The 56,203-nt window shown below is 66.6% G+C and carries 53 protein-coding genes and 3 pseudogenes (2 of these 56 only partly in view); 20 read left to right on the top strand and 36 right to left on the bottom strand.

The window, feature by feature from the left end; all coding sequences use genetic code 11:
• On the top strand, window positions 1–1,294 hold the 3' portion of the coding sequence (gabT, locus tag ACFQDH_RS10330) for a 4-aminobutyrate--2-oxoglutarate transaminase (RefSeq protein WP_382400980.1). 47 nt of this gene lie to the left of the window's left edge; the window shows 1,294 of its 1,341 coding nt (coding positions 48–1,341); its start codon lies off the left edge, out of view; its stop codon occupies window positions 1,292–1,294.
• A gap of 108 nt (window positions 1,295–1,402) precedes the next feature.
• On the opposite strand, the gene ACFQDH_RS10325 is transcribed toward gabT, so the two are convergent.
• The 3 genes from ACFQDH_RS10325 to ACFQDH_RS10315 form a co-directional block, all read right to left on the bottom strand.
• Entirely contained in the window at window positions 1,403–2,695 is a 1,293-nt protein-coding gene (locus ACFQDH_RS10325; RefSeq protein ID WP_382400978.1) for an MFS transporter, read from the bottom strand.
• Complete coding sequence (locus tag ACFQDH_RS10320) at window positions 2,695–3,312, bottom strand: ArsR/SmtB family transcription factor (protein ID WP_382400976.1); 618 nt, start codon at window positions 3,310–3,312, stop codon at window positions 2,695–2,697. The genes ACFQDH_RS10325 and ACFQDH_RS10320 overlap by 1 nt, the downstream gene beginning before the upstream one ends.
• A 117-nt stretch (window positions 3,313–3,429) precedes the next feature.
• Window positions 3,430–4,872: an MFS transporter gene (locus ACFQDH_RS10315; protein WP_382400974.1), complete on the bottom strand. Its 1,443-nt coding sequence runs from the start codon at window positions 4,870–4,872 to the stop codon at window positions 3,430–3,432.
• A 223-nt stretch (window positions 4,873–5,095) separates the two neighbouring features.
• Here ACFQDH_RS10315 and ACFQDH_RS10310 point away from each other — a divergent pair, with 223 nt between their 5' ends.
• Entirely contained in the window at window positions 5,096–6,418 is a 1,323-nt protein-coding gene (locus tag ACFQDH_RS10310; RefSeq protein ID WP_382400973.1) for a threonine/serine exporter family protein, read from the top strand.
• Between the two features lie 40 nt (window positions 6,419–6,458).
• On the opposite strand, the gene ACFQDH_RS10305 is transcribed toward ACFQDH_RS10310, so the two are convergent.
• Both ACFQDH_RS10305 and ACFQDH_RS10300 read right to left on the bottom strand, forming a co-directional pair.
• Window positions 6,459–7,802: a M16 family metallopeptidase gene (locus ACFQDH_RS10305; protein ID WP_382400971.1), complete on the bottom strand. Its 1,344-nt coding sequence runs from the start codon at window positions 7,800–7,802 to the stop codon at window positions 6,459–6,461.
• Window positions 7,802–9,076 carry a M16 family metallopeptidase gene (locus tag ACFQDH_RS10300; RefSeq protein WP_382400969.1) on the bottom strand — a complete coding sequence of 425 codons (1,275 nt, stop codon included), beginning with the start codon at window positions 9,074–9,076 and terminating at the stop codon, window positions 7,802–7,804. The genes ACFQDH_RS10305 and ACFQDH_RS10300 overlap by 1 nt, the downstream gene beginning before the upstream one ends.
• A 151-nt stretch (window positions 9,077–9,227) precedes the next feature.
• Between ACFQDH_RS10300 and ACFQDH_RS10295 the strand changes: the two genes are divergently transcribed.
• On the top strand, window positions 9,228–9,452 hold the full coding sequence (locus ACFQDH_RS10295) for a hypothetical protein (RefSeq protein ID WP_382400967.1): 225 nt from the start codon (window positions 9,228–9,230) through the stop codon (window positions 9,450–9,452).
• Between the two features lie 158 nt (window positions 9,453–9,610).
• Here the strand turns inward: ACFQDH_RS10295 and ACFQDH_RS10290 are convergent, their stop codons facing one another.
• Complete coding sequence (locus tag ACFQDH_RS10290; protein ID WP_382400965.1) at window positions 9,611–11,062, bottom strand: NAD(P)/FAD-dependent oxidoreductase; 1,452 nt, start codon at window positions 11,060–11,062, stop codon at window positions 9,611–9,613.
• A gap of 181 nt (window positions 11,063–11,243) precedes the next feature.
• On the opposite strand from ACFQDH_RS10290, the gene ACFQDH_RS10285 reads away from it, so the two are divergent.
• Complete coding sequence (locus tag ACFQDH_RS10285; RefSeq protein WP_382400963.1) at window positions 11,244–12,173, top strand: FHA domain-containing protein; 930 nt, start codon at window positions 11,244–11,246, stop codon at window positions 12,171–12,173.
• A gap of 108 nt (window positions 12,174–12,281) precedes the next feature.
• Window positions 12,282–14,861, top strand: coding sequence for an FHA domain-containing protein (locus ACFQDH_RS10280; protein ID WP_382400961.1), 2,580 nt, complete (start codon window positions 12,282–12,284; stop codon window positions 14,859–14,861).
• Between the two features lie 27 nt (window positions 14,862–14,888).
• Here ACFQDH_RS10280 and ACFQDH_RS10275 read toward each other — a convergent pair whose 3' ends face one another.
• The 15 genes from ACFQDH_RS10275 to ACFQDH_RS10205 form a co-directional block, all read right to left on the bottom strand.
• Window positions 14,889–15,725, bottom strand: coding sequence for an ABC transporter permease (locus tag ACFQDH_RS10275; RefSeq protein ID WP_382400959.1), 837 nt, complete (start codon window positions 15,723–15,725; stop codon window positions 14,889–14,891).
• Entirely contained in the window at window positions 15,722–16,672 is a 951-nt protein-coding gene (locus tag ACFQDH_RS10270; protein ID WP_382400957.1) for an ABC transporter ATP-binding protein, read from the bottom strand. The genes ACFQDH_RS10275 and ACFQDH_RS10270 overlap by 4 nt, the downstream gene beginning before the upstream one ends.
• Complete coding sequence (locus ACFQDH_RS10265) at window positions 16,656–17,783, bottom strand: LolA family protein (protein WP_382400955.1); 1,128 nt, start codon at window positions 17,781–17,783, stop codon at window positions 16,656–16,658. The genes ACFQDH_RS10270 and ACFQDH_RS10265 overlap by 17 nt, the downstream gene beginning before the upstream one ends.
• Window positions 17,784–17,852: 69 nt before the next feature.
• Window positions 17,853–18,365 (bottom strand): SsrA-binding protein SmpB, encoded by a 513-nt coding sequence (gene smpB / locus ACFQDH_RS10260; RefSeq protein WP_382400953.1) that lies wholly within the window; start codon window positions 18,363–18,365, stop codon window positions 17,853–17,855.
• A 122-nt stretch (window positions 18,366–18,487) separates the two neighbouring features.
• Window positions 18,488–19,810, bottom strand: a complete 1,323-nt coding sequence (locus ACFQDH_RS10255) for a peptidoglycan DD-metalloendopeptidase family protein (RefSeq protein WP_382400951.1) — start codon at window positions 19,808–19,810, stop codon at window positions 18,488–18,490.
• A 10-nt stretch (window positions 19,811–19,820) separates the two neighbouring features.
• A complete protein-coding gene (gene ftsX / locus ACFQDH_RS10250) occupies window positions 19,821–21,458 on the bottom strand; it encodes a permease-like cell division protein FtsX (protein WP_382400949.1) in 1,638 nt (545 codons plus the stop codon).
• Between the two features lie 145 nt (window positions 21,459–21,603).
• Window positions 21,604–22,722 carry a peptide chain release factor 2 gene (gene prfB, locus ACFQDH_RS10245; protein WP_382400947.1) on the bottom strand — a complete coding sequence of 373 codons (1,119 nt, stop codon included), beginning with the start codon at window positions 22,720–22,722 and terminating at the stop codon, window positions 21,604–21,606.
• Window positions 22,723–22,789: 67 nt separating this feature from the next.
• Window positions 22,790–23,527, bottom strand: a complete 738-nt coding sequence (locus ACFQDH_RS10240) for an AAA family ATPase (RefSeq protein WP_382400945.1) — start codon at window positions 23,525–23,527, stop codon at window positions 22,790–22,792.
• A gap of 46 nt (window positions 23,528–23,573) precedes the next feature.
• Window positions 23,574–24,053: a hypothetical protein gene (locus ACFQDH_RS10235; protein ID WP_382400943.1), complete on the bottom strand. Its 480-nt coding sequence runs from the start codon at window positions 24,051–24,053 to the stop codon at window positions 23,574–23,576.
• Window positions 24,050–24,529, bottom strand: a complete 480-nt coding sequence (locus ACFQDH_RS10230; protein WP_382400941.1) for a pilus assembly protein — start codon at window positions 24,527–24,529, stop codon at window positions 24,050–24,052. Before ACFQDH_RS10230 ends, ACFQDH_RS10235 begins: the two co-directional genes overlap by 4 nt.
• Window positions 24,530–24,539: 10 nt before the next feature.
• Window positions 24,540–24,953 (bottom strand): TadE/TadG family type IV pilus assembly protein, encoded by a 414-nt coding sequence (locus tag ACFQDH_RS10225; RefSeq protein WP_382400939.1) that lies wholly within the window; start codon window positions 24,951–24,953, stop codon window positions 24,540–24,542.
• A 3-nt stretch (window positions 24,954–24,956) separates the two neighbouring features.
• Complete coding sequence (locus ACFQDH_RS10220; protein WP_382400937.1) at window positions 24,957–25,178, bottom strand: hypothetical protein; 222 nt, start codon at window positions 25,176–25,178, stop codon at window positions 24,957–24,959.
• A gap of 36 nt (window positions 25,179–25,214) precedes the next feature.
• Window positions 25,215–26,147, bottom strand: a complete 933-nt coding sequence (locus ACFQDH_RS10215) for a type II secretion system F family protein (RefSeq protein ID WP_382400935.1) — start codon at window positions 26,145–26,147, stop codon at window positions 25,215–25,217.
• The gene (locus ACFQDH_RS10210) at window positions 26,144–27,007 is read right to left on the bottom strand and encodes a type II secretion system F family protein (protein ID WP_382400933.1); all 864 of its coding nucleotides are present in this window, start codon (window positions 27,005–27,007) and stop codon (window positions 26,144–26,146) included. Before ACFQDH_RS10210 ends, ACFQDH_RS10215 begins: the two co-directional genes overlap by 4 nt.
• 16 nt (window positions 27,008–27,023) lie before the next feature.
• On the bottom strand, window positions 27,024–28,247 hold the full coding sequence (locus tag ACFQDH_RS10205) for a CpaF family protein (protein ID WP_382400931.1): 1,224 nt from the start codon (window positions 28,245–28,247) through the stop codon (window positions 27,024–27,026).
• A gap of 287 nt (window positions 28,248–28,534) precedes the next feature.
• Between ACFQDH_RS10205 and ACFQDH_RS10200 the strand changes: the two genes are divergently transcribed.
• Together ACFQDH_RS10200 and ACFQDH_RS10195 are read left to right on the top strand one after the other, a co-directional pair.
• Complete coding sequence (locus ACFQDH_RS10200) at window positions 28,535–29,257, top strand: FHA domain-containing protein (protein WP_382400929.1); 723 nt, start codon at window positions 28,535–28,537, stop codon at window positions 29,255–29,257.
• Window positions 29,254–32,769, top strand: coding sequence for an FtsK/SpoIIIE domain-containing protein (locus ACFQDH_RS10195; RefSeq protein WP_382400927.1), 3,516 nt, complete (start codon window positions 29,254–29,256; stop codon window positions 32,767–32,769). Before ACFQDH_RS10200 ends, ACFQDH_RS10195 begins: the two co-directional genes overlap by 4 nt.
• A gap of 51 nt (window positions 32,770–32,820) precedes the next feature.
• Here ACFQDH_RS10195 and ACFQDH_RS10190 read toward each other — a convergent pair whose 3' ends face one another.
• A complete protein-coding gene (locus tag ACFQDH_RS10190) occupies window positions 32,821–32,964 on the bottom strand; it encodes a hypothetical protein (protein WP_382400925.1) in 144 nt (47 codons plus the stop codon).
• Between the two features lie 83 nt (window positions 32,965–33,047).
• Between ACFQDH_RS10190 and ACFQDH_RS10185 the strand changes: the two genes are divergently transcribed.
• The 4 genes from ACFQDH_RS10185 to ACFQDH_RS10170 all read left to right on the top strand — a co-directional run bounded on the left by ACFQDH_RS10185 (window position 33,048) and on the right by ACFQDH_RS10170 (window position 36,454).
• Window positions 33,048–34,076 (top strand): TOTE conflict system archaeo-eukaryotic primase domain-containing protein, encoded by a 1,029-nt coding sequence (locus ACFQDH_RS10185; RefSeq protein ID WP_382400923.1) that lies wholly within the window; start codon window positions 33,048–33,050, stop codon window positions 34,074–34,076.
• 332 nt (window positions 34,077–34,408) lie between these two features.
• Window positions 34,409–35,383: a DEAD/DEAH box helicase gene (locus ACFQDH_RS10180; RefSeq protein WP_382400921.1), complete on the top strand. Its 975-nt coding sequence runs from the start codon at window positions 34,409–34,411 to the stop codon at window positions 35,381–35,383.
• Window positions 35,384–35,408: 25 nt separating this feature from the next.
• Window positions 35,409–36,155, top strand: coding sequence for a DUF433 domain-containing protein (locus tag ACFQDH_RS10175; RefSeq protein ID WP_382400919.1), 747 nt, complete (start codon window positions 35,409–35,411; stop codon window positions 36,153–36,155).
• Window positions 36,155–36,454 (top strand): PIN-like domain-containing protein, encoded by a 300-nt coding sequence (locus ACFQDH_RS10170; protein ID WP_382400917.1) that lies wholly within the window; start codon window positions 36,155–36,157, stop codon window positions 36,452–36,454. The genes ACFQDH_RS10175 and ACFQDH_RS10170 overlap by 1 nt, the downstream gene beginning before the upstream one ends.
• Window positions 36,455–36,596: 142 nt before the next feature.
• Here ACFQDH_RS10170 and ACFQDH_RS10165 read toward each other — a convergent pair whose 3' ends face one another.
• The gene (locus ACFQDH_RS10165) at window positions 36,597–37,199 is read right to left on the bottom strand and encodes a DUF2249 domain-containing protein (protein WP_382400915.1); all 603 of its coding nucleotides are present in this window, start codon (window positions 37,197–37,199) and stop codon (window positions 36,597–36,599) included.
• A 56-nt stretch (window positions 37,200–37,255) separates the two neighbouring features.
• Here ACFQDH_RS10165 and ACFQDH_RS10160 point away from each other — a divergent pair, with 56 nt between their 5' ends.
• Together ACFQDH_RS10160 and ACFQDH_RS10155 are read left to right on the top strand one after the other, a co-directional pair.
• Entirely contained in the window at window positions 37,256–37,600 is a 345-nt protein-coding gene (locus ACFQDH_RS10160; RefSeq protein WP_382400913.1) for a cupin domain-containing protein, read from the top strand.
• Window positions 37,597–38,241 carry a helix-turn-helix transcriptional regulator gene (locus ACFQDH_RS10155; protein ID WP_382400911.1) on the top strand — a complete coding sequence of 215 codons (645 nt, stop codon included), beginning with the start codon at window positions 37,597–37,599 and terminating at the stop codon, window positions 38,239–38,241. Before ACFQDH_RS10160 ends, ACFQDH_RS10155 begins: the two co-directional genes overlap by 4 nt.
• Here the strand turns inward: ACFQDH_RS10155 and ACFQDH_RS10150 are convergent.
• The 10 genes and pseudogenes from ACFQDH_RS10150 to ACFQDH_RS10105 form a co-directional block, all read right to left on the bottom strand.
• Window positions 38,209–38,943, bottom strand: coding sequence for an SDR family NAD(P)-dependent oxidoreductase (locus ACFQDH_RS10150; protein WP_382400909.1), 735 nt, complete (start codon window positions 38,941–38,943; stop codon window positions 38,209–38,211). The genes ACFQDH_RS10155 and ACFQDH_RS10150 overlap by 33 nt on opposite strands.
• A gap of 27 nt (window positions 38,944–38,970) precedes the next feature.
• Window positions 38,971–39,411, bottom strand: coding sequence for a RidA family protein (locus ACFQDH_RS10145; protein ID WP_382400907.1), 441 nt, complete (start codon window positions 39,409–39,411; stop codon window positions 38,971–38,973).
• A 74-nt stretch (window positions 39,412–39,485) separates the two neighbouring features.
• On the bottom strand, window positions 39,486–40,589 hold the full coding sequence (locus ACFQDH_RS10140; protein ID WP_382400905.1) for an alanine racemase: 1,104 nt from the start codon (window positions 40,587–40,589) through the stop codon (window positions 39,486–39,488).
• A 6-nt stretch (window positions 40,590–40,595) separates the two neighbouring features.
• Window positions 40,596–42,072 (bottom strand): annotated as a pseudogene (locus ACFQDH_RS10135) (NAD-dependent succinate-semialdehyde dehydrogenase).
• Between the two features lie 26 nt (window positions 42,073–42,098).
• Window positions 42,099–43,354: pseudogene (locus tag ACFQDH_RS10130) on the bottom strand (aspartate aminotransferase family protein).
• A gap of 55 nt (window positions 43,355–43,409) precedes the next feature.
• Window positions 43,410–44,474, bottom strand: a complete 1,065-nt coding sequence (locus tag ACFQDH_RS10125; RefSeq protein ID WP_382400903.1) for a tartrate dehydrogenase — start codon at window positions 44,472–44,474, stop codon at window positions 43,410–43,412.
• Window positions 44,471–45,040, bottom strand: a complete 570-nt coding sequence (locus ACFQDH_RS10120) for an aldehyde dehydrogenase family protein (RefSeq protein ID WP_382400901.1) — start codon at window positions 45,038–45,040, stop codon at window positions 44,471–44,473. The genes ACFQDH_RS10125 and ACFQDH_RS10120 overlap by 4 nt, the downstream gene beginning before the upstream one ends.
• Window positions 45,041–45,072: 32 nt before the next feature.
• Window positions 45,073–45,987, bottom strand: a pseudogene (locus tag ACFQDH_RS10115) (aldehyde dehydrogenase family protein); the annotation flags it as partial.
• The gene (locus ACFQDH_RS10110) at window positions 45,984–47,282 is read right to left on the bottom strand and encodes an NAD(P)/FAD-dependent oxidoreductase (RefSeq protein WP_382400899.1); all 1,299 of its coding nucleotides are present in this window, start codon (window positions 47,280–47,282) and stop codon (window positions 45,984–45,986) included. The pseudogene ACFQDH_RS10115 and the gene ACFQDH_RS10110, both read right to left, overlap by 4 nt.
• Window positions 47,283–47,287: 5 nt before the next feature.
• Window positions 47,288–47,959: a haloacid dehalogenase type II gene (locus ACFQDH_RS10105; RefSeq protein ID WP_382400897.1), complete on the bottom strand. Its 672-nt coding sequence runs from the start codon at window positions 47,957–47,959 to the stop codon at window positions 47,288–47,290.
• Window positions 47,960–48,146: 187 nt separating this feature from the next.
• On the opposite strand from ACFQDH_RS10105, the gene ACFQDH_RS10100 reads away from it, so the two are divergent.
• Genes ACFQDH_RS10100 through ACFQDH_RS10080 form a run of 5 tightly spaced genes read left to right on the top strand, consistent with a single transcriptional unit; the run spans window position 48,147 to window position 52,682 of the window.
• Entirely contained in the window at window positions 48,147–48,863 is a 717-nt protein-coding gene (locus ACFQDH_RS10100) for a GntR family transcriptional regulator (RefSeq protein WP_382400895.1), read from the top strand.
• Window positions 48,864–48,877: 14 nt separating this feature from the next.
• Window positions 48,878–49,849: an ABC transporter substrate-binding protein gene (locus ACFQDH_RS10095; protein WP_382400894.1), complete on the top strand. Its 972-nt coding sequence runs from the start codon at window positions 48,878–48,880 to the stop codon at window positions 49,847–49,849.
• 6 nt (window positions 49,850–49,855) lie between these two features.
• Window positions 49,856–50,725 carry an amino acid ABC transporter permease gene (locus ACFQDH_RS10090; RefSeq protein ID WP_382400892.1) on the top strand — a complete coding sequence of 290 codons (870 nt, stop codon included), beginning with the start codon at window positions 49,856–49,858 and terminating at the stop codon, window positions 50,723–50,725.
• Window positions 50,722–51,549, top strand: a complete 828-nt coding sequence (locus tag ACFQDH_RS10085; RefSeq protein WP_382400890.1) for an amino acid ABC transporter ATP-binding protein — start codon at window positions 50,722–50,724, stop codon at window positions 51,547–51,549. Before ACFQDH_RS10090 ends, ACFQDH_RS10085 begins: the two co-directional genes overlap by 4 nt.
• Before the next feature lie 2 nt (window positions 51,550–51,551).
• Window positions 51,552–52,682, top strand: a complete 1,131-nt coding sequence (locus ACFQDH_RS10080) for an FAD-dependent oxidoreductase (RefSeq protein ID WP_382400888.1) — start codon at window positions 51,552–51,554, stop codon at window positions 52,680–52,682.
• 12 nt (window positions 52,683–52,694) lie between these two features.
• On the opposite strand, the gene ACFQDH_RS10075 is transcribed toward ACFQDH_RS10080, so the two are convergent.
• Genes ACFQDH_RS10075 through ACFQDH_RS10065 form a run of 3 tightly spaced genes read right to left on the bottom strand, consistent with a single transcriptional unit; the run spans window position 52,695 to window position 54,780 of the window.
• Window positions 52,695–53,921, bottom strand: a complete 1,227-nt coding sequence (locus ACFQDH_RS10075) for a cysteine desulfurase-like protein (protein ID WP_382400886.1) — start codon at window positions 53,919–53,921, stop codon at window positions 52,695–52,697.
• Window positions 53,922–53,973: 52 nt separating this feature from the next.
• Window positions 53,974–54,495: a DoxX family protein gene (locus ACFQDH_RS10070; protein ID WP_382400884.1), complete on the bottom strand. Its 522-nt coding sequence runs from the start codon at window positions 54,493–54,495 to the stop codon at window positions 53,974–53,976.
• A 12-nt stretch (window positions 54,496–54,507) separates the two neighbouring features.
• Entirely contained in the window at window positions 54,508–54,780 is a 273-nt protein-coding gene (locus ACFQDH_RS10065; RefSeq protein WP_382400882.1) for a nuclear transport factor 2 family protein, read from the bottom strand.
• Between the two features lie 336 nt (window positions 54,781–55,116).
• On the opposite strand from ACFQDH_RS10065, the gene sigJ reads away from it, so the two are divergent.
• Window positions 55,117–56,040 (top strand): RNA polymerase sigma factor SigJ, encoded by a 924-nt coding sequence (gene sigJ / locus ACFQDH_RS10060; protein ID WP_382400880.1) that lies wholly within the window; start codon window positions 55,117–55,119, stop codon window positions 56,038–56,040.
• A 141-nt stretch (window positions 56,041–56,181) separates the two neighbouring features.
• Window positions 56,182–56,203, top strand: partial view of a YciI family protein gene (locus ACFQDH_RS10055; protein ID WP_382400878.1) — the start only. Its footprint extends 365 nt past the window's final position; only the first 22 of its 387 coding nucleotides appear in the window; the start codon lies at window positions 56,182–56,184; the stop codon falls past the right edge of the window.

The raw sequence follows: 56,203 nt of genomic DNA, 5'->3' as shown, positions 1-56,203 counted from the left end.
CGCCATACCCGGTCCGCGTTCGCAGGCACTGGCAGAACGTCGCAGCGCCGTCGTTGCCGCCGGCGTCTCGTCGACCATGCCCGTCTATGCCGCCCGCGCCGCCGGCGGCATCATCGAGGACGTCGACGGCAACACGCTCATCGACCTCGGCTCCGGCATCGCGGTGACCACCGTCGGTAGCTCCGACCCGCGCGTAGTCGCGAACGTGCAGCAGCAGGTCGCCGAGATCACCCACACCTGCTTCATGATCAGCCCCTACGAGGGTTACGTCGCGGTGGCGGAGAAGCTCGCCAAGCTGACGCCCGGCGACCACGCCAAGAAGTCCGCGCTCTTCAACTCCGGCGCCGAGGCCGTCGAGAACGCCGTCAAGATCGCCCGCTACGCCACCGGCCGCCAGGCCGTCGTCGCGGTCGACCACGCCTACCACGGCCGCACCAACCTCACGATGGCGTTGACGGCGAAGGCGATGCCCTACAAGAAGGGCTTCGGGCCTTTTGCGTCAGACGTCTACCGGGTCCCCACGTCATACCCCTTCCGCGACCCGGAGGGTATGACGGGCGAGGAAGCCGCGCAGCGCGCAATCACCATGGCGGAGAAGGCCGTTGGGGCCGACCAGATCGCCGCGTTCATCATGGAGCCGATCCAGGGCGAGGGCGGCTTCATCGTCCCGGCGCCGGGTTTCCTGGCCGCCATGGCGAAGTGGTGCACCGACAACGGCATCGTCTTCATCGCCGACGAGGTGCAGAGCGGCTTCGCCCGCACCGGTGAGTGGTTCGCGGTCGACCACGAGGGCGTCATACCCGACCTGGTCACCACCGCCAAGGGCATCGCCGGGGGCTTGCCGCTGTCCGCAGTCACCGGTCGCGCCGAGCTGATGGACTCGGTCCACCCCGGCGGCCTTGGCGGCACGTATGGCGGCAACCCGGTCGCCTGCGCCGCTGCGCTCGGTGCGATCGAGACGATGGAGAAGGACGGCCTGCTGGATCGGGCCAAGCACATCGAGGAGATCGCGACGGCCGCACTGCGTGACCTCGCCGCGAAAACGCCTGCTATCGGGGAGATCCGGGGCCGCGGCGGCATGCTCGCCATCGAGATCGTGAAGCCCGGCACCAAGGACCCGGACGCCGCGCTCACTGCAGCTGTCGCGAAGCGTTGCCATGAGCAGGGCGTCGTGATTCTGACCTGCGGCACCTTCGGCAACGTCATCCGGCTGCTGCCGCCACTGGTGATCAGCGACGAGCTGCTGCTCGAGGGACTCGGCGTGCTGGCCGACGCCTTCGCCGAGCAGGCCTGACGACCCCTTCGCCGAGAGGCTCACATAAACGCCGAGAGGCTCAGTAATACCGGCTCTGATCGCCGCTATTGCTGAGCCTCTCGAGGCGTTTCTGAGCCTCTCGGCGAGTCAGGCGGGCGCGACTTCGTGGCCGGTCCGGTCGTCCGCCAACGACGCGACCGGGTCGTCGGTCGGGCGCTTCTTGAATTCACGGAAACTCTTGCGCAACAACGGCATCAGCGTGACCAGGAAGTAGGCGCCGCCGACCGCGAGGGTCGCGGCGCGCCAGCCGACCAGTGCCGACAGCACGCCGCCCACCAGACCGCCGAACGGGATCAACGCCCAGCACAGCGAAGTCTTCAGCGCACTCACCCGCCCGACCAGGTGCCGCGGGATCCGCTCGAAGGTGACTGCGCCCAGGATCGGGTTGATGAAGCCCGACACGAAGCCGCAGGTGGCGAGCACCGTGACCAGGGCCGGCAGCGGAACATCGAACGCGAAGACCATGAACCGTGGCAGGCCGGCGATGAGGAAGCCGATCACGTAGACCAGTAGCCGCGGCAGTCGCTCGCCGACGGCGGCAGCGATCAGCGCGCCGAGGATGGAGGGCCCTGCCATCGCCGCCAGCACCAAGCCGACGGCGCTCGCGCCGCGCCCCGTCTCATGCGCCCACACCGGGAGCAGCACCGCAGTCCACGCCTGGTCCAGCAGATTCGTCATCGACACCATCACGGTGATGCCGACCAACACCGAGTCACTGCGCAGGAAGCGCCAGCCCTCCGCCAGCTGCCTCTTGTATGACGCGAAGCCCACGCCATCCGCAGCCGAAGCACCCTCTTGTTGCTGCACATTCGTCGTCCGCACGCCGCGAGAGATGCAACTCGCGGCGACCGCGAAGGTGACCGCGTTGACCAGGAGCGCCTGCGGGGCACCGATCGCCGCAACGACTGCACCGGCAGCAGCGGCACCGACGGTGCCACCGAGACGCTCGATCGCGCCCATCACTCCGGTGATCCGCTCGAGCGGTAGGTCGCCCTGCTCGGCGATGGTCGGCACCAGCGCGGACTTCGCTCCGTCCGACGGGCCACGCACCACGCCCATCAGCGCGGCGATCGGGATCAGCCACGCCAACTGGAGCATGCCGAGCCAGTGCAGTAGCGGAATCAGGCCGACGATCAGCACACTGCACGAATCGGCAGTAACAGCAACAACTTTCGCGCCGATGCGGTCGACGATCGGACCACCGAGGGCTTTTGCGACGACATACGGCAGCATCTCCGCGAAGCCGACGACACCGGTCCAGACCGGTGAACCCGTCATGGTCAGCACCAGCCATGGCACCGCGATCTGGGAGAGTCGGGTGCCCGAGATCGAGAATGCCTCCGCAACGGCAAGTGCCGCAAACGGCCTCCGGCTGCTCATCATTGGCCCTCCTCGTCACGGTGCGTCAACGTGCCGGGACGCGGGAACGTGTGGAACTGGAAGACGATGGGTGCTGCGTCGGCCGGCGCGGACTCCGCATCGCGAGCCGACTCGGCAACTTCGCCGAGCACGGCGTGGACGGCGTCTTTCACGCGACGGACCTGCTCGGGCGTGAGGTAGACGTTGTAATCGCTGGCCCCGACCAGGTCGGCCCATTCCTTCGGTAGCTCGGGGAACTCGGCCGCGGCCTGCTCGATCTGCGCAGCAGCCTGGTGCGCGACGACGCCGTGGTAGGCACCGAGGACGGCACGCTCCTCGACATCGTCGGCGCGCGACGGCTCGGTCACCGTCGACTCGTGCGCGGCCTTCCACCACCGCTCGCGCTTGTTGCCGCGATCGGTGTCCTCGACCACCAGCCCTGCGTCGGCGAGCTGCCGCAAGTGATAACTGGTCGCACCCGAGTTGAGGCCGAGTAGTGCAGCCAGCGATGACGCGGTCGCCGGGCCGTCGACCCGCAGCTTCCCGAGCATCGTCAGCCGCACCGGGTGTGCCATCGCCTTCAGCTGGTCGAGGTCGGGTCGAACCCGATTGATCACACGTCGCTCTTGCTTCGCCATACGACGAAAATACACCGCAAACACTTCTTTGCAAAGGTTTCTTTGCAGATCTTCCAGGGCCGTCCACCACGCCGAGAGGACGGGGGATGGCGGCCCTTCCTGACTCGCAGACTGGCGTTACTGCTGCTGGACGGACTCGCCGGACGCTCCGGCGCGGTGACGAGTCTCGGTGAGCTTCGTCCTCAGCACGCGCACGACGTCGCGGGCCTCTTCACGAGTGGCCGCGGCGGGCGGGGAGCCCCACATCTTGCGGCCGTTCGGCTCGGCCAGGAAGGCCAACGAGGCCAGGCCGATCACGCCGGCGATGATCAGGTAGTAGGCAGGCCAATTGAGGTCGCCGGTGAGTGTGACCAGTCCCCCGACGGCGACCGACGTCGTGCCGGCGAAGACCGAGATCGACACGTTGAACGCGATCGACAGCGCGCCACCACGAACCTTCGTCGGGAAGAGCGTCGGCAGTGTCGACGGCATGGTCGCCGAGAAGCAGATCAGCAGCATCGCCATGATCAACAGCCCGGCGAAGATGCCCACCGTCGTCTGCGAGCGCACCAGCGCAATCATCGGTATGGCGAGCACGATCAACCCGATCGCACCGAACCAGCAGATCGGCTTACGCCCGATTCGGTCCGAGAGCATGCCGAGGAACGGAATGGTCGCCAGCGCCAGCACCATGACCGCGATCTGGATGAGCTGCGAGGTGTTGTCCGAGACCTGGCCGCCGGACGGCAAGGTGTCGGTCACGTAGGTCGGCATGTATGACGTGAGCATGTAGTTCGTGACATTCCAGACCAGCACCAGGCCCATGCAGACCAGCATGTAGGGCCACAGGTGCAGGATGCCCTTGGCCTCGCTGCCGGACTGCTCCTTCTTGTTCGCCTTCTCGCGCTCCTCCGACTCCTTCTCCAACTGCAGGTATGCCGGAGTGTCGGCCAGTTTGGTCCGCAGGTAGACGCCCACCAGACCGAGCGGCAGGCCGATGAAGAACGGGATGCGCCAGCCCCACGACACCAGCTGGTCGTGCGACAGCAGACCATCCATGGCCGTCACCATGATCGCGCCGAAGAGGTAACCGGTGAACGTCCCGAACTCCAGCCAACTGCCCCAGAACCCGCGCTTGCGGTCCGGCGCGTATTCGGCGATGAAGGTCATCGCATTGCCGTACTCGCCACCGGTCGAGAAACCCTGCAACAAGCGCGCGAGCAGCAACAGCACCGGCGCCATGAAACCGATCGCGCTACGGCTCGGGATGCAGCCGATCGCGAAGGTGCCAAGTGCCATCAGCACCATCGTCATTGCCAGGACCTTGTTGCGCCCGACCCGGTCGGCCAGCGGCCCGAAGAACATGCCGCCGAACGGGCGCACCAGGAACGCGACCGCGAAGAGACCGAAGGTCGCGATCGTGCCGGCCGCGTCACTCAGACCATCGAAGAAGACCTCTTTGATGGTGGGCTCGAAATAGGCATAGACACCGAAGTCGTACCACTCGGTGATGTTCCCGATCGCCGCTGCGCCGATGGCCCTTCGGATGATGCCGGGCTCGGTGACGACGACGTCGCTCACCGACCAATCCTGCGGCTTCTCAGTCGGTTCCAGGGTTTGCACGAAGAGACTCAGCTCCTTGTCGACGGTGTCCGGACAACCCTTCGACGTTTTCAGGAGCGATGCCGACCGTCAACTCGACAGCTCGCTCCCGCCGTTACGATGGCGCACGAGCAATCCGTAGATTCCAGCGATCCCAGGGGGTCCACGTGCCCACTCGTGCCATCGGTCACACTTACCCGCGATGACGACTGACGACACCTATCCCACCCTCGATCTGGCGCTGCGCGTCGGCGAGTTGCTCCTCTCATCCGGCGCCGGCGCGGCCGATGTCAGCGTGCAGATGCAGAACGTCTGCATCGCCTGTGGGCTGCGCGGGGTCAGCGCCAGCGTGACGTTCACCGAGCTGCAGCTGACGCACCAGGAGTCACCCGACGAGCCCGGCATGATCCAGGTGCGTGACGTCCGGCAGCGCGAGATCGACTACGAGGACCTCACACTCGTGGACTGGCTGGTGCGCGACCTGGTCGCCGGAGCCATCGACAGGGACGAAGCGCGCAATCGGCTGGCGCAAATCGTCTCGTCCGGCCACGAGCGCTCACGCAAGGTCGTCACGCTCGCCTGGGGCATCATGGGACTCGGCGTCGGACTGCTGCTCGGGGCGAAGCCGATCGTCGCCGCAGCGGCATTCGTGGGCGCGATCGGCATCGACCTCATCCAGCGCTACCTCGCACGTCGCCGCCTGCCGACGTTCTACCAACAGGTCGCCGGCGGACTCTTCGCAACTCTGCTGGCGGTCCTCGTCATTGCCACGCACCTGAGCGAACACCCCAGCCGGATCGTCAGCGCCGGCATCATTCTGTTGCTCGCCGGGGTGAGCTACATGGGCGCCGTACAGGACGCGCTCACCGGGTTCCCGCTCACCGCGGCAGCTCGATGCATGGAGGCGACCCTGGCTACGGCAGGCGTCATCGCGGGAGTCAGTGGTGGTCTGACCGTCGCCACCGCGCTCGGGATCAAACTGGTCAATCTGACTCCCGGCGCGTCTGCCTACCCACCCTGGCCGGAGATGGCTCTCGGTGGCGCGATCAGCGCCGGCGCGTTCGCTTTCGCGTCATACGCCCCCTACCGCGCGCTACTGCCAGCGGCACTCCTCGGCATGATGTCCGCGACATCCTTCATCGCCCTCTATCGGGCCGGCCTCGGCGTCTCGTGGCCCTCCGCCGTCGCGGCCACCTGCGTCGGCCTCGTCAGCTACACCATCGCCGCGCGCGTCAAAGTCCCTACCCTGTTGCTCGTCGTGACCGGCGTCGTACCGCTGTTGCCCGGCCTGTCCGTCTATCGCGGGCTGGCTCACCTCTCGGCCGACGACCCCAGCGGACTGGTCGAGCTGATCAACGCTTCCGTCATCTTCCTCGCGCTCGCCGGAGGGGTGATCTTCGGTGAATACATCGCCCAGCCGTTGCGCCGGGAGGGTCGCCGGCTGGAGCAGCGACTGTCCGGCCCCCGCCTGGTCGGCCCGCTCACCGTGCGGTCGGTGCGCCGGCGCAAGCGCACCAAGGTGTGAGGGCAGAGAACAGTCGCGATACGGCGCTCGACCCGCATTTTCAGACGACGGTGACGTCGCCGATGCCCAGGTCACGGACGCCTGCGGCGTGCGCCTCGGCATCGCCGACCAGCACGATCGTGCGCGGCTGGTCGGCCCACTTGCGCCACGCGGTATCCAGGTCGGCAGCCTGCAGCGTTGCAAGCTGCTCAAGGTATGACGAGACGAATTCCGTTCCCAGACCATTGGATCGGAGCCCCGCCGCCTCGTCGGCAACGGCGTCGGCAGTGGCGTAACGAGCCGGAGCGGTCTTGCCGATGAAGTCGGTGGCGGCACGCGTCTCCGCCTCGGTGAAGCCATCACTGGCCGCGTCGAGGAGCTCCAGGGTGAGCCGGGTCGCCTCGACCGTCACGTCGCTACGCACCGAGCCGGACACCAGGAACGTCCCGCCCTCCGAGCGCGGGCGGAAGACGGCGCGGAAACCGTAGGTGTAGCCCTTTTCCTCACGCAGCACCGCGTCCAGCCGGGCGTTCGGCGATCCGCCGAGCACAAAGCTCAGTGCGGGGTATGGCGCCCAGCCTCCCGCCACCCGTCGGTCCGGCCCGAACGAACCCAGGTAGAGCTCGGTCTGCACGGCTCCGGGCCGGTGCACGAAACGGACCCGCGTCTGACCTTCGGCCACCACTGCGATCGGTGAATCATCATGCGGCGCAACGCCGTCCACCTGCCAGGCGCCCAGGGTCGCGTCGAGGTCACGCAGGGTCTTCGCCTCGTCGAACTCACCGGCGACCACGACGGTCGCACCCTGCGGACGGACCCACTGGGCGTGGAAGGTCGCGCACTCCGCTGCGGTGATCGCACTCACGGTCTCGGTCGTGCCACCAGCCGGCCGCGCCGCCCGCGACCGCTGGTCGTAGAAGTTCGCGGCCCACTCCTTGGCAGCGCGCGCATCGGGCGAGGCGGCCTCATGCTCGATCTCGGACAGCCGCTGGTGCATGTGCCTGGAGACCTCAGTCTCGGGGAAGACCGGCTCCTGCAGACACTCGGTCAGCAACGCCCAGCCTTGTGCGGATTTGCCTGCTGTCGCATCGGTTTCGAGGGTCAGCCCTTGTGCGCCATACCCAGCGCCGTAGGCGATGCCGCTCAACTCGAAGAGCTCTGCCATCTCGTCCGCGGTGTGGCTGCGGGTGCCCTCGTCCATCGTGCGGGCCACCATCGTGGCGACGCCCTCAAGCTCGCGCGGCTCCACTGCGATCGGCGACGGGACCAGCAACCGGGTGGAGGTGATGTGCTGCCCGGGGCGGTTGTAGAGCAGCACCTCGATGCCGTTGCTGAGCGTTTGTCGTGTGCCGGTCGGGAACTCCCACGGCTGCGCGACGGGTACGACGGGGCGGGGCTGCACCATCAGTTCTGCTCCTTGCGGTAGACGACGACCGCGGCCGACTCCGGCCGGGCGTAGGTTGCAGCGCTCGCCGCGACGTCCGCAGCGGTCATTGCTGTGACCCGGTCGAGGTAGGTGTTGAGGTGGTCGGGGTCGTCATACAGCAGCGTGTTGCCGCTGATCACGTCCGCGCGCTCGTCGGGCTGCGCGAGGCTCTGCAACCACCATCGCTCGACGTCCGCGAGCACCGCCACCATTTCGGAGTCGGTCGGCTGCTCGGTCGCCAGCCGGCGCAGCTCCTCGCCGACGCCTTCTTCCACCTGCTCGACCGTGACACCGTCCGCCACATCGACGATCAGGGCACCCATCGAGGTGCCGTCGACGCGTGCGCCCGCGTTGCGCGAGACGTGCGTGACCGATTGGTCCCGACGAACCAGCCGCCGGTAGAGCCGCGAGGTCGCCAGCCCGGCCAGCACGTCGAAGGCCAGCTCGGCCGAGATGAAGTCGCCGGTGCCGCCGGGCGGTAAGCGGAAACCGAAATAGAGACGGTCGGAGGGCACATCGCAGGTGCGCTCCAGCCGACCCGGCTCCGACAGCGGCGGAAGCGGTTGCTCCAGGGGCCGGTCGGCGGGTGCGTCAGGGTTGGTCAGCTCATCGAAATACTTTGCCACCAGGGCAAATCCGTCATCCGGGTCGATGTCACCGACCAGCGTCAGCACCGTGTTGTTCGGCCGGTAGTGGTGGCTGTAGAAGTCGCGAACGTCGGTCAACGACGCCGCGTCGAGGTCGTCCATCGAGCCGATCGTCGTGTGGTGGTAGGGGTGCCCCTCGGGAAACACGAGCGAGGTCAGCTCGGCATACGCGGTGCCGTAGGGCACGTTGTCGTAGCGCTGTCGCTTCTCCTCCTTGACCACGTCGCGCTGGTTGTCGAGGTTCGCCTGGGTCAGCGCCGGCAGGAGTCTGCCGTGCCGGTCGGCCTCCAGCCACAACGCCAGCTCCAGCGCACCGGTGGGCACCACCTCGAAGTAGTTGGTGCGGTCCACCCAGGTGGTCGCGTTCAGCTGCGCCCCCTGCGCGAGCAAGGCCGAGAAATGCTCCCCTTCGGCGACGTTCTCCGACCCCTGAAACATCAAGTGCTCGAACAGATGGGCCAGGCCGGTACGGCCCGGCTGTTCGTGCCTGGACCCCACACCGACCCAGAGGTTGACCGCGACGGTCGGCACCGAGTGGTCGGTCGAAACGACGACTCGTAATCCGTTGTCGAGGCGGTGGGACGCGATCGGGTAATGAGGCCGCATGCAGGCACCCTACGGACCCGGCAAAACCGTGCACTTCCTGGGAGTCCCGCGCCGCCCCTTGCCACCAGCCGCCACACGCGGAACGATCACGAATGCCCCTGCCCACTGTGGGCTGGCAGCGACAACGAATCACAACTGCGAAGGACGTGCCATGGCAGTCTCGGTCAATCTCGCCAAGAAGCTCGACAAGGCCTACGAGGACAAGAGCCTCACGGAGATTCTCGACGCACCGGTCGATGCTCTCGCCGGCCTGACGCCCCGCCATACAGAAGCGCTGAAGGACCTGCTCGGCATCAAGACCGTGCGGGACCTCGGCTCCAACAAGTACTTCGCGACCGCCGGCGTGCTCGTCGCGTTGGAGAAGCACGAAGGCTGACCAACGTCACGACGAGGAGGCGCCGGGTGATGCACCCGGCGCCTCCTCGCGGTATGCCGACCTTGAGACGCTCCTCCGCTTCACTCCCCCGCCCCCCTTCGTGACGCCCGCTCGTCCCTCACGGGCTCCTCAGGACGACGCTCGGCCGGCTCAAGGCGTCAGGACGGTTGGTCGCCGGACTTGCGCGAACGCTCGGGCATCGGGCGCCCAGCACTCAGGCGCAGCTTCGGGTCGAATTCGTCACCGAGCTGCTTCAACGCGCTGCGGGCGAAGATCTGCTGCTCGGTCGCCGTCCGCTCGCCACGCGAGCGGCCGAGGAACGACACCGCCCAATGGAAGAACGTCCCGATCTGGCTCTTGAATCCGATGATGTACCAGAGGTGCACGCCCAACCACATCAGCCAGGCGAGGAAGCCCGACATACGCAGCTTGCCGACGCTCGCGACCGCGCTGAACCGCGAGATGGTCGCCATCGATCCCTTGTCGAAGTAGTGGAACTTCGGGTCCGTCGCGTCGCCCTTCAGGCGGTGCAGGATCTGCTTGGCCGCGAACTTCCCGCCCTGTATGGCGACCTGTGCGACACCGGGCAGGTTGTCCAGCGAGATCATGTCGCCGACGACGTAAACCTCCGGGTGACTCGGCAGCGTCAGGTCGGGGTTGACCGAGATGCGGCCCGCGCGATCCAGGTCGGCGCCGGTCTGCTCGGAGAGGGTCTTACCGAGGCTGCTGGCCTGCACACCCGCCGCCCAGACCTTCGTCAGCGCAGGGATCTGCACCGTCTCGCCCGACGCGTTGCGGTATTCGATTCCGGCCCCGTCCACGTCGGTGACCATCGCGTTGAGCCGGACGTCCACGCCCATCTCGAGCAGTCGCTTCTTGGCCTTCTTGCCGAGCCGGGAGCCGAAGCTGCCCAGCACCTGGTCGGCGCCGTCGAGCAGGATCACGTGCGCCTTCTCGGCAGCGATGTGCCGGAAGTCGTGCGGAAGGGTGCGACTGGACAACTCGGCGATCTGGCCGGCCATCTCGACACCGGTGGGCCCGGCGCCGACGACGACGAAGGTCATCAACCGGTCGAGGTCCTCGTCGCGCCCGGATGCCGCTGCCAGCTCGGCGAGCTCGAAGGCGCCGAAGATGCGCGCTCGCAACTCCAGTGCGTCGTCGATGCTCTTCATACCGGGCGCGAACTCCGCGAAGTGGTCGTTGCCGAAGTAGGACTGCCCGGCACCGGCCGCAACGATCAGCGAGTCGTAGTCGTAACTGGTCCGGACCGTGAGGGCGGACGCGGTGACGGTCTGCGCCTCCAGGTCGATGTCGGTGACGGTGCCGAACGCGACCTCGACGTTCTTCTGCTTCGCGAGCACCTCACGGGTGGTCGGGGCGATCAGTCCTTCGGACAGGATCCCGGTCGCCACCTGATAGAGCAGCGGCTGGAACAGGTGGTAGGCCGTCGTCGAGATCAGCGTCACGTCGACGTCTTCACCGGCAAACTTGCGCGCTGCGAAAAGGCCACCGAAGCCCGAACCGATGATCACCACGCGGTGCCGGTCGGTGGGCAGATGCCCGTGTGCTGGGAGTGGGTCTTCCTGGCGGACGGGGGTTGACTCGGTCATCGGCACCTGCCTCTTGTCGACGAAACTACGACTGGGTTGTGTGGCTGGCTCCCACCTCTCAGGTTAGTCGAACCAGACGGCCCGGTTTTCGTCGCGGGTTACGCTTGGGCACTGTGTGCGTAGGTCACGTGGCCGACCTCATACCCTCAGCAGTGCGTGCCAGATCCAACGGAGGCTTTCGATGAGCAACCCGTACGACCCCTCGCAGCCGGAATACCAGCAGCAATGGGGTCAATCGCCGAACCCGCAACAGCCCGGTCAGGGGTATGACGCGGGCCACGCGCAAGGTGCGCCGCAGCCTCCGCCATACGAGCAGGACCAGCAGTGGGGTGCGCCGCAGGGCAGCCAGCAGTGGGGGCCGCCGCAGCCCGAGCCGCCGCAGCCGACTCAGATCGACTGGAGCTCCGCACCGCCGCAGGCGGACCAAGCTCCCTGGCGCGGACCGGCCGCGTTCGCGCCGCCGGCCCCGGCTCCGCAGGCACCGCCCGCTCCCGAGCCACAGCAGTTCGCTCCCCCGGCCGGCCACGACCAGCCCTGGGTCTCCGGTGGCACCGCGCAGACCGCGCAGGAGGTCGCCGATCAATGGCACTCCTCGCAGGAGGCGCAGCAGGGCGCCGCGCCCCAGCCGTTCCAGGCCTCGCCCGCTCCGGTCGCCGAGCACTACCAGGCACCGGCCGAGCAATACCAGCCACCGGTCGCCGACTACCAGGCACCGCCGCAACAGCAGGCGCCCCAGCAACCAGCGCCTCCGCAGCAACAGCAGCAGTGGCCGTCGTATGACGCCCCGGCGCAGCAGGACACGTCGTTCAACGAGGCCGCGACGGTCACGACGCCCGCAGTGCAGGAGCCGGCAGCCGAGCCGGAGCCCGAGGCGCTGACCATCGGCCGCGGCCGCGAGAACTCCATCGTGCTCGACGACATGCTCGTGTCGCGGCACCACGTGCGGATCACCGCGGACTCCGACGGACTCATCCTGGAAGATCTCGGCAGTCGCAACGGAACCTACGTCAATGGACGGCGCGTCGAACGCACGCACTTGTCGGAGGGCGACCGCATCGGGATCGGCGCGGCGACCTTCGAAGTACGCGATGGGTGGCTGTTGAACGTCTGAGCAGTCGGTCCTCGATAGGGTGCACTCAATTTGAGTCACCCGAGGGACGAACCGAACGTCGGGTGCGCCGGTAAGGGGACGCAGCGACGCTGCGCCGCATCGACATACATGGGGGCAGCAGCCATCGCTACCAACTTCGCCGTCAGAGTCAGCTGCGAGGGCCGCACCGTCTCGTTGGACTCGGGGCAGACCCTCGTGGTCGGCCGCGGCCTCGACTGTGACCTGGTGATCACCGACGCGCTCGCATCGCGTAGACACGCCCAGTTGGAGCTGAACGGCAGCCAACTCACTGTCAGTGACCTGGGCAGTTCCAACGGCACCTTCCTGGACGGGGCCAAAATCACCGGGCCGATGACGGTCGGGCCGGGCAGCACGCTGCGGATCGGCGGCGCCGCCGGGCCGGAGGTGCGCTTCGAGTCAGCACCGGCGAGAGCAATGGTCCGCACCCCGCAGGCACTCGCCGGCCACAGCGAGCGGGAACCTGCTCCGACCGCCGCGTCCGCGGCCGGGGTGTCGCTGCCGGCCCACCCGCAGGCCCGTGTCGCGAGCCAGCCGTTGCCGACCCGTCCCAAGAAGCAGCGCGTCGCGCTCCCGTCGGCGCCCAGCAACACCGGTGTCGTCTTCGACCGCTACTCACTACCCAGCGGCCCGATGGAGCAGCGCGCACCCATCAACCGGTCCGGTCACGCGACCGTCACCGGCTCCGTGCCGCAGGTCCTGCCGGTGGATTCCGGTCCGGCCGGCAGCCATGGTGGTGCCATCACGATCGGCCGCGGCCTGGAGAACCAGATCGTCGTGGACGACCTGCTTGCCTCCCGTCAGCACGCTCGCCTGGTTCCGGCCCGCGGCGGGTATGACGTGCAGGACCTCGGCAGCCGCAACGGCACCTACGTCAACGGTCAACGCATCACCGGCGCCCACCTCGGCGAAGGCGACCTGCTGGCCGTCGGCCACTCCCGCTTCACCGTCCGGCACGGCCAACTCGTCGCCAGCGTCGACGAAGGCGACGTCAACTTCGTGGCCAACCACCTCAGCTTCACGCTGCCGGACGGCAAGAAGCTGCTGGACGACGTCTCCTTCGCCCTGGAGGGTTCGAGCCTGCTGGCGATCATCGGCCCGTCCGGGGCCGGCAAGTCGACGATGCTCAAGGCGCTGATCGGTTCGCAGCCGGCCACCGAGGGCGAGGTCTACTACGACGGTCGAGATCTCTACCAGAACTTCCAGGACCTGCGACATCGCATCGGTGTCGTTCCGCAGGACGACGTCGTCCACCGGCAACTCACCGTCCAGCAGGCACTGCGCTTCGCCGCGGAGTTGCGCTTCCCGGACGACCTGCCCAAGGAGTTGCGGGAGCAACGCGTCGACGAGGTAATGGCCGAGCTCGGTCTCACCGAGCATGCGCACACCCGCGTCGACAAGCTGTCCGGTGGCCAGCGCAAGCGCACCTCGGTGGCACTGGAGTTGCTGACCCAGCCGTCGCTGCTCTTCCTCGACGAGCCGACCTCCGGTCTCGACCCGGGTCTGGACAAGCAGGTCATGCAGACGCTGCGGCAGCTGGCCGACGGAGGCCGCACCGTCGGCGTCATCACACACAGCGTCGCCAACCTCAACGTGTGCGACAAGGTGTTGTTGCTGGCTCCCGGTGGCAAGGTCGCCTACTTCGGCCCACCGAACGAGATGCTGTCGTTCTTCGGCAAGGACGACTTCGCCGACATCTTCACCTCGGTCGTCGCCGACCCGAACGGTGCGCAACGGCACTTCAAGGAGTCGCCGCTGGAGGACGAGCAGGTCGAGGGCCCGCTGAGCGCGCCACGACGTGAGCCACCGCCGTTGGAGAAGCCGCCGCGGCAGCAGAGCATCCCGTCCCAGCTGTCGACGCTGGCCAGGCGGCACGTCCGCGTCATACTCGCCGACCGCGGGTATTCCGTCTTCATGCTCGTGCTGCCGATCGCGCTCGCTCTGGTGGCGATGCTGGTGCCGGGCGACTTCGGGCTGAAGCAGCAACCGCCGATCGGCCGCAGCCCGGGAGACGTGCACTTCCACACCACCGAGCCGCTGCAACTGCTGGTCTTCCTGATCATCGGCGCGGTGTTCATGGGCACCGCCGCGACGATCCGTGAGCTGGTCGGCGAACGCGCGATCTACCAGCGCGAGAAGGCCGTCGGGCTGTCGCCGCAGGCCTATCTGGCCGGCAAGCTGACGATCTTCGGCGTGCTCAACCTGCTGCAGTCGATCCTGATGGTCGGGCTGGTCAGCATCCGAAAGCCGATGCCTGACAGCGCGATCCTGCTCGGGTCGCCGATGCTGGAGATCATCGTCGCCTGCTGGCTGACGGCGTTCGCCGCGGCCTCCCTGGGTCTGCTGTTGTCCAGCGTGGTCAAGACCTCCGAGCAGGCCATGCCCGCGCTCGTCATCTCGATCATGGCGCAGCTGGCGCTGTGTGGCGGGCTCTTCCCGGTCAACGGCCGGCTCGGCCTCGAGCAGGTGTCCTGGCTGACGCCGGCCCGTTGGGGGTATGCCGGATCGGCAGCAACGACGGACGTCCGCAACATCCTGGCGTCGCAGACCGATCCGTTGTGGAAGCACTCCGCGGGCGTCTTCATCCTGGAGATCGCGATGTTGCTCGTCCTCGCCGCCGTGTATGCCGCGGTCACCCAGTGGCGCCTGAGCCGCAAGGTCGTGGACTGACCACTGCGCGGAGCCGACGCGAACGACTCAACTGGTGATGTCTTTGCCGTCGAAACGGGCCCAGGCGGCGAGCAGGCACACCACGATGTAGCCGAGCGCGACGAACACGCCGTCGCGCACCGTGCTGAAGTCGGGTGGGTTGCGCATCAGGTCGGCGAACGCCGTCCAGCGATGCACCAACAGCCACGGATGCAGCCAGGCGATCTGCGGGATTGCATCGAGCACCCACATGGTGGCCGTCACGATCAGGACCGCGACCGTCGCCGCGATCGGTTGCTCGGTGAGGGTGGAAACGAACAGACCGAGTGCGCCCAGGGCGCACAAGCCGAGGGCGATGTATGCCGTGGAGATCAGCAGCCGCCACAGGCCCGTCCCGAGCGGGATCTGATCGCCCGACAGCGTGGTGAGCGGCCCCGTGCCGAAGAGGAGTATGCCGACGACGGCACTGACGACCGCTACGGTGAGCGCCGCAATGATCGAAGCTGCAGTGATGCCAAGGTATTTCACGACGAGAACTCGGGTGCGTCCGGCCGGGACAGTCAGCAGGTAGCGGAGTGTGCCGGCGTGGGCCTCTCCCGCGATGGCGTCGCCGGAGACCATCGCAATCGCAAGCGGGAAGAACAGGGTGAGCTCGAAGGTCAGCGCGGCAAACGCCAGGAACACACCGTTCCCGACGATTTGGTCGACGAAGTTCGGCGGTCCGTCGCCGCGTGGGTTGCTCTCGGTGAGCCGCACGGCCACGCCCAGGCACACCGGAAGTGCTGCGAGCACGAGCAGCCCGGCCTGGTTGCGACGTCGGCCCATGATGAGGCGTAGTTCGGAGAGGAAGAACCGGCCGATCGCGGCCTGGCCGGTGCTACTCATGAACGCACCTCGAAGCCTTCGCCGGTGAGTGACACGTAGAGGTCCTCCAGACTGGGGCGGTCGATCGCAAACCTCCGTAGCCGGACTCCCGCGCCTGCGAGGGCGGCCGAAATCCGCTCTGGCGGTTCGGTTCCCGGGGTCCCGGTCACAACGTCGCCATCGCGTTGAACCTGACCGATGCCTAGCCGGGCGAGAACCTGCGCGGCCTGCTCCGGATCCGGCGTGTGCACGACCAGCTGCGCAGTCTGGGTGGACCGCAACTCGTCGATGCTCCCCTGCGCCACCAGCTTCCCCGCACGCATCACGCCGATGTGCGAGCAGATCTGTTGGATCTCGGCGAGCAGGTGGCTGGAGATCAACACGGTGATGCCGTCGGCAGCCAGGGTGCCGACCAGGTGCCGCACTTCCCGGGTGCCCTGCGGGTCGAGACCGTTCGTGGGCTCGTCGAGCACCAGCAGATCGCGGGGTGCGAGCAACGCCGCTGCGATCGCGAGCCGCTGCTTCATGCCGAGCGAGTAGGCCCGAAACCTTTTACCCGCAGCCGGTTTCAGACCGACGCGGTCAAGCGCCTCATGGATGCGTTGGTCGCTGGTGGACGCGTCGGAACGGGCGTCCGCAGCGTCGAGGCGACGCAGGTTGGCCATCCCGGACAGATGCGAATGGAATGCCGGACCTTCGATCAGTGAACCGACCCGGTGCAACGCCGTGGTGAGTTCCGCAGGCATCGGGTGGCCCAGGATCTGGTGGTCACCCGCTGTGGGAGTTATCAGGCCGAGCAGCATCCGGATCGTCGTCGTCTTGCCGGAGCCGTTCGGGCCGAGGAAGCCGTAAACGCTGCCGGTCGGCACCTGCAGGTCAATCCCGTCGACAGCGCGCTGTGAGCCGAAAACCTTTGCCAGGTCTCGTGTTTCGACGGCGTATGAAGAGGAGTCAGCCGAGGGCGGCATACAACGTCGCCGGTTGGACCGCGCCGACGGCGAAGTGGCCGTCGTCGGTGATGACCGCGCTGAACAACGCCGTGTTGAGCAGGTGACCGCTGCCCCAGCTGCCGGAGACCTTCGGCAGCAGTTTCAAGGCGCTCTGCAGGGTCGAATTCTTAGTGTTCGCAGTCGAACTCGTCGGCGTGGTCCCGACGAGCACCGACGACCACGCCGTGCCGACGACCTTCGGTGCGGTCGTCGGCTTGGCCGGCTCGGGCACCTGCTTGGCGTGCGAACCGGCGGCCGGAGCCGACTTGTTCGTCACCTTCGAACCGGGCGGCGGCGTGAAGTCGAAACGGCTCGCCGGCGGCTTGCTGAAGCTGATCGAGCTGAAGCCGACATTGATCGCCGGGCTGGTGGCACCGCGGGCGAAAACCTCTGCCCGCAAAGGAATCTGGTGGTCCGCGTCGATGGCAATGCGGACCGAGCCGATCTTGGTGTTGCTGGTCTTCGGGGTGAGGACCAGCTCGTATGCCGCGCGTCCGGCGACCCGGTCGTTGCTGGTCGTCGTCACAGCAGTGGTCGGATCGAGCATCTTCAGTGCCCAGGCAGCGACGTTCTCCGGGGTGCGTAGCTGTGCGGGATTCGGGGTCGCGCTCCCTGGTTGCATCGCCGGACCGTGCGGCATACCACCGGATTTCGCCGTCGGCCCGTCGATGTGCAACACGGACTTGTCGGCGCTCTTCCAGATCCACAGACCCTTGGTGTTCGTGATGAGGTCGGTCTCCGCCGAGTCACCGATCACGGCGACGCGCGCGGACCGGTCGCCGTCATACCAGACCTTCGCCTGGTGCGTGGCGCTGAGCAGGTTGATCGGGTTGGTCGGGTCACCAGCTGCGACGCCCGACGGCAGCTCGGGCAGGCCGAGGGACATCTTCGCGGTGACGGTGCCGGACAGGGCCACCGGCTTGGCACGTTGCACGTTGGTCAGCAGTTGCGCGGCGCTGCGCGGCGGCAGGTTGGTGGAGGCGTTCGCGGGCCAGTGAGCGGCGACCTGCGAGCCGGCGATGATCATGGCGAGGGCGGCCCCCGGTGCTACCCAGCGAAGCACGGGGCGACGGCGCAATGGCGCGTTCATCAACCGATCGTAAGCCGCTCGACTGTGAATCGCCTCATAAAGGAGACCTCCTGAGCCGGCGCGCAGCGGTCAGCGTGCCTGACTGTGAGCCTGGCGCACTGCACGTGACATGGCGCGCTCGGCCTCACGATTGTCCTGCCGCTCGCGCAACGTCTGGCGCTTGTCGTACTGCCGCTTGCCCTTGGCAAGCGCGATCTCGACCTTGACCCGGCCGTCCAGGAAGTAGAGCGACAGCGGGATCAGCGTGTGCCCGGCCTCGGCGCTCTTGCCGATCAGCTTGTTGATCTCATGCCGGTGCATCAGCAACTTGCGACGCCGCTTGGTGGAGTGATTGGTCCAGTTGCCATTGATGTATTCGGGGATGTGCACGTTTTCCAGCCACAGTTCGCCGTGGCGCTCGTCGGCATACCCGTCGATGAGCGACGCGCGCCCCATGCGCAGGCTTTTCACTTCGGTGCCGGTCAGTACGAGGCCGGCTTCGATGGTGTCCTCGATCAGATAGTCGTGCCGCGCCCTGCGGTTGGAGGCTACGACCTTCTTGGCCGGCTCGTCCTTCGCGGACTTCTTCGCTTTCTTGGCCATGGAGCTTATTCTGCGGTCCCGCGCAGGGCAGCAAGCTGCCTGCGCGACCGCAGCTCAAGCGCCCTGTGCTTGTTCGCCATCAACTTCATCCCAACAGTCTACGGAGCGAGGGCAACCGGGTTTCAGCTGATGTACGGGATGGGGTTGACCCAGCGGCCGTTGGCCATCACACCGAAGTGCATGTGACACCCGGTGGACCGGCCGGTTGAGCCTGAGTACCCGATCAACTGGCCCTTGCTCACGTGCTGGCCGGTGCGCACGACGGCTGCGCGCTCGAAGTGTGCGTAGTAGCTGGCGATGTTGGCACCGCCGATGTAGCCGTGGTCGATCAGCACGAAGTTGCCGCCTGCGCTGTCCCAGCCGGTGCTGGCGACGGTGCCAGCGCGTGCGGCGTGCACCGGAGTGCCGCAGGGGTACGGGAAGTCGTCGCCGGCATGCAGCATGCTGATGTGCAGGACCGGGTTCACCCGCATCCCGAAACCGGACACGATCGATCCGATGGCGCCCGGGGCGGCGAGGACCCCGCCGCCCCGCGCGGCGCCAGCTCCGCTCGACCGCGCGACCGGTGGTGTTGCCTGGCGGGTCGCCGTCTCCCGCGCACGTTTCGCGGCCTTGGCCGCAGCGATGTTGCGCTTGCGGATGATGGCGGCCAGCCGGTTGGACTCCTTCTTCTGTATGGCGAGGTTGGCCAGCTCGATCTTCTTCTGCTTCTTCAGCGTGTTGCGCTGGTTGGTTTGCTTCTTCTGCAGTGACACCAACGAATTGCGTGCATTGGTGGCCGAGGTCTGCGCCGTTTTCGCCGAGGTCTGCGCATTGGTCGCCTTGATGGTCAGGGTCGCGATGCGCCGCCGGGCGGCGCTGAGTCGGTCGCCCGCCGCCGTGCCATTGGCCTGTTCACTGGCCAGCGTGCTGAGCACTCCGCCCTGTTGCCGCATCACCATGTCCGCGACCGACAGCTGGGAGGTGACGTCACCGCGACTGGTCAGGACGTTGAGGGTCAGTTGCAGGTTGCCCAAGCCGCCGGACATGTAGCTCTGTCGGGCGATTCCGCCGACGAGCACCTTGGACTTGGCTTGTTGGACCTTGTTGGTCGCCAGCGCGCTCTGGTTCTTGCTCTCGTCCGCCTTGGCGATCGCCAGCTCCGAGCGCATGTCCTGCAGGTGGTTGTTGGCCTTGGTCAGCGTGGTGTTGGCGGACTTCAGCTTCTGCTGGGCGCCGGCGACCTTCTTGTCGGTCTGCACCAGCGCGTTGTTGACCTTGACGAGGGCGGCCGACGTGTCGTCCAGGTTTTGCTGTGTCGCAGCGACCTTGCCGTCGGCCTTCTTCTTCTGGTCGTTGACATCGGCCGAGGCCGGCGCGGCGATCACGGTGGACATCACGGCGAGCGCGCACGCCCCGGCGACGAGCCGCCCGCGGCGGAGTGAATTGCGGTTGTACGACGACATACCCGACTCCTCAGACCCTCAGATAACGACGCAAGGTGATCCATGCAGTGGCCAACGCGATCACGATCGCGCCGGCGAACAGCCAGGGAGCGAACTCCCATACATCCCCGGTGCCGATCATGCTGACCAGCTCACCGCTTGACGATCCGCTGCTGTTGAACAAGCCCTCGACGCCGTAATGCACCAGGGCCCAAAGGAGTCCGACCGCGAGACCCGCGCCGACGAGCGTCGCCAGCAGGATCTCCAGGACGAACGGCAGATAGATCACCGTTGACGACGCACCGACCAGCCGCATGATGCTGACCTGCCGTCGCCGCGTATAGGCGACCTGACGAATCGTGGTGGTGATCAACAAGATTGCGCAGATGACCATCACGACCGCGAGAGCGACCGCGCCGACGCTGATCACCTTCAGCAACTTGAAGAAGGTGCCGAGCACGTTGCTCTGGTCACTGACCGCTTCGACGCCGGGTTGTCCGCCGAACGACGCCACGACCTCGTTGTACTTGTTGGGGTCCGACAGCTTCACCCGGTATGACGAGGGCATCGAGTCGGCGCTGATGTCCGACATGTAGGGGCTGTGCTTGAACTGCTGCTTGAAGCGGTCGTACGCCTGTTGCGCACTCTCGTAGTAGACGTGCTGCACCAGCGGCTTCATGCCGTCCAGCTGGCTCTTGACCTGCTCCTTCTGGGCCTGCGTCGCGGCCCCGTCGGCACAGGACTCGGCCTGCGTCGACTGCGGCGTGCAGAAGAAGATCGAGACCTGGACCTTGTCGTACCAGAAGCCCTTGGCGACGGTGACCTCGCGCTGGGCGAGCAGGCCGGCACCGAGGAAGAAGAGCGAAACCATCGACACCAGCACGACCGAGACGATCATCGAGGCGTTGCGACGGATGCCGTTGCCGACCTCGCCGAGCAGGAATGTCAAACGCATCGGATCAGCCCTCGTCCCGCTCGGGGAAGCCTGCGAGACGTAGCCGCCGCGGGCTTCGTCGCGCACGAGTGCGCCGTCCTTCAACTCCAGCACCCGCTTCTTGAAGACATCGACGATGCCCTGGTCGTGCGTTGCCATGACGACGGTCGTCCCAGTCTTGTTGATGCGGTCGAGCACACTGACGATCTCGGTGCTCGTCTCCGGGTCGAGGTTGCCGGTCGGCTCGTCGGCCAGCAGGATCGGTGGCTTCTTCACCACGGCGCGCGCGATCGCGACGCGCTGTTGCTCGCCACCGGACAGCTCGTGGGGAAGCCGGCCCGCCATACCATCCAGGCCGACGAGGTCGAGGGTCTCGGGGACCAGTTGCTTGATCTGGTGGCGCTTGCTGCCCAGGACCCGGAGCACGAAGGCGACGTTCTGATAGACGGTCTTGCCCTCCAGCAGTCGAAAGTCCTGGAAGACGACGCCGATGTCGCGTCGCAACGCCGGGACCTTGCGCTCCGGCATCGGGACCAGGTCACGTCCGGCGACCAGAACCGAGCCCGACGTCGGGGTGATCTCCCGAGTGACCAGTCGCATCAGGGTCGACTTGCCCGAGCCGGACGCACCGACGACGAAGACGAATTCACCCCGATCGATGTCGAGGCTCACGTCGTCGAGAGCGGCCGAGCCGCGCGCGGCATACCGCTTGGTGACGTGCTCGAATCGAATCATGTGGGACGGTAAGCCTTTTCGGGGGTCAGGTCGGTCAAGTCACACTGGCCGCAACAAGGTATGCCGGGGGCCGCCGCCGATGGGTCAGGCGCGCCCGGAAGTCACAAAATCCTCAGGAGTCACAAGGTTCGGTATGCCGAGCCGGTCAGGCTCCGGCGTTGGCCTTCTCCTGGCCGCGCTTCCAGCGGATGCCGGCCTCCATGAAGTCGTCGATGTCGCCGTCGAAGACCGCATCGGTCTTGCCGACCTCGTGCTCGGTGCGCAGGTCCTTGACCATTTGGTAGGGGTGCAGCACGTAGGAGCGCATCTGGTCGCCCCAGCTGGCCTTGATGTCGCCGGCCAGTTCCTTCTTCTCCGCGGCTTCCTGCTGCTGGCGGATCAGCAGTAGCCGGGACTGCATGACCCGCAGCGCGGCGGCGCGGTTCTGGATCTGCGACTTCTCGTTCTGCATCGACACGACGGTGCCGGTGGGGAGGTGCGTCATACGGACGGCGGAGTCGGTGGTGTTGACGCTCTGCCCGCCGGGCCCGGAGGAGCGGAAGACGTCGATCTTCAGCTCGTTCTCGGGGATCTCGATGGAGTCGGTCTGCTCGATCAGCGGCACGACTTCGACCGCGGCGAACGACGTCTGCCGGCGACCCTGGTTGTCGAAGGGGCTGATCCGGACGAGGCGGTGGGTGCCGGCCTCGACCGAGAGGTTGCCGTAGGCGTAGGGCACGTTGACCTCGAAGGTCGCGGACTTCAGGCCGGCCTCCTCGGCATACGAGGTGTCCATGACCTTGGTCGGGTAGCCGTGCCGCTCGGCCCAGCGCAGGTACATACGCATCAGCATCTCGGCGAAATCGGCGGCGTCAACGCCACCGGCTCCGGCGCGGATGGTGACGACCGCTTCGCGCTTGTCATATTCGCCGGCCAGCAAGGTGCGGACCTCGAGTTCACCGACCGCTTTGTGCAGGCCGCGGAGTTCCTTCTCGGCCTCGGCGAGCGTGTCGGCGTCGTCTTCTTCCTGCGCCATCTCGACGAGGACTTCGAGGTCGTCGATGCGGCTGTCCATGGTCTCCACGCGCTCGAGCTCGTGGTTGGCGCGCGACAGCTTGCTGGTCACCTGCTGGGCGTGCTCCGGGTCGTCCCACAGGTCGGGGGCGCCGGACTGCTGCTCCAGGTCCGCGATCTGGGTGCGCAGGGTGTCGAGGTCCGTCACCTCACGGACGGTGCCCATGGTGGTGCGCAATGCCTTGATCTCGGCGGGAAAGTCAGTAGCCACAACCCAAGAGCGTACGGCGTCGGCAATCGCGTGGCGCCAACGCACCGTGCCGCCGTATGACGAAACCTCACTCCAGGTGTCGCAGATACCGCTGCGGCGCATCGCAGAAGTTGCGGTAGTGCATGACCAGCTCGAGGTCGCTCCACGAACGTGGGTGATAGCCCTCGTCGTCCAGTTCCAGCAGTGTCGCGCCGGGAAGACTCGCGATGACGGGCGAGTGTGTCGCGATGAGGACCTGCACGCCGTCTTCGCGCAGCATCTCCATCAGCTGACCCACCAGCCGCAGCTGAGCCGTGAACGACAGCCCCGCCTCGGGTTCGTCGAGCACGTAGAAGCCGTCCCCGCGGAACCGGCCCGTCTCGAAGAGCGTGCGGAATGCCTCCCCGTGACTGAGCCGATGAAACTCCGGGTCTTTGGTGTGACTCTCCCGACGGGTGCTGTCCAGGAAGGTGAAAAGCCCATGTGTCGTCTCCGCGCGCACGAAATATCCCCAGCGTGACGCGCCGGCACCACGGACGAGGCGGAGCCAGTCGTGTAGCGGCGACTCGCTGCGCCAGGTCGTGTGCATGGCGCCGGTCGAGCCGCCCTCGCCATTCATCCCGAAGGCCATGGCGATCGCCTCGACGAGAGTCGACTTGCCGGTGCCGTTCTCACCGACGAGCACCGTCGCCTGACTCAGCTCAAGGCCGTCCCGAAGGAGCTGCCGCACCGGCGCGAGCTCGGTCAGCCAACCCGGCTCGATCGGCGCGTCCGGCCGCACCTCAACGCGTCGCACCGGCGTCGGCGTCAGCCACTGGTCTGCCACGATCGACAGGCTACGACGACGTGGCAGCCGCGCCGTGGGCTTTCCGTCAGTCGACGTGAGCGCGGGCGCGCGACTGCACGGTGATGTGGACGTCACCGAATATGCCCGACATGATGCCGCCGAGCACCGGCGGATGCACCACGGCCGAGACGCGCACGACCGCGGTGCGTGAGTCCTGTGCTCCGGTGCCGTCGGAGACCCGCCAGCCCATGACGTGCGCCGGGACGTCCTCGCGAGCCAGCGTCGCACCGGCCGACCGCTGGACTGACTGATCCGAGAGCGCCAGCTCGGAGCCGACACCACCCTTGTAGAGGCTGCTCTCGTCGACCGCGTCCGCGGCGTTCGCCGCAGCCGCATCGGCCGCGTCAATCACCTGCATCCGCGCGAGTTGTATGGCGGTGACGTTGACGCCGCCGACGATCAGCACCGCAAGGATGCCGAACAACCCGGCGATCAGCAGGACCACCCGGCCCTGCTCGTCACCGCGGCGTGGCAAGCGCGACCGCAGACGCCGCAGCACTCTCATCGCCGCGCTCGGTAGTGGTCGACGACTTCGACGTGCCGGGAGTGCAGGTGGATGCTCGATGGCACGACGCCGCGCAGGAAGTCCGGGATCAACGGCAACTCGACGTCCAGATCGGAGACGCCCCGGATGACCGAGTCCGGACTCAGGCATGGCTGCTTGCTGCAGCTCATCTGAACGGAGCCCTCTCCGGGGAAACCCTGGTCCGCGAATGCCATCGATGCCGCAGCCTGCGATCGGGCCTGCCCGGAGGCATCGGTGGGAGCGGTCACGAACATCCGGGACGACTCACGTGCGGCGGCCGCGACGGCATACGTTCCGGCCTGCAGCCTGGCCAGTGTGATGACGAGGTAGAAGACTGGCAACGTCAACAACAAGCCGATCACGATGAACTCGATCAGCGCGCTCCCCTGGTCGTCGGCGGCGTTCAGTCGCTGCCGCAACCGCCGGGCCAGCGCTGTCTGCCGCAGGCCTTTCATGCCGCAAACCTCATTGCGCCTCCGCATAGGCACGTCCGGACACGGTCAGCGACTGCGACGGGCCGAAGGGTCCGACGATCGGTAGCGGCGCACGCACGGTGACCTTGACGACCTGCGCGCCGCCCTCGATCTCGGTGGTGGCCGAGACGTTGGACGCGTATTTGTCGGCGAGACTCGCGCGGATCAGCTCGGCTGCGCGCTGGGCGCCCATGGCCGGTGTCGCATCGGCGCGGGCTCCGTAGCGTGCGCCTTCGGCGGCGTTCTCGATCAACGTGTTGCGCACGTAGAGCGAGAATCCGACTTGAAACGCCGCGAGGAAGAAGATCACCACGAGCGCGCCGACGAGTGCGAATTCAGCTGTGGCTGAACCGCTTTCGTCGCCCAACAGGTGGTGCCGAACGTCGCGCGGGCGGTGTGCCCGCACGCCCTACTTCTTTCCGGTGACGCCGTTGACCGCACTGCTGAACAGCGTCGTGAGCGCATCCTGCGCGGTGGCCCACAGCACGGTGACCAGACCGGCAGTCATGATCGTGATCAGCACCCAACCCGGCACATCGCCACGCTCGCGGTTGTCGGCATCGTCGATCCGTTCCTGCAGCGCCTGCACTGCTCGAACAGTCCGCACCTGCAGTTTCGCGATGACGGTCATGTTTCCTCCTGAGGATGAAATGTGTTGTGTGACGGGTCAAATGGACATGTTGAGGAGCCCGAGGCCGGGGAAGATCGCGAAGAGGATGGTGACCGGCAGGACAAGAAAGACGACTGGGACCATCATCATCAGCTCCCGGCGACCGCCGAGCTCGATGAGTTGTTGCTTGCTGGAATCGCGGGCGTCCTGTGCCTGTGCCCGCATGACATCAGCCAGCGGCGTCCCGCGCTCCACCGCAATCACGACGCCATCCACGAACCGCGCCAGGCTCGGCACACCCGAGCGGTCGGCAAGTCCCTGCAGCGCTTGCGGCAATGACGAGCCGGACCGAGCGTCGACCAGACAGCGGGCGAGCTCGCCGGACAGCTCACCGGACGAGAGGTTCGCGACGCGTTCCAAGGCTGCGGCGGCACCCTCTCCGGCCGTGACCGCAAGCGCGAGCATCTCTGCAACGGCAGGGAATTCGGCAAGGATCTGTTGCTCCCGCCGCTCCGCCGCACGGGTCAGCATCTGGTCACGGGCGACGACACCGGCCGCGAACGCGATCAGCAGGATCACGATCGCCCGCACCGGCGAACCGCCACCGCCGACGAAGGTCAGCGACACATAGCAGCCGCCGACCACCATGGCGACGATCCCCCACAGTGCCTGCTGCGCACGGAAACCCTCGAGGTCCGGCGGCTGCCCGGCCCGCTCAAGGCGGACGCGAACCGAAGTCGCACCGCCCAGGACATGGTCGACGAAACCACCCAGTCGCCGCAGCAACGGTGCGAGGACCTGGTTGACGTCCAACCGGTCGGTCGGCGTCGACAGCAGACGCGACGGCATCGGAGCGTCGCTGACATATGGCTCGATCCGGGAGGTCAGGTCCGGCTTGCGGTGCATCGGTAGTCCGACATACATCAGCAGCATCCCGACGCCGGCGACCAGCCCGAGCAAGGCGCCGAACCAGGCATAAGTGGCGATCACCGCAGCACCCGTGCTTCGACCGGGAGTCGTCCGATGCGGCGCATGACGCGGTAGGCGACGAAGGTGACGGCGGTGCCGATGATCAGTACGACCACTCCGCTCGGCTGGCGGTATGCCGCGAGCGAATCCCCACGAGTTGCCAGCATTGCCAACACGATCCACGGAGCAGCAACAGCAAGCCGGGCAGCGTTGACCGTCCACGACTGACGCGCTTCGAGCTCGGCGCGAGTGCGTGCGTCCTCGCGCAGGAAGGTCGACAGGGTGCGCAGCAGCTTGCCCAAGTCGGTGCCACCGACCTCGCGGGCGATCCGCAACGACTCCACCAACCGGTCCGCGACCGGGTCACTCAGCCGTGCCTTCAACGCATCGAGGCACTCGTGGAACCGTCCCGTCGCGCGGTAGTCGTGTGCGAAGTCGGCGAAGGCCGGGCGTAGCTCTTCCGGACCGCGAATCGCCAACTGCGACAATGACTCCGGCAACGCCAGGCCGGCCCGCACTGCGGACGCGATGTGGTCGACTACGTCGGGCCACAAGTCGCGCAACTGGCTGCGCCGGCGGCGTGCCTTGCCGCGCACCACTGCGATCGGGCCGTATGTCGCAATCGCTGCGAACGCCACCGCGATCGCGGGCACCGCGGTCGCAGCCATCACGATCATCAAGACCACTGCACCGAGCGCGCCGGACATCCAGAGCAAGCGGTTGAGCGTGAGTCCGTTGATGGCGGACTGCACGACCTCATCCTCGAGCTGGTCGCGCAGGGTGGTGCGCGACCGTTTCGCGGGCCTCTCGTCTCGCGGCCAGAACGACCACCAGATGCACAACAACCCCGCGCCGAACATGAGCGGCAGAACGGTGTTCATCGAATCGGCCGCTCACTCATCGGTCCGCCAGCAACTCGGCGACGTCATACCCGGCCCGGTGGAACTGCTCCTCGTGCGTAGGGAAGCCGCTCCCCCGCACCAGCCGACCATCGCGCTGCACGAAGATGTCTGCGAGTTCGACGACGTCTCCCTCAACCCGGCCTGGGACCGCGACGATCTCGCGCACTCGGCGCGTGCCGTCCCGGTCCAGGGCGATCTGGACCACCAGGTCGATCGACGCGGCAACCGTCGGCACGACGAAGGTCGAGCTGACGTTCGGGCCTGCCAGCAACGGCAGCGTGCACATCTTGACGATCGCCTCGCGAGCGGAGTTGGCGTGCAACGTCGCCATACCCGGCAGTCCGGAGTTGAGTGCGATGAGCAGGTCGAGGCTCTCCTCCTGGCGGACCTCACCGACGACGATCCGCGACGGACGCATCCGCAACGCTTCCTTGACCAGCCGGCGCAACGGGATCTCACCGGTGCCCTCCAAGCTCGGCTGGCGACACTGCAACGCAGCCCAGTCGCGCAGGCTCAGCTGCAACTCGAAGACTTCTTCGCAGGAGACCACTCGCTCCATCGACGGTATGGCGCTCGCCAAGCAGTTGAGCGTGGTGGTCTTGCCGGCCTGGGTGCCGCCGGAAACCAAGATGTTGAGCCCTGACGCGACGGCCGCGCTCAGGAAGCGAGCTGCGGGCGTCGTGATCGTGCCGAGCCGCACCAGATCGTCCAGGTGACGGGCGCGTGCCACGAACTTGCGGATGTTGATCAGCCAGTGGCTGCGGGTGATGTCCGGGATGGCCACGTGCAGGCGGCTCCCGTCCGGCAAAGAGGCGTCGACGAACGGTGACGAGAGGTCGATGCGCCGGCCGCTTGGCTTGAGCATCCGCTCCACTAGCGTGCGCACCTGCTCGGAGGTCAGGATCGTCGGCGTCAGCTCCGAGACGCCGTGCCGCGCCACGAAGACTCGCTCCGGCTCGTTGATCCAGATCTCCTCGATCGTCGGATCGTCCAGATAGGGCTGCAGCGGCCCGTAGCCGAGAACCGCATCGAGAACTCGCTGGGTGGCCTTCTCGCGGTCGCCGAGGGGCACCATCCCGCCGTGGAGGCTGCGCTCCTCGTAGTCCTGCACCGCGTCGCGCACGAGTCCGTGCAGGACCTGCTGGTCACGAGCAGGGTCAAGCCGCTGCCGACGGATCAGCTCGCGGATCTCGTCTTCGATGACATCTGCGCCATCCATCGGACACCTCCCCTGAAACTTGCGCTCACGTCCGCCGGTGAACTTGCATATACAACACAGGAAACGACCAGGTATGTCGGTTAGGGCGAAAAGATTTACCAACGCCATACCTTCTTGACCAACCACTGAATAGCTACCCGGTGTTACTGCACTTACGGGTGTGGGCAAATTTGCTGGTGCCGATCGATCTCCTCCGAGCATGTCCCACTCGGACGTCTCGTGGACGTTATCCACAGTCCGAACCGCGGGAACAGCAGCTCGCCCGCCGACCGGCCAACAATCACCCCATGACCGCATCGTCACCCGAACCTCAGAACGTCTCCAGCCGCACGATCCGTCTGCACCTGGTGGGCTCCTGCCCCGAGCCCGTCATCGTCTGCCTGCGCGTCCCGGAGGGCACCGCGTGGGCGGCCGCTCGCGACGCGATCAACGACTGCGGCATCACGATCCCCGATCAGTTGTATGCCGGCGACCGACCCATGAGCGACGACACCGAACTCGGAAGGCAGCCGCTGGTCAACGGCGCGCAGCTGAGCGCCCGGCCCACCGCCCCCGAGTCCCGTCATCTCCTGGAGCTGGTCGTCACCGAGGGCCCGGAGGTCGGGGCGCGCACCGCCCTGGGAGTTCAGGTGCAACGGATCGGGCGGGCGCCGGCCAACACGCTGACGCTGCAGGACCCGGACCTGTCGCGCACTCACCTGATAGTCGGGCTGGACCAAGGTCGGGCGATGGTCTCCGATGCCGGATCGACCAACGGCAGCCACATCGACGGCCGATCACTGGCCGCCGAAACACCGACCGAGCTACGCGCCGGACAACGGCTGCGAGCCGGGTCCACAACCTTTGCGCTGGAGCGCTCCCTGACCGTCGACGACGCGGTCGCCACGGACGAGTCGTGTCGCGTGCCCTTCCAGCGAGCCCCCGAATCCCTTTGCAAATACTCGAAACAACGCTCGAACGACCAACGAAGCCCACCCCTCCTGAACGACACAAACTGCCGTGGCCGGTGATCGTCCTGCCCGCGATCCTCGCGATCGCCATGGTCGTCGTCATGCGCAACGTGATGTTCCTCATGTTTGCGTTTCTCGGTCCGGTGATGATGATCGGCCAGCACATCTCCGAACGGCAGGGCGGATCGAGCAAGGCCAAGACACAACGCGCGGAGTATGCCGACAAGCTGCGTCGCTTGGACGACGACAAGAAGTCCGCAGTGGAGACCGAGCTCGGCCTCCGGCGCCGGCTCGCACCGCCGATCAGCGACACCCTGCGCGCGGCGACAGCGCGCGACGGCCGGCTCTGGTCACGCTCACCGTCGCACCACGACTACCTACACTGCAGGGTCGGCACGGGCCGCATCCCGAGCAAGGTGCAGGTCTCGGGTGGCGGCAGGAGTAGCGAAACCCTGTCGCTGACGAATGCGCCGATCACGTTCTGCCTCAACGACTCCCGTGTGGTCGGGGTGAGCGGCCCGGTCGGCGAGCGGGCCAGAATGGTGCACGGACTGCTGCTGCAGTTGGCGACCTGGCAGTCGCCGCACTTCCTGCGCATCGTCGTCGTGAGCGACACAGCAGCGGCGCGCGCTCGCTGGTCCTGGGCGGCGGCGCTGCCGCACGTGACCGGAACACCACACTCCGCGAGCAGCATCGTCGACCTCGAGACCGACGAAAGCGCCTGCACTCGAATGCTTTCCGAGCTCCTTCCCGCGAAGGAGGACGCGGTCTCGCTGCGAAACGACGATCCTGCGGTCGCGACGGTCGTCATACTCGACGACTGCGCGCGGCTCGGCAACCGGCCCGAGGTGACCGCCCTGCTGCGCGACGTCGAACGCTCGGGCGTCGCGCTGATCGCGGTCGGTGACGCCGCTGACCTACCGGCGGAGTGCGACGTATCCATCCATGTCAGGAGCAGCACCGCAGTCACGGTCACCGGGGCAGTGAACGCCGACGGTTGCCCGGACCTGCCGAAGCTCACCCTGACGCGGGCCGTCGCCACCAGGCTGGCCGGCATCTGCGACGCGACACCCGACGTCAACTCCGGCTCGATCCCGGACCGCGCTGCGCTGCTGGATGTATGGCGCACCGGCGGATGCGACGCGACAGACCCCACCAGCGTCGCCGAGCAATGGCGTATGGCGCCACGGTCAACCGTCGCCCCGCTGGGACTCAGCGGAGACGGCGTGCTGCGGATCGACCTGGCCACCGACGGCCCGCACGGCCTGATCGCGGGCACCACCGGAGCGGGCAAGTCGGAGTTGCTGCAGAGTCTCGTAACGTCACTGGCGCTCGCGAACCGGCCGGACGAAATGGTCTTCGTGCTTGTCGACTACAAGGGCGGCGCCGCCTTCCAGGACTGCGCCGGCCTCCCGCACACGGTCGGCCTGGTGACCGATCTCGATGCCCATTTGACCGCGCGCGCACTCACCTCCCTTGGTGCGGAAGTGCGGCGCCGCGAGCAGATCCTCGGCGCGGTCGGCGCCAAGGACATCGAGGATTACCAACGCATTTCGGATGTCTCACCGCTGCCTCGACTGGTTCTGGTGATTGATGAATTCCGGGTCCTGGCTGAGGAGATGCCCGATTTCATCTCCGGGCTGGTCCGGCTCGCCGCCGTGGGTCGTTCGCTCGGCATACATCTGGTGCTGGCGACGCAGCGACCGGCAGGTGTTGTGTCGGCCGATATACGGGCCAATGTCAACCTGCGGATCGCGCTACGAGTGCGCGACGGCGCAGACTCGCAGGACGTGATCGATGCCGCTGACGCGTCGCAGATCCCGGCAGCGTTGCCCGGGCGGGCGATCGTGCGCACCGGTGGTGGACGGCCGGTCACGTTCCAGACCGCGCGGATCGGCGGGTGCAGCTCGGGCGACGGTGCTGCCATCGAGGTGTCGGTCGCCGACACCGGTGGTGGTGTGCCGATTCGACGGACCGCCTTGATGGAGTCCGAGGGGCCGACCGACCTGCGCCGGGTTGTCGCGGCGATCGCCGGCGCCACCGACAAGCTGGCGATCACGGTCCCTGAGTCGCCCTGGTTGCCGCCCTTGCCGGCGGCAGTGACCACCGACGAGCTGCACGGGGCGCCATACGGGATCAGCGGCCAGCGGTCCGGACAGGAGGCAATTCCGTTCGGGCTGATGGATGTTCCGCAGGAACAGCTGACCCGACCGATCGCCTGGGATCTGGAGTCCGACGGGCATCTGGCCATCGTCGGTGGACCGCGCAGCGGCCGGACGTTCCTGCTGCGGACCATCGCAGTCGCCGCCGCGCAACGCTGGCCGAACGCGGGTTTGGCCATCTATGTGGTCGACACCGGGTCGAACCTCGGCGCACTGAGCGCGCTGCCACAGGTCGGCGCGGTCATCGAACGCGACGATGCCGGCCGGATCAACCAACTGATCCAGTGGTTGAGCGGCGAAATACGCTCTCGCCAACAGCAATTCGCGCGCGACGAAGTCAGTGGATTTTCGGAGCACCTGCGGTCCGGCGGCACGCTGCCACGCATCCTGCTGCTCATCGACGGCTGGGAGACCCTGACCGAGATCAGCGAGGAGACCACGCTGGGACGGCTCACTGACGAGCTGCTGCAGCTGCTGCGAGACGGCTCCGCCGTCGGGTTGTATGCCGCCGCCACCGGCGGACGCACCCTGGCGACCGGCCGGGTGGTCAGCAGTTTCCCATGCAAGCTGGTGCTGCGCCTGGCCGATACCGGTGACGCGGTCCTGCTCGGGATGCGTGAGACGGACTTCCCCGAGTCGATGCCAGCGGGTCGCGCGCTCGTCTGTCCTGACAAATTCGAGTTGCAGGTGGCGACGCCGATCGCGGATCTGACGGGAGCTGTTGTCGCGCAGCATATTTCGGCCCTTGGCAAGCAGATGAGCGCGAACGGGGTGCAGCGGTTCGCGCCCATGCCGGAGCTGTGCAGGCGCACCGATCTGCCGAGCCCCGACGGCCAGGTGATGCTCGGCATCGGCGGCACCGACATCGCACCCGTCGGGCTGCCACTTGGCAGCTTCCGCGAGCTGGCAGCCCTCGTTGCCGGTCCACCGCGCAGCGGGCGCAGCACCACACTCGTGACGATCGCCCACCAACTCGCCGACCGGCCGGTGTGCTGGATCTCCGGGCACGGCGCCGCACCGCACCTGCCGCCATACACCGAGGTCCTTGACCTGACCGACCCCAACGTGTTCGCCGCTTGGCTCAACCAGCACCCCGGCGGCGCCGTGCTGGTGGACGACATCGACGAACTGATCGGATCCCCCGTCGACGACCTGCTGACCGACTACCTGCAGCACGGCCGCCGGCACGGCGGGATCGTCTGTGCCAGTGGACGATCCGACACGTTGGCCAACGCCTACCGCGGCGCAGTGGCCGAGCTGCGCCGCAACCAGACCGGCGTCATCCTGCAGCCCGGCCGCCGCGACGGTGACCTGCTCGGCGCGACACTCGGACCGGCCGGTCGCCCCGTTCCGGGACGCGGGGCCCTCGTCATACGCAGTCGGGCCGTGCCGATCCAGATTGCGGCCTGATCTACCCATGACTGAGCGGCCACGCCGTGGATCCTTGCTGGTCGGTCAGCGTCAGCCGTCGGGCCTGGTCAGCGTGATGCCGTCATTCTGCTGAACGAACTGACTGACCATCGGGTTGCCGTTGACCGGCGAGATGATGGCGCCACCGTCGTAGGTCGTGTCGCCGAAACCGGTGATCGTGACGTCTTTCGCCACCGTTATCGATTCGTGATCCTGCTCATCGCTTCGACCAGCGCTCGCCATCGGTGCAAATTGATGACCACCTGCACAATCGAGATATGCCCGATCACGAGCGGGAGATCGACGCACTCCGCCAGGAGAACGCGCGCCTACGCCGACTCCTGAAGCTCACTGATGCCGAACTCACGCCAACCCGCGGCATGCAAGGCGCCTGGTTCGACCAAGCACCCGGGTCGATCGACGCGCACGCGCCGCCGGAGGCGAAGGTCGCTTTCTACGCGGCGCTCTTCGCCGCACGTCGCGACGTCTACGCAGTGCGCTGGGAGAACGAGCGACACGGGACGTCCGGCTGGGTCCCGGCTGTTGAAGGCGGCTGGCGCAAGCGCACGTCCGAAGCTCCTCGATATCTGCCCCTGACGCCGGAGGTGCTGGCCGCGCACCTGAGTGGGAAGATCCACATAGGGCTCTACCCAATGCTCGCTGGAAACCAAACGTGTTGGTTGGCAGCCGATTTCGACGGTACAGCCGCTATGTTGGACGCGCTTGCCTATCTCAAAGCAGCCCGAGCGGTCAACGCGCCCGCCGCCCTTGAGATCTCTCGGTCCGGCGTCGGCGCCCATGTGTGGATCTTCTTCACCGGCCCGGTCGGCGCGGCCGCGGCCCGCAAGCTGGGCACGGCACTCGTGCGTGAGGCGATCGCCATCCGGGGCCGGATGGACCTGAGTTGCTACGACAGGCTCTTTCCATCTCAGGACGTCCTCCCTGGCCGTGGTCCGGGCAACCTCATAGCGGCGCCACTGCACGGCCGTTCGCGCCAGCTCGGCGCGACGGTCTTCCTGGACCTTGCGACCCTCGAACCGTGCGTGGACCAGTGGGAGTACCTGTCAACGCTCGACCGTCTCACACCTGATCAGGTCGACAAGCTCGCAGCGCGCCTGCACGAACCCCAACTCGGACCCCGCGTCACCCGAACTCACCCCGCTCAGTCAACACAGACGCAACCGCGGTCGGCTCCGATCGTGCACGTCCGCCTTTCCGGCGGCGTCAGCATCCCAGCCGCAGAGCTGAGCCCCGCCCTGTATGCCGCCCTCAAGCACGCCGCCTCGACGTACAACCCGGAGTTCTAGGCACGACAGCGCCGCCGCCAGTCCACGTGGAACACCCCTCGGATCATTACGTCGTACGACGAGACCCTGGACGCCCATCTCATCCTTCCGCGCGGACTCGCAGACACGGCACGAGCGTTGATCGCCGAGGCCGGCAGCCGGATCGAGATCGATGACCGCCGCATCGACGGTCCAAATCTCGAACTGTCCGCACGGATTGATCTCAGTGCGACGCAGCAGAGCGCTCTCGCTGAGCTGCTGGCCCATGACATCGGGGTGTTCGACGCCCCGCCCGGGTCCGGCAAAACCGTCGTGGCCTGCGCTCTTGCAGCGCACCGAAATGTCCCACTCTCGTGCTGGTCGACCGCAAGACCCTCGCGGACCAATGGCGCACACAGATCCGAGACCTGCTCGACACCAAATGCGGTCAGCTGGGTGGCGGCCGGTCCAAGCTCACCGGCACCATAGACGTAGCGACGTTGCAAACACTCTCCCGCAGGTCCGGACTCGACGAGATGCTGCGGGCCTACGGACTCGTCATCGTGGACGAATGCCACCACGTGCCGGCCGCCGCATTCGAATCCGCGGTCCGGTCGATCCCGGCCCGCTACTGGCTGGGCCTGACCGCGACGCCCTACCGACGCGACGGACTTGATGACCTGATCGGCTTCCAGCTCGGGCCAGTCCGGCACCGCGTCGAGCATGCCGACCCAGACACGTTGCCCGGCGTCGCATCGGATCGCCCGCGGCCGGAACTCATCATCCATCCAACGCACTTCCGGTTCGAGGAGGACATCGACGTGTCCGTCCCTGGCGCCATCGCGAGCGTCCACCGCGCTCTCGCCGAGGACGAGCGACGCAACGAACAGATCGTCGCCGACGTGCTCGATGCTCACGCGCAGGGTAGGCACTGTCTCGTGCTCACCCAGCGCACCGCGCACGTGGACCTCCTCGCCGAGATCCTGCACACTCGCGGCGCGCAGCCTGTCGTACTCAAAGGCGGCATCGGTGCTCGCCGCCGCGCTGCCGAGATCGAGCGTCTCGTCCCCACCGAAGAGGGTCCCGCGCTCCTTGTGGTCGCCACTGGCCACTTCGTGGGCGAAGGGTTCGACTGCCCCGCTCTGGACACGCTGTTCCTAGCCGGACCGGTGTCGTTCCGAGGACGGGTCGTGCAGTATGTCGGACGCATCATGCGCTCCCACCCGGGCAAGACGACGGCTGTGGTCCACGACTACCACGACGTCGAAACTCCCGTGCTGGCAGCGGCACTCGCCAAACGCGCACCTGGCTACACCAGCCTCGGCTTCCCCAATCCTCGATCGGGATGAGACGCGACCCACTCGGTGCCAGACGATGCTCTCGTCGCACCGGCCGGTGCGACGAAGGACGGCCGTCAGCACAAAGTGCCAGGATGTGCAGATGAACAGCTCGCTTCTCGATCGTGCGATCTACTCCTACCGGGACGTGGATCGGCTCGTCGGCTTGCACTCCGGCACCGCGCGACGGTGGCTCGAAGGCTACGAGCGGGCCGGGCGCTCTTACGAACCCGTGCTTCGCCCGGAGCCGACTGCAAGCGATTCGGTGACATGGGGCGAGATGGTAGAGGCACGGCTGCTCGCCGAATATCGCAGTCGCGATGTTCCCGTCCAGCGACTTCGCCCTGCGATTGTCAAGCTGCGCGAGGAGTTCGGCCAATACCCGCTCGCCCGAGCTCGGCCATTCCTCGACGTCGAGGGCCGCGAGCTGGTACGTCTGGTGCAGGACAGGGTTGGCCTCGACAAGCAGTCACAGCTCGTCGTGCTGCGCAACGATCAACTTGTGCTCGCGCCGTGGACCGAACGATTCCGATCAGCTGTCGAATACAGCGATGACGTCGTTTCCCAGCTGAGACCGACCGCTCGAGCTCCCCATGTCGTGATGGACCCGCAGCACGCGTTCGGACAGCCCGCCATTCGCAACGTGCGTACGGAAGTGCTGGCAGAGGATTTCCGCGCTGGGACTAGCCCCGACGACCTCGCCGACCTTTACGATCTGTCCCCGGCGCAGGTCGAGGAGGCCATCCGATTCGAGCTGATCGCCGGAGCCGATCGCGTCGCCTGATGAGCCCACAGCCCGGACCGGTGTATTTCGCCGATGAGAACACCCTTGGTCTCGGCAAGCTGCTACAGCGAAGCGGCCGCGTCGATGTGCGATATCCAGGGCACGAGGATCTTCCTGAGATCCCCCTTGGAACCGCGGATCTGGACTGGATGCCTGTGGTGGCAAGACTCGATTTCGTCGTCCTGACTCGGGACAAGCACATCCGGACACGACAGCCGAGCTACGGGTCTACCGCGAGCATGGCATCCGATCGGTGTGGCTGGGGGCGAAGCAAGATCTCGGACCGCAGGATCAATTGAACCTGTTCCTGAGGCACGAACTCCGGCTCCAACGCGAGATCATCAAACGCGGCGCCGGACCATGGGCCCTCGCCATGAGCCCCTCCGGCATACGGCCGTTGCTGCTGCGACCCACCGATTAGATCGGGGAGGATTCGAGCGGTCAGAGACCGAGCTTGAGCTCCTGACGACGCTGCTGGACCAGCAGCACGCGCAACCCGGCGTCGCCGGCGGTGAAACCACGCGTCGCGCCGGCCGGGACATGCACGAGATCCCCTGACTGCAAAGGGATTTGGCCGACCTCGGTCACCAACACTCCCTCGCCCGACAGCACGTGCACCAGAACGTCGCACCCCGGCCCACGATGCGGCTCGAGCGCGACACCGGCCTCGACCTCAAGCACGCTCGCGTCCAGGTCGCGGTCGCGACCACCCAGGCGCCATACGGCACCGTCCACGCCCGGCTTGCCGCCGAGCTCGGCGGCCTGACCGAGCAGGCGCGGCGTCGGTGCGCTCGCGCGCCGAGTGATGCGGATCTGCCAGTCGCGCATCTCCTGGTTGAGGTACTCCCAGTCGTAGCCGCCCGGCCACTCTGCCTCGAACTCGTCGTGCAGGTGTTTCGGGTCGTGGTCGTTGACCAGCACGAAGGCATCCCCGACGGCCAGGTCCTTGAACGTCGCGAAGATCGTGGGGTGCTTGTCCGGCTTGCGCATGCCGCGCACATCGAGGGTCTTGGTGGAATCGGTCGAGGCGATCGGCTCGGACATGGTGCCCACTTTCAGTCGAGGTATTTTCACAACACGAAGTTGTGTAAATTCTACGCATGACTGATTCCGCCATCGCCCTCGGAGCACTCGCCGCTCAACTTCTCGCCCGCGCCGGCGAGGCCAGCAGTGGTCGCGCGACCCAAGCGATCCCTGCTGCCCCGAGCGGCGGCGTGCTGACCACCGTCGCGCTCGCCCTGATTGCCGGACAACAACTGTCCGAGCACGAGAACCCCGGCGAGGCGTTCCTGCACGTCATCCGGGGTCGGGTGCGGCTGACCGCCGGCGATGAGGCATGGGAGCTGGGAGAGGGCGATCTGGTCGCCATACCCCAGCGCCGGCACGGTGTCGTTGCGCTGGCCGACTCGGTGGCGCTGCTGACTATCGCGAAGGCGACATCGTGAGCTCCACCCGCGAGGAGATCTTGGCGGCGCTGCGCGCGAGCCCGGAGCCGCTCACTGTCGCGGAGCTGGCAGCGCAAACCGACGTGCACGCCAATACCGTGCGTTTCCACCTGGATTCGCTGCTCGACGGCGGTCAGGTCGAGCAGGTCACCACACCACCCTCGGGCCGGGGCCGGCCGGCGACCCGCGTTCGCGCGGTCGTGGCGATGGACCGCGGCGGACCGCGCGGCTACGAACCGCTGGCCGAGGCACTGCTGCTCGACATCAGGTCACGTCGCAACCCGGCTGAGCACGCGCGGAGTGCCGGCCGCGCCTGGGGCACCCGTATCGCGTCGCGTCAGGAGTATGCCGAAAAGGCCTCTCCCGTCACGGGATTGATCGCCGCACTGGATGACCTCGGCTTCGCGCCCGAACACGCTGCACCCGATGCGATCGCGCTGCGGCACTGCCCGTTCCTGGAGCTCACCACACCCGATGGTGGGCTGGTGTGCGCCATACATCTGGGGCTGATGCAGGGTGTGCTCGACGGCTCCGGCACCAACGTCGAGCGCCTCGAGCCGTTCGTTCAACCTGATCTCTGCTGTGCTCACCTGACAACTCGGACCCACTCACGCCGCGGTGTATCCGCCGTCGATCGGTAGCACCGCGCCGGTGATGTATGACGACGCCTTCGACCCGAGGAAGTAGATCGCTTCGGCCACCTCGGCCGGTTTCGCCAGTCGTCGCATCGGAATCGTCGCCGCGCGCTGCGCTCGATAGGCATCCGGGTCCGAGTGGCTCTGTATCCCTGCCTCGATGGCTGGAGTCTCCGTGAGGCCGGGCGCCGCGATGTTGACGCGGATGTTCCGAGGAGCGAGTTCGACGGCGGCGCCTTTGCCCAGCATGATGAGCCCGCCCTTGGCCGCCGTGTACATGACCTGGCCAGGGATCCCGACCAGGCCCAGACGTGAGCTCACGAGGACGATCTGTCCACCGCCTGCTCTGATCTTCGGCACCGCGTGCTTCAGCACGGAGAAGACGCTCAGCATGTTCGCTTCGAGCAATTCGAGTGCCTGCCCGAGCTCCGTGTCGGTGAGAGCCCCGTCGGCCTGGAGCCCGTGGCAGGCGATGATCGAGTCGATCGGGCCGAATTCCGAAACTGCCTCGTCCACGAGCTGAGAGACGAACGCCTCGTCGTTGAGGTCGCCGGCGAGGTACCGCTCCCCTGGCCGCAACGTCGCCTGGGCTGAGCGACGGCCGGTGAGGAAAAGATTCGCACCGGAAGCGCGAAATCGGTCGGCGACGGCTTCGCCGATCCCGCTCGATGCCCCGGTGATGAGCACATTCAAGGCCGACCCGCTCATCGGCGCACCTCGCACACCAACTGCACCTCAACAGGGCTGTTCCTGGGCAGCCCGGCAACACCGATGGCCGTACGTGCGTGGCGCCCGTGTTCGCCGAGCACCTGGATCAACAGCTCGCTCCCGGCATCCGCGACTCGCGACTGGTCTCCGAATCCGGGAGCACTGAGGACGAACACCAGCATTTGCAATCCGGAGCCGCTCAAGGCCTCCCGCAGCAATCGCGCCGACGGCCATGGCGTTCAGGGTCGCTCTTGCCATCATTGCGCGGGCCGAGTCCACGTCGACGGTGTCTCCGACGACACCGGAGATGGGTAGTTTCCCGCCGACATACGGGAGCTGACCGGAGATGTAGATCTCGCCGTTGGCGGTGGCACGGGAGTTGAGGTACTTCGGGTCGTCGGCGAGCTCGGGCAACTCCAGGCCGAGCGCCGCGAGGGCGGCAGCAGGATGCGTTTCGATATCAGCCATTGAATGGACGGTCATGTGCATGCTCTCTTTCTGACGTGGCGAGGTGTTCCCCGACCGGACGAGGTATGACGTGACTAGTTCAGCTGCCCCTGTGCGTCGACCGCCCAGCGAGCGAGCAACTCACCTGCGCTGTTCGAGATGATGAGTTCCTCGAAGCTGTTCACCACCGGGCAGACGTGATGCGGAACGACCGCGACCCGTTCACCGACGGCCGGACGCGGTGCGGTCTCGGTCAGTTCCACGAAGCCGTGGTACTCGTTCAGCAGTTTGAGGTAGCCGTTGTAGGCGGGCACCTGGCCATATCCACGCTCGGGATTTCCTTCTCGCGCCAAAGCCTTGGTCCCGGCATCGACGATGACGTGTGAATGTCCCTGATCGCTCACCACGGTGCTCGCGACGAACAAGCCGATGTTCTCAGCTCCGCAATCACCCAGTCGGACATTGTCGTGGTCATTGAACACGTACTCGCCCGGTCTGATCTCGGTGATGACCTCGTCGGTGCAGAACTCCGCGGTGGGCGTGGAGCCGGCACTCACGACACTGGCCTCGATACTGTGCTCGGCGAGCGAGCTGACAGCTTGGCGCAGCGCTTCGGCTTGGTCCTGCGCTGCTCGTTCTCGAGCGCCAAAAGTTCCGCCGTGTCCGGGGTAGGTGAACACCCCCAGCGGCGTGATTCCGCGCTCGCGCGCCAATGCTGCAAGCCGACCCGCATCCGCCGGACGCACGCCCGATCGCCTTGCCCCGCAATCGATCTCGACAACCACACCCAGCAGTTCCGCCCGGTCACCCATCGCCGCCGCGAGCTGCTCGAGCGCCTCGACACTTTCGACCCCGACGCTGAGGCGGGTTCGTTGCGCGAGGGCACGGAGACGCTCGGCTTTGGCACCGGCCGCCCACAGCGGATATGCCAGGAAGATGTCCTCGCAGCCAGCGCGGGAGAAGATCTCCGCTTCGCTGAGGTTACCGGCGGTCAGGCCCGTTGCGCCCGCCGCCAACTGCATCCGACCGATCTCCACACACTTGTGCGTCTTCACGTGTGGGCGAAGCGCCTTGCCGTGGTTGTCAGCCCATTGCTGCATCCGGCGGATGTTCGCTTCCACCACATCGAGAAGGACGATGGGCGCTGGCGTGCTCACGTGGTCGCCCAGTGCACGCAGGACCGCTGAAAATTGCTCCACCGTGCATCACACCTCCACCGAACGTGGGATCGCCAGATAGCGGACTTCGAGGAATTCCTCGATGCCGGTACGGCCCCTTCGCGTCCGAGCCCCGACTCCTTCACCCCGCCGAAGGGCGCTGCGGGGTTGGAGACCAGCCCGGTGTTGATGCCGAGCATGCCGACCTCGATCGACTCCTGCAGCCGGAAGGCGCGGTCGATGTCTCGAGTGAAGGCATAGCCGACAAGGCCCCAGTCGGTGTCATTGGCCAGTTGCACAACCTGCTCCTCGTCGTCGAATGGAACGAGAGCCGCGACCGGTCCGAAAATCTCCTGCGACATCAAGTCCGCGGCGGGGTCAACATCCGCCAATACCGTTGGCGGATAAAAGAACCCACTCCGTTCCGGGCGTGCGCCACCGCAGACGACTCGCGCGCCACGGTCCACGGCGTCGGTCACCAGCGAGACGACCTTCTGCACGGCCTTGGGTTCGATGAGCGGTCCCACGTCGGTCCCGGCCGTCATACCGTCGCCCACGGCGAGTGCCGCCATCCGATCAGCGAGCCGCCGCGCGAACTCATCCATCACGCCGCGCTGCACGAAGAAGCGGTTCGCAGCAGTGCACGCCTCGCCCATGTTGCGGAGCTTGGCGACCATCGCGCCCTCGACCGCGACATCCAAGTCGGCATCGTCGAAGACGATGAACGGAGCATTGCCGCCCAGCTCCATCGAAGCCCGCATGACATGCTCGCTCGCCTGCTCCAGCAGCCGCACCCCGACGGCCGTGGATCCGGTGAACGACACCTTGCGCGCCTTGCCGCTGCGCAGCCACGGCTCGACAACGGATCCGGGATCCGACGAGCCCACCACGTTGAGCACGCCGGCCGGCAAGCCGGCTTCCTGCAGGATCTGTACGAGCGCAAAGAACTCAACGGCGTCAGGTGCGCCGGCTTGAAGACCATCGTGCAACCCGCCGCGATGGCCGGCCCGATCTTGCGAGTGCCCATGGCCAGCGGGAAGTTCCACGGCGTCACCAGGACACACGGACCGACCGGCGCCTTGGTCACGATGATCCGGGTGCGCCCGTCACCACTGACTGTGGCGTCGCCACCGATCCTCACCGCTTCCTCGGAGAACCACCGGAAGAACTCCGCGGCGTACGCGACCTCGCCGCGGGCTTCGGCCAGTGGCTTGCCCATCTCGGTGGTGATGATCGCGGCGAGCTCCTCCTGCCGGTCCATCATCAGTTCGTATGCCCTGTGCAAGATCTCGCTGCGTGCGCGCGGCGCGGTGCGACCCCACGCGTGCTGAGTTCGCGCAGCCACCTCAAGTGCTCGATCGGCATCCTCCGCACCGCCGTCAGCGATCGAGGTGATGATCTCCTCAGTGCTGGGATTGACCACGTCGCAACGCTTTCCGGACACGGCATCGACCCATTGCCCGTCGATGAACAGACCGGTCGGAATGGATTCGACGAGGTCGCGAACCTCGCTGGTGACGTTCATCCGTGCTCCTCCGCTCGTGCGCGTGGTCATCGGTTCACCGCGTCGGCAAGCGCAAGCGCGAACTTCTCAAGGCCGAGGTCGACCTCCTGCTCCGTGACCACCAGGGCCGGGATCAGGCGTACGACGTTGCCGGTCGGACCACAAGTCAGGCTCAGCAACCCGTGCTCGGTGGTCGCCTGCTGCACCGCCAGCGCTGTGGCCGCGTCGGGCGCACCGGACGCATCGGTGAACTCGACGCCCAACATGAGCCCCGAACCCCGAACATCGCCGATGGCGTCGAGCTTCTGCTGCAACAGGGTCAGGCCATCCAGCAGCTGCTCGCCGCGGATCCGGGCGTTCTCGACCAAGTCCTCCTCGCGTATGACGTCCAGGGTCGCGCAGCCCGCGGCTGCGGCCACAGCATTACCGCCATACGTGCCACCCTGCGACCCGGGCCACCCCTTCGACATCAACTCCGTCGAAGCGGCGATCGCGCTGATCGGGAAGCCGGAGGCGATTCCCTTGGCGGTGACCAAGATGTCGGGGCCGATCAAGGAGTACTGGTGCCCCCAGAACTTCCCGGTGCGCCCGCACCCGGCCTGTACCTCGTCCAGGATCAGGATGATGCCGTGACGGTCCGCGCGCTCGCGCAGGCCCTCGAGGAAGGCCGGCGGCGTCGGTATGTAGCCACCGTCGCCGAGCACCGGTTCGATGAGAAACGCAGCCGTGTCATTCGGAGCGGTGCGACTCAGCAGCAGGTAGTCCAGCTCGCGCAGCGCGAACTCGACGGCCTCGGCCTCATCCCACCCGTAACGGAACGCGTACGGAAACGGCGCCATGTGCACGCCCGACATCAGCGGCGCAAAGCCCGCGGAGAAGCGGGTCCCTGCCGTGGTGAGGAGGCCGCTGCCACTGTGCGGCCGTGGAAACCGCCTTGGAAGACAACGATGTTCGGTCGTTCGGTCGCCATTCGAGCCAGCCGAACCGCCGCCTCGACAGCCTCGGAGCCCGAGTTGGCGTAGAAGACCGAGTCGAGTCCGGCGGGCAGCACCTCACCCAACTTCTCGGTCAGCTCCAGCAGCGGCTTGTGCATCACGGTCGTGTATTGCGCGTGGATCACCTTGCCGACCTGCGCGCGCGCCGCCTCCACCACTCGCGGATGACAGTGGCCGGTACTGGTGACACCGATGCCGGTGGTGAAGTCGAGATAGTCACGTCCGTCGGTGCCGTGGATCCAACTGCCGGAGGCATGGTCGACGACAACCGGCGTGGCTTGTTTCAGAAGAGGGCTCAGCGATGCCATGAAAGGCTCCTTCGATGGTTCGGAGTAATGGGACCAAGCGGTGTGGACAGTGCGTTCAGGACGAGGCAACAGCCCGCAGCACTGCAGCGGTGAAGTCCTCGGTCCCGGCTGATCCGCCGAGATCGGCGGTGCGGATGCCGGCCGCCATGACCTCGTCGATCGCGGACATCAATCCGGCCGCCGCAGCGGGCTCGCCGAGGTGATCCAGCATCAACGATGCCGACCACAGCTGGCCGGTCGGATTGGCAATCCCCTTCCCCGCGATGTCCGGTGCGGACCCATGGATCGGCTCGAACATCGATGGATGGTCGCGCGGCGGGTTGATGTTCGCGCTGGGAGCGATCCCGATCGAGCCCGCGAGCGCGGCGATCAGGTCCGAGAGGATGTCACCGAAGAGATTCGAAGCGACAATCACGTCGAAGTCGTGCGGACGCAACACCAGCGCCGCGGCCAATGCGTCGACCAGGACGCTCTTGAGTTCAACCCCGTCGTAGTCCTCGACAACCGATGACACGACCTCGTCCCAGAAGGGCATCGAGTGAATGATGCCGTTGGATTTCGTTGCGGACGTGAGAGATCCGCTTCGCGACGCGGCGAGCTCCGCCGCGTATCGCGCTACACGGGTCACGCCGGTGCGGGTGAACACCGCCTCCTGAAGCGCGAACTCCTCTGCCGCACCGCGGTACACGCGGCCGCCGACTGCGGAGTATTCACCCTCGACGTTCTCCCGCACGACGACGATGTCCAGGTCATCCACACCGCGCAACGGGGAGACGACTCCGGGCAGCACCCGCACCGGACGCAGGTTGATGTATTGCAGGAACTCACGCCGGATCGGGATCAGTAGTCCCCACAGCGTTTCGTGGTCGGGCAGTTCGGGATGTCCGACCGCGCCCAGCAGGATGGCATCTCCGTCGGAGAGGATCTCGATGCCGTCGACCGGCATCATCCGGCCGTGTTCGAAGAAGTATGCCGAACCCCACTGGCGTTCGCGCCACGCGACGCGGAAGCCGTGCCGGTCGGCGAGCGCGTCGACGACACGGGTCGCGGCCGGCACGACCTCCTGGCCGATGCCGTCGCCGGCGATGAGATCAACGGTGTAGGTGCGTGCTTGCGTCATGGGGCGTCCTTCGCGTGTGATGAAGCCGCGTCGACTGCCGGTACGACGTCGTGCCCGGGCGCCTTGTCGGCAATCAGGACGCACTTGGGGGCCGTCAGTTCGAGCGTTGCCGAGCGGATCCCCTCGCGACCGATCCCGGACTGGCCGAATCCACCGAACGGCATGCTGTCGAGGCGGAAGTCACTCGTGTCGTTGATGAGTACGGCGCCCGCCCTCAGCGCTCGCGACACCCGGGTTGCGATGTCCAGAGATTCGGTGAAAACCCCTGCCTGCAAGGCGAATTGACAATCATTGGCACGCTGAACGGCTTCGACGACAGACATCACCGGTTCGACGATCACGACAGGACCGAAGACCTCTTCGCGCAGTATCGGCGCTTCAGTAGCGACACCGGTCAGCACGGTCGGCACATAGAAGTTGCCGTCTGCGTGACCTCCGGTGACGAGCCGGGCGCCACGTTCGAGCGCGTCGTCCACCAGGCCCGCGACGCGGTGAGCGGCTTGCTTGCCGACCAGTGGACCGATATCCGTGGCGGGGTCGAATTTGGAGCCGACCCGCAGCGACATCGCACCGTCGGTGACCCCCGCAGCACCTGCTCGAAAAGTGGCTGCTCGACGAAGACGCGTTGCACGGAGAGGCAGTTCTGTCCGGCCACGCCGAAGGCGCCCGACACGATCTTGTCGACGGCGAGATCCAGGTCGGCGTCCGCACAGACGATCGTGGCGTTGTTGCCACCCAACTCCATCAGTAGCTTCTTCACGCCCGCGCTGCGGGTGATCGCTTCGCCGGTGCGAGTGCCGCCGGTGAAGGAGACGACCGCGACGTCGGGGTGTGCCACGAGTGCCTCGCCGACCTCCGGGCCACCGCACACCACCGACAGTCGAGCGCGCGGGACACCGGACTCCAGCAGGACCGCCGCCAGGTGTAATGCCGTCAGCGGCGTCTGGTCCGAGGGCTTCAACACGACTGCCGCACCGGCGAGAATGGCCGGAGCAAGCTTGTGCGCCACCAGGTTGAGCGGGTCGTTGAAGCTGCTGATCGCACCCACGACACCGAGCGGCTCGCGAGTGAACCAACCCATCCGCCCGGCGCCCCGTGCGCTCGCGCCCGTTTGCAGCACTTCACCGGTCAACACCTCACCCGCGGCGGCAGCCGTGCGCAGCGTCTCCACACACCTGGTGACCTCGGCACGTGACTCGGCGAGAGTCTTAACTCCCTCGGCCGCGATGACGCCGCCGAAGAGCTCGCTGCGTTCCAGTACCGCGTCGGCTGCCCGCCCCAGGGTGGTCAGCCTCGCGTGCAACGGCCAATCCTGACAAAGAGATTCAGCTGCCGCGCGCACTGCGTCATCGACATCCTGAGCCGAGCATCGCGAGACCCGTCCCACGAGTCGACTGTCCTGCGGATCGTGCACCGGCAGGTTGAGCGGCGCGGTGCGCCATACACCGGCGATGAGGGCTCCGCCGGGCGGCGCCTGCACCAACCTCTCCGGCGGGGATTCGACGCAGGTCATGGCTTGCCCCCTCGCAGCAGGTTCCACTTGTCGACAGCGTGCGCACCAGCGCCGATGACAGGCAGGAACCATGGCGGGCCGAAATGCCCTGGCACTGCTCGAAATTCGACGTTCTCGAAGGGCAGGTCCGAGCGCGCGCCAAGTAGCTTGCGGGCGACCTGCTGCCCCGAATGGGTCGCCATCTGCACGCCGTGGCCGCTGTAGCCGAGGCTGTAGTGGACACCGTCACGCTCACCGACGTGGACCATCTGATCCCTGCTGATGTCGACCAAACCGCCCCAGGTGTAATCGATCCGGGTGTCCGACAGTTGCGGGAAGATCTCCGTCATCGCCTTGCGCAGGATCTGGGCGCTTCGCAGGTCGGAGTCCGGGCTGGACAACGCGAAGCGCGCACGACCGCCGAACAGCATTCGGTTGTCCGGAGTGCGCCGGAAGTAGTAGGTCAGCATCTTCGCGTCCGACGCCACACGGTCGTGCGGCAGGAGTTCGGCCGCAAGATCTGCATCGAGCGGCTCGGTGCAGATGATGAAACTTCCCACCGGTATGACGCGCCGCTGCAGCCAGGGCGTCAGCGATGACGTGTAGCCACTGGTCGCAACCAGCACGTCGGCAGCCAGGACCGGGCCCCGCGACGTCTGCACGACGTGACGCTTGCCGTCGCGCTCGAGTGAGACGACCGGAGCGTTCTCACAGATCGTCGCGCCCGCGGCAACCGCGGCGGACGCGAGTCCGCTCACGAACTTTCCGACGTGCAGCCCGGCGCCGAGCGGATCGACCATGCCGCCGTGGTAGAAATCGGAGCCGATCTCCTTGCGGATGTCGTTCGGTCCGAGTACCTGCAGGTCGGGCAGATCACCTATCCCCGCGACCGCCCGCTGGGTTCTGCGCATCCCGGCCACGTCGCGTGGCGTCAGCGCGAGCGAGAGCTTGCCGCAACGGGAGAAGTCGCAGTCGATCGAGTGCTCACGCACCAGCGTCTCGACGGTGCTGATCGCCTTGTCATATTCGAGGTAGTACTCCACGGCCTGCTGGCGGCCATAGCGTGAGATCGCTTGGCCGAAGCCGATGGCGAGACCCGTCGTCGCCATACCTGCGTTGCGATTCGAGGCACCCCAGCCGACGTGTTGGGAGTCCAGCACCGCCACCCGTGCCCCGCCGCGGGCGAGTTCGAGTGCGGCCGAGAGGCCGGTGAGACCGGCACCGATCACCGCGACATCGACCTCTTCCGGGACGGGTGTGTGCCGGAAGTCGCCGGGCGGCGTCGCTGTGTCCTGCCAGTAAGAGACGAGCTTCATCGTCGTCAGTCGATCCCGAGCATCTGGTTCAGCTCGTCGAGCGAATCGACGTCGACATACTCGTAGGAATGGGCGGCGGGGTCGTAGCCCCGGCGCAGCATCACGAGGTTGGGGAAGCCAAGATCGCGCATGGGCATGATGTCGTATCGGGTGTGCGATGACACGTGCAGGAAGTCCTCCGGCTTCGCGTCCAACTGGTCGACCATGTACTCGAACGCCTGGTAGCGAGGCTTGTAGTAGCCGGCCTGCTCGGCGGTGAAAACCGCGTGGAACGGTGTGCCCAGCTTCGGCACCGACGCGTCCAGGAACGCGGTGTCCGCGTTGGACAGGATCACCAGCGGATACTTCTCCGCCATCTTGGCCAGCGGTGTCGGCACGTCATCGTGCGCTTCCCAGGACATGACCGCGTCACCGAACTGGTCGCCGGCGGTCGGATCGGACTCGAGATTCCACTTGCGGCAGGTGCGGTCGAAGGCGTCCTGCAGCACGTCGCGGTAGGGGCGATAGGCATCGAGCACCTGGTCGTAGCGGTATTTGCTGAACGTGTGCCGGAACGCGGCCCAGTCACCGTCGCTGATCCGGTCACCCACGATTTTCTTTGTCGCAGAGTCGATTTCGTAGTTGATGAGCGTGCCGTAGCAGTCGAAGGACACGTACTTCGGGCGGTAGTTGATCACGGTGAGCGCTCCCTGTTCCTCGGTCTCGTTGATGAGTGCGTTCTGGGTATGCCGACACGACGCCGAGCGGCATGGCGGAGACAGTAGCGCGAATTTTCTCAATTGTCGACAATATGCTCCATACCGTTGACAGCATGCAGCCGACAACACTACATTTCTCAGATTCCACCGATGAGGAGCACGAACTGTGGACTCAGAACTCCGGCTCGCGCCGTTGCAATTCACCTCGACCACCGACCGCGTCTACACCGAGCTGCGGCGGCTGATCATCTCCGGGTCACTCGCCCCGGGCCAGGCACTCAACGAGAAGACGGTCGCCGATCAACTGGGCGTCTCCCGGTCCCCCGTGCGCGAAGCCTTCCAGCGGCTCGTGACCGAGCGGCTGCTGCTCGCGGAGCGCAACAAGAGCATGACGGTCAAGGAATTCACCGATGCGGACATCCGCGAGATCTACGACGCCCGCATCGCGATCGAGAGTCATGCCGCGCGAACGATCATCGACGCCGGCGATGAGCAGGTCGACCGCACCATCGAGCAGTTGGAGGAGGCGCTCCATTCACTGCGCGACCAGCTTGATGACGGGGATCGACTCGCGGTGGCGCAGGCAGACCTCGGCTTCCACCAGGCCTTGGTGAAGTCCGGCGGAAATTCGCGGCTGATGACGGCATACGACCTCTTGTCCGCCGAGACCGTGACCTGCATGGCGTGGCTGGAGAACGTCCGCCCATCGGGCACTGAGTTGATGCAGGACCACCGCGACTTCATCGATGCCCTACGCGCACACGACCCGGAACAGATCACCGCCATCATCGCCCAGCACCTGTCACGGGCGAACTCGAACCTCGCGGCCAGCACACCGGCCGAACGAGCCATCGCCAACCCGGCCGTCGAGCCGCACAGCTGATCAGGAGATCCACCATGAAAACTCAAGTCATCTCGCTCTTTGCCGTGACCTGCCTGGCACTGGGCACGGCCGCCTGCTCCAGCTCGGACGGAGGCTCCGGCGCGGGGTCCGCGAGCGGTGCCACGAGCGGTGGCAAGGCCTCCGCGAAGGGCACGACGGGCGACATCTCCAAAGGAGTCGCCGCGGATCCCGCGGCGGTGAAGCTGCTACCCGCCGCGGCGAAGTCCAAGGGGTCGATCACGGTCGCCATGGACCTGCAGTACCCGCCGACGTCGTTCTTGTCGCCCAGCAACCAGCCCGAGGGCTACAACGTCGACATCGCACGGCTCCTCGCCGCGAAGCTCGGTCTCAAACTGACGATCAAGAACATCTCCTTCGACACGATCATCCCGGGGCTGACCGGCGGGCGTTACGACTTCACCACCACCAACATGTCAGCCACTCCGGAGCGGCTGAAGGTGCTGGACATGATCAACTATTGGACGGATGGCTCGTCGCTGGCGACGAAGGCCGGCAACCCCTTGCACCTGGCGATCAACGACAGCTCCATCTGCGGCAAGAACATCGCCGTGATGAAGGGCACCACCCAGCAGGAGATCTACCTGCCGGCGCTGTCCAAGAAGTGCACTTCCGGCGGAAAGAGCGCCGCCAACGCAGTGGTGCTGCCCAACGTCAACGGGGCGCTGACCCAGCTGGCCTCCGGGCGGATCGACGGGATCTTCTACGACACCCCGTCGCTGGCCTACGCCGTACAGCAGCACGGCTCCACCTTCGAGGTCGCCGGCAAGCAGTACGACAAGCCCGCCTCACTCGGCACCGACCTCGTGGCCATCGGCCTGAAGAAGAACTCTCCGCTCACCAAGGCCATGCAGCAGGCAATGCAATCGGTCATCGACGGTCCGCTCTACAGGAAGACCCTGAACAACTGGGGACTCGGCGGCGGCGCGATCACGACCGCGGGCATCGCGAAGTCTCCGGCGAGCTGAGCGAGCATGGACGCCACCGAGAAACCTCGGATCCATCGCCGCGGCGCATATGAGTACGCGATGTGGGCGGTGTGTCTGCTCATCACGGCGGGTGTCGCGTACACCCTGATCACCAACCCGCGCTATCAATGGCACACGATCCGGCAGTACCTCACCGCCGACACCGTGCTGCGCGGCCTGTGGCTGACGATCTGGATGACCGTGCTGGTCATGGTGATCGCCACGGTCCTCGGCTTGCTCATCGCGGTCATGCGTGCCTCGAAGGTGCTGCCCGTGCGGATCCTCGCGATGTGTTACATCAACCTGTTCCGTGGCACTCCGGTGCTGGTCCAACTCATCCTGTGGTTCAACATCGCCGCGCTCTACCCGAACATCCGGCTCGGCATACCGCTCACCTCGATCGGCGGGCAGCTGAACACCAACTCGCTGATCAGCGCCACCACCGCAGCGATCATCGGCCTGTCATTGAACGAAGCGGCCTACATGGCCGAGATAGTGCGCGGCGGCTTCAACTCCGTGCCGAAGGGGCAACTGGAGGCCGGCGACACGCTCGGCATGAGCGAGGGGATGAAGATGCGCAAGATCATCATTCCGCAGGCCATGCCGAGCGTCATACCGGCGACCGGAAACCAACTGATCAGCATGCTGAAGGAGACCTCGCTCGTCAGCGTGCTCGGGGTCGCCGACCTCCTGCAGAGCGTGCAACTGATCTACGCCCGGACCTACGAGACGATCCCGATGCTGCTGGTCGCCTGCATCTGGTACCTGGCCGTTTCCATCGTGCTGAACTACCCGCAGTCGAAGATCGAGGCTCACTACGGCAAGTCGCGCCGAGCGATCAGCCGCAAGAAGGTCATGACGGAGGTGCCCGCATGAGCAACGACCACGCAACGACAGCCGCCGAGCCGTTCCGCCCGGCCGGCCTGGGTGACGCCGAGGGGCCCGGCACGGTTCACATCCGAAAGCTGGTGAAGTCATTCGGCCCGCACACCGTTCTTCGGGACATCAACATCGACATCGCCTCCGGCGAGGTGTGCGTGCTGATCGGCCCGAGCGGATCCGGCAAGTCGACAGTGCTGCGTTGCATCGACGGACTCGAGCAGATCGACTCCGGAGTGCTGAAGGTCAACGGCGAACACCTCGGGTATGCCGAGGAGGCCACCCACTACCGGCCGCTGCCCCGGGCTGAGCTGCGGCGGCAGCGGACGCAGATCGGCATGGTGTTCCAGTCGTTCAATCTCTTCCCGAACATGACCGCGCTGGAGAACATCACCGTCGGTCAGACGCTCATCAAGCGGACGTCGAAGAGCAACGCCAAGAAGCGTGCCAAGGAACTGCTCGCACAGGTGGGGCTCGAAGGTCACGACGCGCACTACCCGGCGCAGTTGTCCGGTGGCCAACAGCAGCGCGTCGCCATCGCGCGATCGCTGGCGATGGATCCCCAGGTGATGCTCTTCGACGAGCCGACCTCGGCCCTCGACCCGGAGTTGGTCGGCGACGTGCTCGACGTCATCAAGCAACTCGCCGACGACGGTATGACGATGCTCGTCACCACCCACGAGATGGGCTTCGCCCGCGAGGTCGCGGACAGCCTGCTGTTCATGGCCGATGGCTACATCGTCGAGCGCGGCGATCCTCGCGAGGTGCTCGCCAGCCCACGGGAGCCGCGCACCCAACAATTCCTGAAGAAGGTCCTGTGACTGTGACGGACGCACATATCGGCGTGATCGGCACCGGCAGCATCGGCAGTATGGCGATGTGGCAGGCCAGCCTGCACGACTCGTCGGTCCTCGGTTTCGAAGCGCAGACCCCGGCTCATCCGCGCAGTGCCGTCGGCGGTGACTCCCGCTTGTTCCGCATGGTCTATCGCGGCACCGCCCCGTACTACCCGATCCTGCAACGGTCCCTGCAGCTGTGGGGTGACCTCGAGGAGGAGTCTGGCCGCTCGGTGCTCGGCCGGTGCGGCGGACTGTCGATCGGACATAGGGACGGCGACTACATCCCGGCCCTGCTGGACTCGATCAATGCGTGCGGCGCGGAGCACCGTGTCCTCGGCCGGGACGAGATGGCCGATCGCTACCCGCAGCACGACCTGGACTCCGACGAAGTCGCGGTGTGGGACCCGCACTCCGGATACCTCAAGACCGACACGGCGGTGCTGTCGGCGCTGGACTGCGCGGGCCGTCGCGGGGCGACGGTCCTCACCGACACACAGGTCACCTCGGTGACCGAGGTCGACGACCATGTCCGCATCACCGCCGGCGACCGGGTCTGGACAGTGGATCGGGTCATCGTCACCGGCGGCGCCTGGGCCGGATCGCTGCTCCCGGCTCCGGTTGCCGACAAGGTCTACCCGACCCGGGTCCTGCTCACTTGGTTCGAAGCGAAGAACGCGGCGGACTTCGCTCCCGACGTCTTCCCGATCTTCATCCGGATCGCGCGTGGCACCTCGATGTATGGCGCGCCGTCGCTGGACGGAGCAACGGTCAAGGCGAGTCTCGACGGGCGCGCGACACGCACCGACGACCCCTCCGACCTGGTTCGGGTGCCGACCACAGCCGAGATGGAGGAGGTACGGCACGCGGCGGCAAGCTACCTCCCCGGCCTGATCCCGTACGTCGTGCGGGCCGACACCTATCCGGATCTCTTCACCACCGACGGGTCCCCACTGCTCGGCTTCGCACCGGGATCTCAGCGCATCGTGCTCGCCACCGGCTTCAACGGTCTGGGCTTCAAAATGGCCAGCGGGTATGGCTCGATCGCAGCCGACCTCGCGATCACCGGTGACCCCACGACTGCGCCCTCGTTCACCGACCCGGCGCGATTCGTCTGACCGGCGTGAGCCTCAGAGCTGATCCCCGCGCAAGCAATTGCCGAGCGACACGATGAACCGGTCGACGTCGTCCTGTGTGCTGTATGGCGCAAGGCCAATCCGCAACCCGCTGGCAACGCCCAACCTGCGGGCCGGCTCGTAGGCGTAGAACGTCCCGGCCGGTGCGTTGATCCCGTCGGTCTCCAGATAGTCCGACACTTCTTCAGCCGCCCGATCGGCGAAGGTCATGAAGAGTGTCGGTGTGCGCCGGGACGCGCGGGAGTGCACCGTCACCTGTGGCAGCTGCGCCAGGCCGGCTTCCAGTCGCTCACGCAACGCGTCCTCGTGCTCGCCGAGCGCCTGCAGCGAGCCACGTAACCGCTCCCGGCGGCTCCCGCCGGCCGGCACAAGGCCGGCAAGGAAGTCGACGGCCGCAGTAGTGCCGGCGAGCAATTCATATGGGAGAGTGCCCAATTCGAAGCGCTCGGGCACGTCGTCGGTCGACGGGCGCAGCTTGTCCGGCCGGAACTCCTGCAACAACTCCGCTCGGCCGGTGAGCACACCACAGTGCGGTCCCAGGAACTTGTATGGCGAACAGACGTAGAGATCCGCCCCGAGCGACGGAACGTCGACGAAATCGTGTGCGGTGTGGTGGACCCCGTCGACATACAGCAGTGCGCGTGTGCGGTGCACAGCTTCCGCAACAGCAGCGATATCCGGTTGAGTACCAATGAGGTTCGACGCCGCGGTCAGTGCCACCAGACGGGTCCGCGGCGACAGCTGATCGGTGAGCAACGCGAGATCCAGCTCGCCGGTGGCCGGGTCGAAGTCGGCCCACCGCACCTGCACCCCGGTCCGCTCCGCGGCGAGCAGCCACGGGCCGACATTGGCGTCGTGGTCGAGCCGGCTGAGGATGATCTCGTCCCCGACCCGCCACTCCTCCGATAGCGTCCGCGCCATCTCGAAGGTCAGTGCGGTGGCACTGCGGCCGAACGCGACCGTGCCCGGATCGACGCCGAGCAGATCACCTATCGCGGCCCGCGCGCCGAGCACGATCTCGTCCGCGTTGCGCTCGGCCTGGGACCGGCTGCCACGGTTGGACAGCGGCGCGGTCAGCGCGTCATACACCGCCCGGGCTACCGGCTCGGGAGTCTGCGTGCCGCCCGGTGCATCGAAGTGGGCTCGCCCGCTGCGCAGCGACGGAAAGTGCTCGCGCACGGCCGCCACGTCATACCGCTCAGTCTTCGTCGGTTGCTCCATCACAAGACCTTTCGCGGTCGCCGGGGTGCTCAGTCCTCAGCATCGCAGTTGCTCAGTGCACCGCCTCACCCGGCTCGGCGACGACGTCCAGCCCGGCCGGCGTCTTCTCCTCCACCGCGGCACGCGAAAGCACCATCAAGTTCGCGATCACGGCAAGCAGCAGGACGATCAAGACCGTCGGCAGCACCTCGTGGCGGGAGAGCGCCGGACCACCGGCGAACTCGCCCCACCTGGCCGCGACCACGGCACCGGCAAGCGCCGCCCACAAGGCCGTTTCCAGCGCCGCGAGCCACTCCTGCTGCCGGACGTGAAAACCGCTGGCCATCAACGAGATCACCGCGATGCCGAGGCCGGCAAGCGGGGTCAGCCACTGCGCGGTGTCGAACACCAGCGGTGCCACGAGACCGATGCCCGCAGCGACTTCGGAGGCACCGATGAGCACCGTCATACCGCGTGGCAACTGATCGAAGCCGGCCCACCGGTCCGAGACCGCGCCGAGCAGCTTCGGCACCCCTGCCGCCAGGAAGAAGGCCGCCAGCAGGGCTTCAATGATCCAAACGATCGTGTCGTACAACGCAATCACTCCTCAACTCGAAAACTGTTGTGCGGCAACGGCACCGGCGGCAACAGACACGCCGCCCAGGGGCGATGCGTCGAAGTAGCGCACCTCGTAGACGCGCTCGGCGAATCGCCAGCCGTCCGCCGTACGCCGGTACTGGTCGTGGTAGACGCCGTAGTTCTGTCCTTCCCGACCGTCCTTGAGCCGCGCGAGCTCGTGCAGGTAGGTGCGTCCCGAGGCGGTGTCGTCGCCGCCGAATCGGACCGTCCCGCCAGGCTGGTCTGGACGAAGAAGTCCCACGCTGCCTGCAGTCGTTCGCAGCCCTCGCGGATCTCCGGCCCGATGAACTCGACAGGGACATCGGGCATTCGCAGCACGCCGTCATCGGTGAAGAGCGCCGCGATCCGCGCCGGCTCGGCCATCATCACCGCATCGGTGAATTCGGCTCGTAACGCTTCGATTTCGACACGGTCGGCGACTTGTTGCAGGTCTCGCACTGGCTTGTCCTCTCAGGGAAACGGTTGATGTGAACTCCGACATCGCAGCGCCAAGAAATGTCAGGTATGCCGGCAGACCTGACGTTTCGGCGTCGAGTCGTGTCGAATAAGAGAGGACCCTGACCAGGAGGCTGACACCGTGGGCACAGAGATCGATCCGGATGCGGACGAAGCGCGTTCGGTCATGGACGAACGCCGCAACCTGCTGAACGTCGGCTACCGGCTGCTGGGCTCACTCGTCGAGGCCGAGGACATGGTGCAGGATGCCTACACCCGCTGGTACGCGATGACGGCGTCGGAGCAGGCCGCGATCGAGAACCCGGGTGCCTGGCTCACGACCGTGACCAGTCGCATCTGCCTGAACCTGCTGACCTCCGCGCGGGCACGACGAGAGATGTATGTCGGGGAGTGGATCCCCGAACCGCTACCGGGGCCGGGTGGAGCAGCAAAGCCAGGCTCCGACGACGTGACGACGGACCCGGCAGACCGCGTCACGCTCGACGAGTCGGTGAGTATGGCGCTGATGGTCGTCATGGAGTCGATGACCCCGGCGGAACGAGTGGCGTTCATCCTGCACGACGTCTTCGGCTACCGCTTCGCGGAGATCGCCGAGATCGTCGGCCGCAGCACGGGCGCCTGTCGGCAGCTGGCCTCCTCGGCACGTGGACGGGTCCGCGCAGCCGGCGCGGATGCGGTCCCCACGGCCCGACAGGCCGATGTGGTCCGACGCTTCGAGGCGGCCTGGCGCCCGAAGGACATCGACTCCCTGGTCGAGTTACTCGACCCCAGCGTGGTCGCCACGGCGGACAGCGGTGGTCGTGCCGTTGCCTTCCGGGACCCGCTCGAAGGCCGGGACGCGGTCATCGAGGTGTGGCTGCAGCTCGCCGACCGGATCGGCGAAATGACCCTCCACCAACGGTCGGTCAACGGGCAGCCGGGAATGATCGCCGTGGACGCCGACGGCCGGACGGTCAGCATCTACGCCTTCGAGATCGTCGGCGAGGTGATCCGCCGGATCTGGGCGATCCGCAACCCGGAGAAGCTCGGTCCCTGGACACACTGAGCTGCGACATACAACAGCTGGACGCCGTGGCGAAGACAACGTCGAGCGCGCCCCTGGAAGAATGTCGAGTCCGGAGCGACGGCTCCGACGTTCGGGTGATGGGGCCGATCCACGGCCGGTACCGACACGAGGAGTTCTCGCATGAAGTTCGTGATTCTGATCC

Source organism: Flexivirga alba (assembly GCF_042661025.1).
In the GTDB taxonomy this organism is placed as follows: domain Bacteria; phylum Actinomycetota; class Actinomycetes; order Actinomycetales; family Dermatophilaceae; genus Flexivirga; species Flexivirga alba.
This window is presented reverse-complemented; position numbering and strand designations above follow the sequence as displayed.

Excerpts from the sequence above, each read along its gene's own strand:
- ACFQDH_RS10325 (WP_382400978.1), bottom strand. The coding sequence starts at position 2,695 with ATGAGCAGCCGGAGGCCGTTTGCGGCACTTGCCGTTGCGGAGGCATTC.
- ACFQDH_RS10320 (WP_382400976.1), bottom strand. The coding sequence starts at position 3,312 with ATGGCGAAGCAAGAGCGACGTGTGATCAATCGGGTTCGACCCGACCTC.
- ACFQDH_RS10310 (WP_382400973.1), top strand. The coding sequence starts at position 5,096 with ATGACGACTGACGACACCTATCCCACCCTCGATCTGGCGCTGCGCGTC.
- ACFQDH_RS10305 (WP_382400971.1), bottom strand. The coding sequence starts at position 7,802 with ATGGTGCAGCCCCGCCCCGTCGTACCCGTCGCGCAGCCGTGGGAGTTC.
- ACFQDH_RS10300 (WP_382400969.1), bottom strand. The coding sequence starts at position 9,076 with ATGCGGCCTCATTACCCGATCGCGTCCCACCGCCTCGACAACGGATTA.
- ACFQDH_RS10295 (WP_382400967.1), top strand. The coding sequence starts at position 9,228 with ATGGCAGTCTCGGTCAATCTCGCCAAGAAGCTCGACAAGGCCTACGAG.
- ACFQDH_RS10290 (WP_382400965.1), bottom strand. The coding sequence starts at position 11,062 with ATGACCGAGTCAACCCCCGTCCGCCAGGAAGACCCACTCCCAGCACAC.
- ACFQDH_RS10285 (WP_382400963.1), top strand. The coding sequence starts at position 11,244 with ATGAGCAACCCGTACGACCCCTCGCAGCCGGAATACCAGCAGCAATGG.
- ACFQDH_RS10280 (WP_382400961.1), top strand. The coding sequence starts at position 12,282 with ATGGGGGCAGCAGCCATCGCTACCAACTTCGCCGTCAGAGTCAGCTGC.
- ACFQDH_RS10275 (WP_382400959.1), bottom strand. The coding sequence starts at position 15,725 with ATGAGTAGCACCGGCCAGGCCGCGATCGGCCGGTTCTTCCTCTCCGAA.
- ACFQDH_RS10270 (WP_382400957.1), bottom strand. The coding sequence starts at position 16,672 with ATGCCGCCCTCGGCTGACTCCTCTTCATACGCCGTCGAAACACGAGAC.
- ACFQDH_RS10265 (WP_382400955.1), bottom strand. The coding sequence starts at position 17,783 with ATGAACGCGCCATTGCGCCGTCGCCCCGTGCTTCGCTGGGTAGCACCG.
- smpB (WP_382400953.1), bottom strand. The coding sequence starts at position 18,365 with ATGGCCAAGAAAGCGAAGAAGTCCGCGAAGGACGAGCCGGCCAAGAAG.
- ACFQDH_RS10255 (WP_382400951.1), bottom strand. The coding sequence starts at position 19,810 with ATGTCGTCGTACAACCGCAATTCACTCCGCCGCGGGCGGCTCGTCGCC.
- ftsX (WP_382400949.1), bottom strand. The coding sequence starts at position 21,458 with ATGATTCGATTCGAGCACGTCACCAAGCGGTATGCCGCGCGCGGCTCG.
- ACFQDH_RS10235 (WP_382400943.1), bottom strand. The coding sequence starts at position 24,053 with ATGAGAGTGCTGCGGCGTCTGCGGTCGCGCTTGCCACGCCGCGGTGAC.
- ACFQDH_RS10230 (WP_382400941.1), bottom strand. The coding sequence starts at position 24,529 with ATGAAAGGCCTGCGGCAGACAGCGCTGGCCCGGCGGTTGCGGCAGCGA.
- ACFQDH_RS10220 (WP_382400937.1), bottom strand. The coding sequence starts at position 25,178 with ATGACCGTCATCGCGAAACTGCAGGTGCGGACTGTTCGAGCAGTGCAG.
- ACFQDH_RS10210 (WP_382400933.1), bottom strand. The coding sequence starts at position 27,007 with ATGAACACCGTTCTGCCGCTCATGTTCGGCGCGGGGTTGTTGTGCATC.
- ACFQDH_RS10205 (WP_382400931.1), bottom strand. The coding sequence starts at position 28,247 with ATGGATGGCGCAGATGTCATCGAAGACGAGATCCGCGAGCTGATCCGT.
- ACFQDH_RS10200 (WP_382400929.1), top strand. The coding sequence starts at position 28,535 with ATGACCGCATCGTCACCCGAACCTCAGAACGTCTCCAGCCGCACGATC.
- ACFQDH_RS10185 (WP_382400923.1), top strand. The coding sequence starts at position 33,048 with ATGCCCGATCACGAGCGGGAGATCGACGCACTCCGCCAGGAGAACGCG.
- ACFQDH_RS10175 (WP_382400919.1), top strand. The coding sequence starts at position 35,409 with ATGCTCTCGTCGCACCGGCCGGTGCGACGAAGGACGGCCGTCAGCACA.
- ACFQDH_RS10170 (WP_382400917.1), top strand. The coding sequence starts at position 36,155 with ATGAGCCCACAGCCCGGACCGGTGTATTTCGCCGATGAGAACACCCTT.
- ACFQDH_RS10165 (WP_382400915.1), bottom strand. The coding sequence starts at position 37,199 with ATGTCCGAGCCGATCGCCTCGACCGATTCCACCAAGACCCTCGATGTG.
- ACFQDH_RS10160 (WP_382400913.1), top strand. The coding sequence starts at position 37,256 with ATGACTGATTCCGCCATCGCCCTCGGAGCACTCGCCGCTCAACTTCTC.
- ACFQDH_RS10150 (WP_382400909.1), bottom strand. The coding sequence starts at position 38,943 with ATGAGCGGGTCGGCCTTGAATGTGCTCATCACCGGGGCATCGAGCGGG.
- ACFQDH_RS10145 (WP_382400907.1), bottom strand. The coding sequence starts at position 39,411 with ATGGCTGATATCGAAACGCATCCTGCTGCCGCCCTCGCGGCGCTCGGC.
- ACFQDH_RS10125 (WP_382400903.1), bottom strand. The coding sequence starts at position 44,474 with ATGACGCAAGCACGCACCTACACCGTTGATCTCATCGCCGGCGACGGC.
- ACFQDH_RS10120 (WP_382400901.1), bottom strand. The coding sequence starts at position 45,040 with ATGTCGCTGCGGGTCGGCTCCAAATTCGACCCCGCCACGGATATCGGT.
- ACFQDH_RS10110 (WP_382400899.1), bottom strand. The coding sequence starts at position 47,282 with ATGAAGCTCGTCTCTTACTGGCAGGACACAGCGACGCCGCCCGGCGAC.
- ACFQDH_RS10095 (WP_382400894.1), top strand. The coding sequence starts at position 48,878 with ATGAAAACTCAAGTCATCTCGCTCTTTGCCGTGACCTGCCTGGCACTG.
- ACFQDH_RS10090 (WP_382400892.1), top strand. The coding sequence starts at position 49,856 with ATGGACGCCACCGAGAAACCTCGGATCCATCGCCGCGGCGCATATGAG.
- ACFQDH_RS10085 (WP_382400890.1), top strand. The coding sequence starts at position 50,722 with ATGAGCAACGACCACGCAACGACAGCCGCCGAGCCGTTCCGCCCGGCC.
- ACFQDH_RS10075 (WP_382400886.1), bottom strand. The coding sequence starts at position 53,921 with ATGGAGCAACCGACGAAGACTGAGCGGTATGACGTGGCGGCCGTGCGC.